Source organism: Nocardioides sp. NPDC127514 (assembly GCF_040302125.1).
In the GTDB taxonomy this organism is placed as follows: Bacteria; Actinomycetota; Actinomycetes; order Propionibacteriales; family Nocardioidaceae; genus Nocardioides.
Genome location: NZ_JBEORF010000025.1, coordinates 57,672 through 111,690, shown reverse-complemented (window position 1 = coordinate 111,690; position 54,019 = coordinate 57,672). Strand labels below are relative to the sequence as shown.

At 68.9% G+C, this 54,019-nt stretch carries 61 protein-coding genes and 1 tRNA gene (2 of these 62 only partly in view); 24 read left to right on the top strand and 38 right to left on the bottom strand.

Annotated elements, in window-relative coordinates:
• From ABTX24_RS20260 to cysC, 5 genes are all read left to right on the top strand, one after another.
• A protein-coding gene (locus ABTX24_RS20260; RefSeq protein ID WP_350842100.1) for a helix-turn-helix transcriptional regulator crosses the window boundary here: on the top strand, positions 1-46 show its end. It extends 242 nt beyond the left edge of the window; 46 of the gene's 288 nt are visible here — the last part of the coding sequence; the start codon falls outside the window, past its left edge; its stop codon occupies positions 44-46.
• Positions 46-897, top strand: coding sequence for a HipA N-terminal domain-containing protein (locus ABTX24_RS20255; RefSeq protein ID WP_350842098.1), 852 nt, complete (start codon positions 46-48; stop codon positions 895-897). The genes ABTX24_RS20260 and ABTX24_RS20255 overlap by 1 nt, the downstream gene beginning before the upstream one ends.
• A gap of 168 nt (positions 898-1,065) precedes the next feature.
• The gene (cysD, locus tag ABTX24_RS20250) at positions 1,066-1,980 is read left to right on the top strand and encodes a sulfate adenylyltransferase subunit CysD (RefSeq protein WP_160026779.1); all 915 of its coding nucleotides are present in this window, start codon (positions 1,066-1,068) and stop codon (positions 1,978-1,980) included.
• Entirely contained in the window at positions 1,980-3,230 is a 1,251-nt protein-coding gene (locus ABTX24_RS20245) for a sulfate adenylyltransferase subunit 1 (RefSeq protein ID WP_201451214.1), read from the top strand. The genes cysD and ABTX24_RS20245 overlap by 1 nt, the downstream gene beginning before the upstream one ends.
• Positions 3,231-3,320: 90 nt before the next feature.
• Positions 3,321-4,508, top strand: a complete 1,188-nt coding sequence (gene cysC / locus ABTX24_RS20240; RefSeq protein WP_350842096.1) for an adenylyl-sulfate kinase — start codon at positions 3,321-3,323, stop codon at positions 4,506-4,508.
• Positions 4,509-4,521: 13 nt separating this feature from the next.
• On the opposite strand, the gene ABTX24_RS20235 is transcribed toward cysC, so the two are convergent.
• Positions 4,522-5,673: an FAD-dependent oxidoreductase gene (locus ABTX24_RS20235; protein ID WP_350842094.1), complete on the bottom strand. Its 1,152-nt coding sequence runs from the start codon at positions 5,671-5,673 to the stop codon at positions 4,522-4,524.
• Between the two features lie 113 nt (positions 5,674-5,786).
• Between ABTX24_RS20235 and ABTX24_RS20230 the strand changes: the two genes are divergently transcribed.
• On the top strand, positions 5,787-6,386 hold the full coding sequence (locus tag ABTX24_RS20230; RefSeq protein ID WP_350842092.1) for a TetR/AcrR family transcriptional regulator: 600 nt from the start codon (positions 5,787-5,789) through the stop codon (positions 6,384-6,386).
• 94 nt (positions 6,387-6,480) lie between these two features.
• Here ABTX24_RS20230 and ABTX24_RS20225 read toward each other — a convergent pair whose 3' ends face one another.
• The 3 genes from ABTX24_RS20225 to ABTX24_RS20215 are packed head-to-tail and all read right to left on the bottom strand — an operon-like array spanning position 6,481 to position 8,166.
• Entirely contained in the window at positions 6,481-7,305 is an 825-nt protein-coding gene (locus ABTX24_RS20225; RefSeq protein WP_350842090.1) for a beta-keto acid cleavage family enzyme, read from the bottom strand.
• Complete coding sequence (locus ABTX24_RS20220; RefSeq protein WP_350842088.1) at positions 7,287-7,871, bottom strand: hypothetical protein; 585 nt, start codon at positions 7,869-7,871, stop codon at positions 7,287-7,289. The genes ABTX24_RS20225 and ABTX24_RS20220 overlap by 19 nt, the downstream gene beginning before the upstream one ends.
• Positions 7,855-8,166: a hypothetical protein gene (locus ABTX24_RS20215; RefSeq protein WP_350842086.1), complete on the bottom strand. Its 312-nt coding sequence runs from the start codon at positions 8,164-8,166 to the stop codon at positions 7,855-7,857. The genes ABTX24_RS20220 and ABTX24_RS20215 overlap by 17 nt, the downstream gene beginning before the upstream one ends.
• 159 nt (positions 8,167-8,325) lie before the next feature.
• Here ABTX24_RS20215 and ABTX24_RS20210 point away from each other — a divergent pair, with 159 nt between their 5' ends.
• Together ABTX24_RS20210 and ABTX24_RS20205 are read left to right on the top strand one after the other, a co-directional pair.
• On the top strand, positions 8,326-8,844 hold the full coding sequence (locus tag ABTX24_RS20210) for an RNA polymerase sigma factor (RefSeq protein WP_350842084.1): 519 nt from the start codon (positions 8,326-8,328) through the stop codon (positions 8,842-8,844).
• An 80-nt stretch (positions 8,845-8,924) separates the two neighbouring features.
• Positions 8,925-9,464 (top strand): hypothetical protein, encoded by a 540-nt coding sequence (locus ABTX24_RS20205; RefSeq protein WP_350842082.1) that lies wholly within the window; start codon positions 8,925-8,927, stop codon positions 9,462-9,464.
• Positions 9,465-9,543: 79 nt separating this feature from the next.
• Here the strand turns inward: ABTX24_RS20205 and ABTX24_RS20200 are convergent, their stop codons facing one another.
• The 5 genes from ABTX24_RS20200 to ABTX24_RS20180 all read right to left on the bottom strand — a co-directional run bounded on the left by ABTX24_RS20200 (position 9,544) and on the right by ABTX24_RS20180 (position 12,195).
• Entirely contained in the window at positions 9,544-9,843 is a 300-nt protein-coding gene (locus ABTX24_RS20200; RefSeq protein WP_160026772.1) for a DUF1416 domain-containing protein, read from the bottom strand.
• Positions 9,843-10,691: a sulfurtransferase gene (locus ABTX24_RS20195; RefSeq protein WP_160026771.1), complete on the bottom strand. Its 849-nt coding sequence runs from the start codon at positions 10,689-10,691 to the stop codon at positions 9,843-9,845. The genes ABTX24_RS20200 and ABTX24_RS20195 overlap by 1 nt, the downstream gene beginning before the upstream one ends.
• A 34-nt stretch (positions 10,692-10,725) precedes the next feature.
• Positions 10,726-11,172, bottom strand: a complete 447-nt coding sequence (locus tag ABTX24_RS20190; protein ID WP_160026770.1) for a DUF4395 domain-containing protein — start codon at positions 11,170-11,172, stop codon at positions 10,726-10,728.
• A gap of 241 nt (positions 11,173-11,413) precedes the next feature.
• Entirely contained in the window at positions 11,414-11,875 is a 462-nt protein-coding gene (locus tag ABTX24_RS20185) for a thioredoxin family protein (protein WP_201451213.1), read from the bottom strand.
• Between the two features lie 29 nt (positions 11,876-11,904).
• On the bottom strand, positions 11,905-12,195 hold the full coding sequence (locus ABTX24_RS20180) for a MerR family transcriptional regulator (RefSeq protein WP_160026768.1): 291 nt from the start codon (positions 12,193-12,195) through the stop codon (positions 11,905-11,907).
• A gap of 93 nt (positions 12,196-12,288) precedes the next feature.
• Between ABTX24_RS20180 and ABTX24_RS20175 the strand changes: the two genes are divergently transcribed.
• Complete coding sequence (locus ABTX24_RS20175) at positions 12,289-12,723, top strand: Hsp20/alpha crystallin family protein (RefSeq protein WP_350842079.1); 435 nt, start codon at positions 12,289-12,291, stop codon at positions 12,721-12,723.
• Between the two features lie 72 nt (positions 12,724-12,795).
• Here the strand turns inward: ABTX24_RS20175 and ABTX24_RS20170 are convergent, their stop codons facing one another.
• The gene (locus ABTX24_RS20170) at positions 12,796-13,065 is read right to left on the bottom strand and encodes a MoaD/ThiS family protein (RefSeq protein ID WP_160026766.1); all 270 of its coding nucleotides are present in this window, start codon (positions 13,063-13,065) and stop codon (positions 12,796-12,798) included.
• Positions 13,066-13,187: 122 nt separating this feature from the next.
• Between ABTX24_RS20170 and ABTX24_RS20165 the strand changes: the two genes are divergently transcribed.
• The 3 genes from ABTX24_RS20165 to ABTX24_RS20155 are packed head-to-tail and all read left to right on the top strand — an operon-like array spanning position 13,188 to position 15,742.
• Complete coding sequence (locus ABTX24_RS20165; protein ID WP_160026765.1) at positions 13,188-13,934, top strand: response regulator transcription factor; 747 nt, start codon at positions 13,188-13,190, stop codon at positions 13,932-13,934.
• A gap of 9 nt (positions 13,935-13,943) precedes the next feature.
• Positions 13,944-14,762, top strand: coding sequence for a mycothiol synthase (gene mshD / locus ABTX24_RS20160; protein ID WP_160026764.1), 819 nt, complete (start codon positions 13,944-13,946; stop codon positions 14,760-14,762).
• Positions 14,763-14,773: 11 nt separating this feature from the next.
• Complete coding sequence (locus ABTX24_RS20155; RefSeq protein WP_160026763.1) at positions 14,774-15,742, top strand: ADP-ribosylglycohydrolase family protein; 969 nt, start codon at positions 14,774-14,776, stop codon at positions 15,740-15,742.
• Here the strand turns inward: ABTX24_RS20155 and ABTX24_RS20150 are convergent.
• The 4 genes from ABTX24_RS20150 to ABTX24_RS20135 all read right to left on the bottom strand — a co-directional run bounded on the left by ABTX24_RS20150 (position 15,667) and on the right by ABTX24_RS20135 (position 18,214).
• Complete coding sequence (locus tag ABTX24_RS20150) at positions 15,667-16,092, bottom strand: hypothetical protein (protein ID WP_160026762.1); 426 nt, start codon at positions 16,090-16,092, stop codon at positions 15,667-15,669. The genes ABTX24_RS20155 and ABTX24_RS20150 overlap by 76 nt on opposite strands.
• A 225-nt stretch (positions 16,093-16,317) precedes the next feature.
• Complete coding sequence (ygfZ, locus tag ABTX24_RS20145) at positions 16,318-17,277, bottom strand: CAF17-like 4Fe-4S cluster assembly/insertion protein YgfZ (RefSeq protein ID WP_350842077.1); 960 nt, start codon at positions 17,275-17,277, stop codon at positions 16,318-16,320.
• Positions 17,274-17,705 carry a Fur family transcriptional regulator gene (locus tag ABTX24_RS20140; RefSeq protein WP_160026760.1) on the bottom strand — a complete coding sequence of 144 codons (432 nt, stop codon included), beginning with the start codon at positions 17,703-17,705 and terminating at the stop codon, positions 17,274-17,276. The genes ygfZ and ABTX24_RS20140 overlap by 4 nt, the downstream gene beginning before the upstream one ends.
• Before the next feature lie 5 nt (positions 17,706-17,710).
• A complete protein-coding gene (locus ABTX24_RS20135; protein WP_091045857.1) occupies positions 17,711-18,214 on the bottom strand; it encodes a heme-binding beta-barrel domain-containing protein in 504 nt (167 codons plus the stop codon).
• A 60-nt stretch (positions 18,215-18,274) separates the two neighbouring features.
• Between ABTX24_RS20135 and ABTX24_RS20130 the strand changes: the two genes are divergently transcribed.
• Positions 18,275-18,634 carry a DsrE family protein gene (locus ABTX24_RS20130; RefSeq protein ID WP_350842075.1) on the top strand — a complete coding sequence of 120 codons (360 nt, stop codon included), beginning with the start codon at positions 18,275-18,277 and terminating at the stop codon, positions 18,632-18,634.
• 104 nt (positions 18,635-18,738) lie between these two features.
• Entirely contained in the window at positions 18,739-21,384 is a 2,646-nt protein-coding gene (locus ABTX24_RS20125) for a hypothetical protein (RefSeq protein WP_350842073.1), read from the top strand.
• Between the two features lie 18 nt (positions 21,385-21,402).
• On the opposite strand, the gene ABTX24_RS20120 is transcribed toward ABTX24_RS20125, so the two are convergent.
• Positions 21,403-22,449: an alpha/beta hydrolase gene (locus tag ABTX24_RS20120; protein WP_350842071.1), complete on the bottom strand. Its 1,047-nt coding sequence runs from the start codon at positions 22,447-22,449 to the stop codon at positions 21,403-21,405.
• Positions 22,450-22,571: 122 nt separating this feature from the next.
• On the opposite strand from ABTX24_RS20120, the gene ABTX24_RS20115 reads away from it, so the two are divergent.
• The 3 genes from ABTX24_RS20115 to ABTX24_RS20105 all read left to right on the top strand — a co-directional run bounded on the left by ABTX24_RS20115 (position 22,572) and on the right by ABTX24_RS20105 (position 26,473).
• Positions 22,572-24,767 (top strand): RNA degradosome polyphosphate kinase, encoded by a 2,196-nt coding sequence (locus ABTX24_RS20115; RefSeq protein ID WP_350715694.1) that lies wholly within the window; start codon positions 22,572-22,574, stop codon positions 24,765-24,767.
• An 82-nt stretch (positions 24,768-24,849) separates the two neighbouring features.
• Positions 24,850-25,467 carry a DUF47 domain-containing protein gene (locus ABTX24_RS20110; protein WP_350842069.1) on the top strand — a complete coding sequence of 206 codons (618 nt, stop codon included), beginning with the start codon at positions 24,850-24,852 and terminating at the stop codon, positions 25,465-25,467.
• Between the two features lie 4 nt (positions 25,468-25,471).
• Entirely contained in the window at positions 25,472-26,473 is a 1,002-nt protein-coding gene (locus tag ABTX24_RS20105) for an inorganic phosphate transporter (protein ID WP_350842067.1), read from the top strand.
• 101 nt (positions 26,474-26,574) lie between these two features.
• On the opposite strand, the gene pstB is transcribed toward ABTX24_RS20105, so the two are convergent.
• From pstB to ABTX24_RS20080, 5 genes are all read right to left on the bottom strand, one after another.
• Positions 26,575-27,348 (bottom strand): phosphate ABC transporter ATP-binding protein PstB, encoded by a 774-nt coding sequence (pstB, locus tag ABTX24_RS20100; protein ID WP_141801331.1) that lies wholly within the window; start codon positions 27,346-27,348, stop codon positions 26,575-26,577.
• A 9-nt stretch (positions 27,349-27,357) separates the two neighbouring features.
• Positions 27,358-28,413 carry a phosphate ABC transporter permease PstA gene (gene pstA, locus ABTX24_RS20095; protein ID WP_160026751.1) on the bottom strand — a complete coding sequence of 352 codons (1,056 nt, stop codon included), beginning with the start codon at positions 28,411-28,413 and terminating at the stop codon, positions 27,358-27,360.
• Positions 28,410-29,366 (bottom strand): phosphate ABC transporter permease subunit PstC, encoded by a 957-nt coding sequence (gene pstC, locus ABTX24_RS20090; protein ID WP_201451212.1) that lies wholly within the window; start codon positions 29,364-29,366, stop codon positions 28,410-28,412. Before pstC ends, pstA begins: the two co-directional genes overlap by 4 nt.
• 100 nt (positions 29,367-29,466) lie before the next feature.
• Positions 29,467-30,564, bottom strand: coding sequence for a phosphate ABC transporter substrate-binding protein PstS (locus ABTX24_RS20085; protein ID WP_350842064.1), 1,098 nt, complete (start codon positions 30,562-30,564; stop codon positions 29,467-29,469).
• Between the two features lie 177 nt (positions 30,565-30,741).
• Positions 30,742-31,608: an NUDIX hydrolase gene (locus ABTX24_RS20080; RefSeq protein WP_350842063.1), complete on the bottom strand. Its 867-nt coding sequence runs from the start codon at positions 31,606-31,608 to the stop codon at positions 30,742-30,744.
• A 50-nt stretch (positions 31,609-31,658) separates the two neighbouring features.
• Here ABTX24_RS20080 and ABTX24_RS20075 point away from each other — a divergent pair, with 50 nt between their 5' ends.
• Positions 31,659-32,792, top strand: coding sequence for a hypothetical protein (locus ABTX24_RS20075; RefSeq protein ID WP_350842061.1), 1,134 nt, complete (start codon positions 31,659-31,661; stop codon positions 32,790-32,792).
• A 5-nt stretch (positions 32,793-32,797) separates the two neighbouring features.
• On the opposite strand, the gene ABTX24_RS20070 is transcribed toward ABTX24_RS20075, so the two are convergent.
• Both ABTX24_RS20070 and ABTX24_RS20065 read right to left on the bottom strand, forming a co-directional pair.
• Positions 32,798-32,944 (bottom strand): hypothetical protein, encoded by a 147-nt coding sequence (locus tag ABTX24_RS20070; RefSeq protein ID WP_165111317.1) that lies wholly within the window; start codon positions 32,942-32,944, stop codon positions 32,798-32,800.
• Between the two features lie 240 nt (positions 32,945-33,184).
• The gene (locus tag ABTX24_RS20065) at positions 33,185-33,388 is read right to left on the bottom strand and encodes a cold-shock protein (protein ID WP_045548871.1); all 204 of its coding nucleotides are present in this window, start codon (positions 33,386-33,388) and stop codon (positions 33,185-33,187) included.
• A 451-nt stretch (positions 33,389-33,839) separates the two neighbouring features.
• Here ABTX24_RS20065 and ABTX24_RS20060 point away from each other — a divergent pair, with 451 nt between their 5' ends.
• The 3 genes from ABTX24_RS20060 to ABTX24_RS20050 all read left to right on the top strand — a co-directional run bounded on the left by ABTX24_RS20060 (position 33,840) and on the right by ABTX24_RS20050 (position 36,356).
• Positions 33,840-34,745: an NADP-dependent oxidoreductase gene (locus tag ABTX24_RS20060; RefSeq protein ID WP_350842059.1), complete on the top strand. Its 906-nt coding sequence runs from the start codon at positions 33,840-33,842 to the stop codon at positions 34,743-34,745.
• Between the two features lie 68 nt (positions 34,746-34,813).
• Positions 34,814-35,875, top strand: coding sequence for an alkene reductase (locus ABTX24_RS20055; RefSeq protein WP_350842057.1), 1,062 nt, complete (start codon positions 34,814-34,816; stop codon positions 35,873-35,875).
• Between the two features lie 13 nt (positions 35,876-35,888).
• Complete coding sequence (locus ABTX24_RS20050; protein WP_350842055.1) at positions 35,889-36,356, top strand: MarR family winged helix-turn-helix transcriptional regulator; 468 nt, start codon at positions 35,889-35,891, stop codon at positions 36,354-36,356.
• Between the two features lie 58 nt (positions 36,357-36,414).
• On the opposite strand, the gene ABTX24_RS20045 is transcribed toward ABTX24_RS20050, so the two are convergent.
• Positions 36,415-36,487 (bottom strand) — tRNA-Lys (locus ABTX24_RS20045).
• A 31-nt stretch (positions 36,488-36,518) separates the two neighbouring features.
• Positions 36,519-37,394, bottom strand: coding sequence for a helix-turn-helix domain-containing protein (locus tag ABTX24_RS20040; RefSeq protein WP_350842053.1), 876 nt, complete (start codon positions 37,392-37,394; stop codon positions 36,519-36,521).
• Between the two features lie 156 nt (positions 37,395-37,550).
• On the opposite strand from ABTX24_RS20040, the gene ABTX24_RS20035 reads away from it, so the two are divergent.
• The gene (locus ABTX24_RS20035) at positions 37,551-38,249 is read left to right on the top strand and encodes a TetR/AcrR family transcriptional regulator (RefSeq protein WP_350842051.1); all 699 of its coding nucleotides are present in this window, start codon (positions 37,551-37,553) and stop codon (positions 38,247-38,249) included.
• A 58-nt stretch (positions 38,250-38,307) separates the two neighbouring features.
• Here ABTX24_RS20035 and ABTX24_RS20030 read toward each other — a convergent pair whose 3' ends face one another.
• From ABTX24_RS20030 to ABTX24_RS20015, 4 genes are all read right to left on the bottom strand, one after another.
• The gene (locus tag ABTX24_RS20030; protein ID WP_350842049.1) at positions 38,308-40,143 is read right to left on the bottom strand and encodes a bifunctional metallophosphatase/5'-nucleotidase; all 1,836 of its coding nucleotides are present in this window, start codon (positions 40,141-40,143) and stop codon (positions 38,308-38,310) included.
• Positions 40,144-40,250: 107 nt separating this feature from the next.
• Positions 40,251-41,570 carry a M20 family metallopeptidase gene (locus ABTX24_RS20025; RefSeq protein ID WP_350842047.1) on the bottom strand — a complete coding sequence of 440 codons (1,320 nt, stop codon included), beginning with the start codon at positions 41,568-41,570 and terminating at the stop codon, positions 40,251-40,253.
• Between the two features lie 25 nt (positions 41,571-41,595).
• Positions 41,596-43,419 (bottom strand): serine hydrolase domain-containing protein, encoded by a 1,824-nt coding sequence (locus ABTX24_RS20020; protein ID WP_350842045.1) that lies wholly within the window; start codon positions 43,417-43,419, stop codon positions 41,596-41,598.
• Positions 43,420-43,486: 67 nt separating this feature from the next.
• On the bottom strand, positions 43,487-44,962 hold the full coding sequence (locus tag ABTX24_RS20015) for an amidase (RefSeq protein WP_350842043.1): 1,476 nt from the start codon (positions 44,960-44,962) through the stop codon (positions 43,487-43,489).
• Between the two features lie 80 nt (positions 44,963-45,042).
• Here ABTX24_RS20015 and ABTX24_RS20010 point away from each other — a divergent pair, with 80 nt between their 5' ends.
• The gene (locus ABTX24_RS20010) at positions 45,043-45,477 is read left to right on the top strand and encodes a DUF4440 domain-containing protein (RefSeq protein WP_160026738.1); all 435 of its coding nucleotides are present in this window, start codon (positions 45,043-45,045) and stop codon (positions 45,475-45,477) included.
• Between the two features lie 6 nt (positions 45,478-45,483).
• On the opposite strand, the gene mgrA is transcribed toward ABTX24_RS20010, so the two are convergent.
• The 8 genes from mgrA to ABTX24_RS19970 form a co-directional block, all read right to left on the bottom strand.
• Positions 45,484-46,545, bottom strand: a complete 1,062-nt coding sequence (gene mgrA, locus ABTX24_RS20005; protein ID WP_350842041.1) for an L-glyceraldehyde 3-phosphate reductase — start codon at positions 46,543-46,545, stop codon at positions 45,484-45,486.
• A complete protein-coding gene (locus tag ABTX24_RS20000; RefSeq protein WP_350842039.1) occupies positions 46,542-46,955 on the bottom strand; it encodes a DoxX family protein in 414 nt (137 codons plus the stop codon). The genes mgrA and ABTX24_RS20000 overlap by 4 nt, the downstream gene beginning before the upstream one ends.
• Before the next feature lie 42 nt (positions 46,956-46,997).
• Entirely contained in the window at positions 46,998-48,242 is a 1,245-nt protein-coding gene (locus tag ABTX24_RS19995) for a type II toxin-antitoxin system HipA family toxin (RefSeq protein ID WP_350842037.1), read from the bottom strand.
• On the bottom strand, positions 48,226-48,468 hold the full coding sequence (locus ABTX24_RS19990; protein WP_160026734.1) for a helix-turn-helix domain-containing protein: 243 nt from the start codon (positions 48,466-48,468) through the stop codon (positions 48,226-48,228). The genes ABTX24_RS19995 and ABTX24_RS19990 overlap by 17 nt, the downstream gene beginning before the upstream one ends.
• Before the next feature lie 150 nt (positions 48,469-48,618).
• Positions 48,619-49,608, bottom strand: coding sequence for a putative endonuclease domain-containing protein (locus ABTX24_RS19985; protein ID WP_350842035.1), 990 nt, complete (start codon positions 49,606-49,608; stop codon positions 48,619-48,621).
• Between the two features lie 69 nt (positions 49,609-49,677).
• Positions 49,678-50,700, bottom strand: a complete 1,023-nt coding sequence (gene dmpG / locus ABTX24_RS19980; RefSeq protein WP_350842033.1) for a 4-hydroxy-2-oxovalerate aldolase — start codon at positions 50,698-50,700, stop codon at positions 49,678-49,680.
• Complete coding sequence (locus tag ABTX24_RS19975) at positions 50,697-51,671, bottom strand: acetaldehyde dehydrogenase (acetylating) (protein WP_350842110.1); 975 nt, start codon at positions 51,669-51,671, stop codon at positions 50,697-50,699. The genes dmpG and ABTX24_RS19975 overlap by 4 nt, the downstream gene beginning before the upstream one ends.
• Before the next feature lie 5 nt (positions 51,672-51,676).
• Entirely contained in the window at positions 51,677-52,480 is an 804-nt protein-coding gene (locus ABTX24_RS19970; RefSeq protein ID WP_350842031.1) for a 2-keto-4-pentenoate hydratase, read from the bottom strand.
• 69 nt (positions 52,481-52,549) lie between these two features.
• On the opposite strand from ABTX24_RS19970, the gene ABTX24_RS19965 reads away from it, so the two are divergent.
• On the top strand, positions 52,550-53,320 hold the full coding sequence (locus tag ABTX24_RS19965; RefSeq protein WP_160026729.1) for an IclR family transcriptional regulator: 771 nt from the start codon (positions 52,550-52,552) through the stop codon (positions 53,318-53,320).
• 6 nt (positions 53,321-53,326) lie between these two features.
• On the opposite strand, the gene ABTX24_RS19960 is transcribed toward ABTX24_RS19965, so the two are convergent.
• Together ABTX24_RS19960 and ABTX24_RS19955 are read right to left on the bottom strand one after the other, a co-directional pair.
• Positions 53,327-53,605, bottom strand: coding sequence for a hypothetical protein (locus ABTX24_RS19960; protein WP_350842029.1), 279 nt, complete (start codon positions 53,603-53,605; stop codon positions 53,327-53,329).
• Positions 53,602-54,019, bottom strand: partial view of a GNAT family N-acetyltransferase gene (locus ABTX24_RS19955; protein ID WP_350715733.1) — the 3' portion only. 116 nt of this gene lie beyond the right edge of the window; the window shows 418 of its 534 coding nt (coding positions 117-534); its start codon lies beyond the right edge, outside the window; the stop codon is at positions 53,602-53,604. The genes ABTX24_RS19960 and ABTX24_RS19955 overlap by 4 nt, the downstream gene beginning before the upstream one ends.

Sequence of the window (54,019 nt, the reverse complement as noted above, 5' to 3'; positions counted from 1 at the left end):
CGTCGACCTCGACGCCGTCCTGGCCCGCTGTCTGACCGGCCCCTGATGCGAGAGCTGTACGCCTTCGCCGGCCGCCGCCGGATGGGCACCTTCCGCCAGGTCGGCGACCGGATCGACTTCACCTACGCCGAGACCGCCGGCCCGACGCCCATCTCGCTCTCCCTCCCCCGCACCGGCCCCGCCCTGAACCCGGGAGCCGCCCGCGCCTGGCTGGACAACCTGCTCCCCGCCCGCGAGGACGTACGCCGCAGATGGGCGCGCGAGCGGGGGCTGCCCGACACCGACCCGATGACGCTGCTCGCCTCCTACGGCGACGACCTCCCCGGCGCGGTCTCGCTCTCGGCCGACCCCGACCTGCCCTGGCGCCGGGCACCGCACCCCGTCGAGGCGCCGCTGCCCGAGATCACGACCCGGCTCGCGGCGCTGCGCAACCAGCCCACCTCGTGGCTCGACCAGCGGGCCCGGCCGCGTTTCTCCCTCGGGGGCCACCACGGGAAGTTCGCGCTGCGCCGGGCCTCGGGGAAGTGGTTCTGGCCGACGTACGAGTATCCGTCGACGCACATCCTGCGGCCGACGACACCCGAGGAGGCCTCCGCGAGGATCGCCGACCTGGGCCGGGCGCGCTCCGCCGGGATCCCCGCCACCCGCACCGAGCTGGCCACCTTCGGCGCGCAGGCGGCGCTCGTCACGGAGCGCTGGGACCGGCTCGGCGGGCGGCGCATCCACGCCGAGACGATCCGGCAGGCGCTGGGCCTTCGGCCGGGCGAGGACGTCGACCCCGGCGGCGTACGCGACCTGTTCCAGCGGTTCGATCTCGCGCCGTCTCCGGCGGACGACGTCGACAAGATCGCCTTCCTGCTGGCCGGGGACCGGGTCGCCGTGGCGCCGCGGCGCTGACCACGTCGCGCCGGCCATCTCACCGTGCGAGTGGCGCTTCCGGACATGGCCCGTCGCCTGCGTACACTCGGATTCCTGCCCACGCGGGGATGGGACATTTCGCCGTGCCGTGGAAGCCGCCACTAGCATGGGCGCCTCAACCTGACGGAGAGGTCCTCTGGTTCCGTAATGACTGCAACACACGCCGACTACCGGCTCAGCCAGCTCGACCAGCTGGAAGCCGAGTCGATCCACATCTTCCGCGAGGCCGCGGCCGAGTTCGAGAAGCCTGTCCTGATGTTCTCGGGGGGCAAGGACAGCATCGTGATGCTGCGACTTGCGGAGAAGGCTTTCTTCCCCGCCAAGATCCCCTTCCCCGTTCTCCAGATCGACAACGGCCTCGACTTCCCCGAGGTCGCCGAGACCCGTGACCGCTGGGTCAGCCGTCTGGGCGTACGCCTGGTGATCGCGAGCATCGATGACGCCATCGCGCGCGGCATCGTCGTCGACGACGGCAAGACCTCGCGCAACCGGCTCCAGACGCCCACCCTGCTGAACGCGATCGAGGAGAACGGCTTCACCGCCGCCTTCGGTGGCGGTCGCCGCGACGAGGAGAAGGCCCGCGCCAAGGAGCGCGTCTACTCCCACCGCGACGAGTTCGGCCAGTGGGACCCCAAGATGCAGCGCCCCGAGCTCTGGTCGCTCTACAACGGCCGCCTCCACGAGGGCGAGCACATGCGGGTCTTCCCGATCTCCAACTGGACCGAGCTGGACATCTGGGACTACATCGGCCGCGAGGGCATCGAGATCCCGAAGGTCTACTTCGCCCACCAGCGTCGCGTGTTCGAGCGCGACGGCATGCTGCTGACCGAGACCCCGCTCAACCCGCTGCGCGAGGGCGAGGTCGTCACCGAGCGTACGGTCCGCTACCGCACCTGCGGCGACATGACCCTGACCGGCTGCGTCGAGTCGACCGCATCCACGATCCCCGAGATCATCGAGGAGGTCGCCGCCGCCCGGGTCACCGAGCGAGGCGCGACCCGCGGTGACGACCGGTTCTCCGAGGCTGCCATGGAGGACCGCAAGAAGGAAGGTTACTTCTGATGGCCATGGACCTTCTGCGGTTCGCCACCGCCGGTTCGGTCGACGACGGCAAGTCCACCCTCATCGGGCGGCTGCTGTTCGACTCGAAGTCGATCTTCACCGACCAGCTCGAGTCGGTCGAGAAGACCTCGCAGGACAAGGGCCACGGCTACGTCGACCTGTCGTTGCTGACGGACGGACTGCGGTCCGAGCGTGAGCAGGGCATCACCATCGATGTCGCCTACCGCTACTTCGCGACGCCCAACCGCAAGTTCATCATCGCCGACACCCCGGGCCACGTGCAGTACACGCGCAACATGGTCACCGGCGCCTCCACCGCCGACCTCGGCCTGGTGCTCGTCGACGCTCGTCACGGCCTGACCGAGCAGTCGCGCCGTCACGCGGTGCTGCTCTCGCTGCTGCGCGTGCCCCACCTGGTCCTGTGCATCAACAAGATGGACCTCGTGGACTACTCCCAGGAGGTCTACAACAAGATCTCGGCCGAGTTCACCGCGTTCGCGACCAAGCTGAACATCCCGGACCTCGAGGTCATCCCGATCTCGGCGCTCCAGGGCGACAACGTGGTGACCCGATCCACCAACATGGACTGGTACTCCGGCCCGACGCTGATCCACCACCTCGAGCACGTCCACGTCGCCTCCGACCGCGACCTGGTCGACGTGCGCCTTCCGGTGCAGTACGTCATCCGGCCGAAGTCCGACGACCACCACGACTACCGCGGCTACGCGGGCCAGGTCGCCGGTGGCGTACTCAAGCCGGGCGACGAGGTCATGGTGCTCCCCTCCGGGATGACCAGCAAGATCGCCGGGATCGACCTGTTCGACAAGGAGATCCCCGAGGCGTTCCCGCCGATGTCGGTGACCGTCCGCCTCGAGGACGACGTCGACGTGAGCCGCGGCGACATGATCTCGCGGGTCAAGAACGCCCCCGAGCCGAGCCAGGACATCGACGCCATGATCTGCTGGATGACCAACGCTCCGCTGCGTCCGCGGCAGAAGCTGGCCATCAAGCACACCTCCAACTCGGCGCGAGCGCTGGTCAAGGACATCCAGTACCGCCTGGACGTCAACAGCCTCCACCGCGACCTGGAGACCAAGGAGCTCGGCCTCAACGAGATCGGCCGCGTCCAGCTGCGCACCACCAAGCCGCTGCTGTGCGACCCCTATTCGAAGAACCGCACCACCGGCTCCTTCATCCTCATCGACGAGGCGACCGGCGTCACCGTCGGCGCGGGCATGATCAACGACTGATCAGTCGAGCCATTCAGGACTGGGCGGCGCATTCCGGCAACGGGATGCGCCGCCCGTTCTCCATCTCATACGACCTCAACAGGTGATCTTGTGCCTCAGCAGTTCTCTCCCACCCCGCGCGAGCTCGACGACATCGAGCTGATCGTCTCCGGCGCCCTTCCGGGTCCGCTGAACGTCCCCGGGTCGGCGTTGACGCTGGCCCTCCCCGCGTCCGTTGCCGAGAGCGCGGCCGCGGACGGCGCGGTGGAGATCGTCGACCCCGAGGGACTGCCGATCGCGTCGGTCATCTGGCCCGCCGGCGAGGTCACCGGCCTCTCCACTCCCGCCTACGGCCCGTTCCGTCGGCTCTACCTCACCCCGTCACAGACCCGCGAGGCGTACGCCGGGCGGACGGTCGTGCCGGTCACCGACGCGCTCACCACCGCTGAGATCGCCGAGATCGCGACCCTGGGGCCGGTGCTGCTGCTCGCTCTCGTCGGGCACGGCACCCCGTCGCTCTCCCCCGTCGCACTGCTGCGGGCCTCGTTGCTGGCCGCGGACGCACTGCCCGACGCGGCCGTGGTCGCGGTGCCGCTGGCTTCCCACAACGACCCCGAGGCCGACCACGCGCTCGGCGTGGCGGTCGTCGCGGCGTACGCAGGGGGCGACCCGGTCCACGCGCTGGCCGCGCCCACCGCGGAGGACTACCCCGACGAGATCGCCGCGGTCATCGACCGCGACCAGCCCGCTCCCGAGGAGCAGGGCCTGGTCATCTTCTTCACCGGCCTGTCCGGCTCCGGCAAGTCCACCCTCGCCCGCGCCCTGATGGACCGAATCCTGGAGCAGGGTGCGCGTACGGTCACCTCGCTCGACGGCGATGTCGTGCGCCGCAACCTGTCGGCCGGGCTGACCTTCTCCAAGGAGGACCGGGAGACCAACATCCGCCGGATCGGCTGGGTCGCAGCCGAGATCTCGCGCCACGGCGGCCTCGCCGTCTGCTCCCCCATCGCGCCCTTCGACTCGACTCGCCAGGACGTACGCGGCTACGTCGACGGCGCCGGCGGCGCCTTCTTCCTGGTCCACGTGGCCACGCCGCTGGAGGAGTGCGAGCGGCGCGACCGCAAGGGCCTCTACGCGAAGGCCCGGGCCGGCGAGATCCCCGAGTTCACCGGGATCTCCTCACCCTACGAGGAGCCGGCCGACGCCGACGTACGCGTCGACACCACCGGCCGCTCCATCGACGAGGCCCTCGATGATGTGATCGAGGGCCTGCGTTCGGCGGGCTACCTGTCGCTGTGACCAGGCCGCGCGCTCAGCGGTCGCGGTAGACCAGACCGGACAGGCGCCAGGCCAGCATCCGGCGGAAGCGCGGGAGCCGCGCGAGCGTCGACAGCACCAGGTTCCGTACGCTCCGCCGGACCCCCTGCGCGATGCCGAACCGGGTCAGGCGGTCGGAGAGCTCGATGACCTCCTCGGCGACCGGCCGGCGCCGAGCAGCGTAGGTGTCGAGCGCGGCTTCGTCGCCGTGGGCGATGGTCGCGACGAGGGCGTCGCCGAGCACGACCGCGTCCTGGATACCGGTGTTCATGCCCTGGCCGCCGGCGGGGCTGTGGACGTGGGCGGCGTCGCCGGCGATCAGCACCCGGCCCGCACGGTAGGCGTCGGCCACGCGGTGGTGGACCCGGAAGCGCGAACCCCAGATCACCTCGGTGACCTTGACCGGGCTCTTGATGCTGCCTCGCTGGTCGAGGAGGGCCTGGACGTAGTCGACGTCGGGGTTCTCCGGTGCCTCGGGAACCGGGGCGACGAACCGGAACGAGCCGTCGGGCAGCGGCGCTGAGACCAGGGTGCCCTCGGGCGAGAAGTAGAGGATGACCTCGTCGTGCGGCAGGTCGCCCTCGATGCGTACGTCGGCGAGGCTGAACGACTCGGCGTACTTCCCGCCCGGGAAGCCGATCCCGGCCTTGTCGCGCACGATGGAGTGCATGCCGTCGGCGCCGACGAGGTAGCGCGCCCGGATCTCGGTGCCGTCCTCGGTGGTGGCGGTGACGCCGTCGTCGTCCTGGACGAGGTCGACGAGGGCGAGCGGCCGGCGTACGTGACCGCCGAGCTCGGTGAGGCGATCGAGGAGGACCCGTTCGGTGACCGCCTGGGAGACCATCAGGGCATAGGGGAAGTCGCTGGGGAGGTCGTCGAAGCGGATCGGCACCAGGACCTTGTCGCGGTCACGGATGGTGAAGCGCGGCGCCTCGATGCCTTCCTTGACCAGGCGCGCGGAGACGCCGAGATCGGCGAGGACCTCCAGGGTGCGGGCGTGGACAACCGCGGCCCGGGAGGTGTTGTCCCCGGAGGCCTGGTTGTCGATGACGGTGACGTCGATGCCGGCCGCGGCCAGCTTGGCCGCCACCGCCAGCCCGGTGGGGCCGGCGCCGACGACGAGCACATCAGTGGTGATGGTGGACATGATGCTCTCCTTGCTCCGGTTGGGTTGGTCAACGCGTGTTGGCCAACTGATGTTGACCAAGCTAGCGCGCTGCCGCCATTGACGTCAACGCCTGTTGGCCTACAATTGTTGGCATGACCGAGACCCGCCGATCCGGAGCCGAGACCCGCGAGCGCATCCTCGCCGTCGCGCGCGAGCACTTCGCGCAGCAGGGATACGACCGCACCACCATCCGCTCGATCGCCTCAGCGGCGCAGATCGACCCGTCGATGGTGATGCGCTACTTCGGCAACAAGGAGGAGCTCTTCAAGGTCGCCGCCTCGATCGACCTGGCCCTCCCCGACCTCTCCGCGACTCCGGAGGGCGAGGTCGGCCGCGTGATGACCGCCCATTTCGTACGCACCTGGGACTCCGAGGGCACCCTGATGGCCCTGCTCCGCCGAGCAGCCTCGGACCCTCAGGCCGCGGAGCAGATGCGGAGCATCTTCGCCACCCAGGTCGCCGCCGCCGTCGCTCCCCTGTGCCCCGACCCGGCCCAGGCCGCCCGCCGGGCGGCCCTCGTCGCCACCCAGCTCCTCGGCATCGCGCTGGGCCGCTACGTACTCCACCTCCCGCCCATCGTCGAGATGGACCCCGAGGAGATCGTCGCCTGGGTAGGCCCGACGATCGACCGCTACCTCACCGCCGACTCGGCGCAACCTGACCAAGAATCAGGTCGAGTCGGCTCGTCCTGACAGAAGATCTTGCCGAGTCGGCTCGTCATGACGAGCCGACTCGACGCGGATCTCGGTCAGAACGAGCCGACTCGGCGCGATCTGCGGGCCGTGCCTATCGTTTGAGGCCGAGGAGGGCCCAGGCTTCATCGGTGCTCATCGGCGTACGTTGCGCGACCGCGGCCGCCTCGAACGCCCGCTCCACGAGCTGGCGGTTGGCGTCGACCGGGACACCCTTGGCGAGGGTGAGTACGTCCTCCATCCCGACCCGCAGGTGCCCACCCATGGCGAGCGAGGTGAGCATGACCGGGAGGGTCGAGCGGCCGATGCCGGTGGCCGACCACGAGGTCACCTCCTCCGGCAGCGCGGCGACGCCGGCGACCAGCGCGGCCGAGGTGCCGGGCATGCCACCGGGCACGCCCATGACGAAGTCGACGTGGACCTTGCCGCCGGCGGGCAGCCCGTACTTCCCCAGCAGCCGCTGCAGCGCGGCGACGTGGCCCAGGTCGAAGAGCTCGAACTCCGGCACCACGCCGCGCTCCTGGGTGAGCTGGTAGAGCTCGGTGATGAACGGCCACGGGTTGGAGAAGACGTCGTCGCCGAAGTTCGTCGTGCCCATCGTCAGCGAGCACGAGTCCGGCCCGGCGTCGAGCACCTTCAGCCGCTTGTCCAGCGGGTCATGGACCGAGCCGCCGGTGGAGAGCTGCACGATCAGCTCGGTCTTCTCGTGGAGCGCATCGACCGTCTCGGTGAGCCGTCCCAGGTCGAGCGTCGGCGCATGGTCGTCGTCGCGGATGTGGACGTGGATCATCCGCGCCCCCGCCTCTTCGCACTCGACGGCTGTCGCCACCAGCTCCTCGAGCGTCGTCGGCAGCTGCGGGCAGTCTTCCTTCGCGGTTTCCGCCCCGGTCGGCGCCACGGTCACAAGCAGTCCTGACATGAGGACAACCTATCGTCATATGGCGCTTTGACCGCAAGATCTCCTTCATCGAGAGTTCGGGCCAGCCAGGGGCGCGACCACTCGCGGAAGGCGGCGACGAGTGCCAGTCCGCAGGCGGCGTAGAGGACCACGCCAGTGACCAGCGTCGGAACCGGCGGATTGTCCGTCGCTCCTCCCGAGAGAAGTAAGAGAAGGATCGGGGCAACCGACCCAGACACCCCGACCATCGCCAGCAACATCTGGATCCATGCCCTGCGGGAGCGCCCGACGATGACTCCGGCAACTACGCATGGGAGGAAGAGGAATCCCAGACTGTTGAAGAGCAGCAGCCCTGGCACCGGCGCGAGCCGCCACCAGCGCGTACGGCCCGAGAGGCGAGCGCCTCGGACCGCTCCCAGACCGAGGAACCCGAGCAGGGCCAGAGCGACGATCAGGCCCGTTCCCTCGAGGGTGAACGAGGGGTCGTCGGTGAAGCAGGCCATGAAGAGGCGGGCGAGGACTGCCCAGCCGACACCGAGACCGACATAGAGGAGTACCGAGCGGCCGAGGTCAGTGCGCCTGGACACCTGGAGTCCTACCGCTGTGTCCGACGGCGTTGCGGATGAAGTCGCCGACCCGCCTCACCAGGACGAAGACGCTGTCGGTGTGCTGACGCGTGGGCTTCGGAAGCCACTCCACGGCCTGCCCCGCGTTCTGTTCGCAGAGAGTCGCCTGATGTGCGATCTGCTCGGCGAGCCTCGCCTGTCGGCGAGCCTGCCTAGCGATCTGGACGCGGTGCCGAGCCTGGCGGGCGACGATCTCGCGGTCACGGTGCTCCGCCGCTAGATCCTGGGCGATGCTGGGGTCGTACATGTAAGACATTGGTCCCCTCCTCAGACCGAGACGAATTCGTAGAATCGCTTCGAAGACGTCTGTGCCGGGCCCGGAGGGTGACCGGTCGAAGGAGTTTCTTTTCCTGCTCGGGGGCTGTCACCCCCGTTCCCGTCTCACTCGTCAACGAGAGTGATGGGGACGAGTGCCATGGACGTAGATGCCGTCGCCGGCGAGGACGCCGACAACGGGTTTCTCGGGGCGCTTTTCACGAGCGAGGGAGCGGCTCTGGTGCACATGGCACGGTGGTACGTCGACGACAAGACCGCGGCGGAGGACCTCGTCCAGGAGGCTTTCATCCGGCTGGCCAGGCACGTCCACCGGCTACGGGACCCGAGCAAGGCGACGGCGTACCTACGGCGGACCGTCATCAACCTGGCGCGCGACCACAACCGCCGCGGGTTCGTGTCATTTCGCCACCGACCGCCCGCCGAACCCGACGAGCCATCGACCGAGGAACTGGCGGGCGACCGTGCGGATCGGGCCGAGGTGATCGCCGCGCTGCGCGAGCTGCCCATGCGACAGCGCGAGTGCCTCACCCTGCACTACTACTACGACCTCGGTATCGCCGCGACCGCTTCCACGCTCGGCTTGTCGGAGAACTCCGTGAAGACGCACTTGAGACGTGGCCGGAAGACCTTGGCCAGAGTCCTGGAGGATGCCCGATGACTCGGCTCGACGACCTTCTGCGCGACGCGATGGGCGACCCGGGACGCCCACCGGAGCCCTCGAACGATCTCTTCGCCCGGGTGGTCGGCGGCATCGCCGACGACCGGGAGCGACGGCGTCGACGTCGTCGCATCGCCACACTCGTCGCACTCGTGACCGCGGCGGTCGCCGCCGTGGCCGTCCTCAACAAGATCCGTCAACTGAACGGGGAGGCAACCATGCCCTGGTGGACTCTCGAAATCGCGACCACCGTGCTGCTCATCGGCCTCGCACTATGGCTCGGCCCACTGATCAAACGGTTCGGCCGTGCGTACGCTGCCGACGTCTTCCACGACAATCCGCGAACCGGCAAGAGCTACATCGTGCTGACCGACATCGTCTACTACCTGATCTTCACCGCGTACATCCTCGCCACGATACGTTTCGAGCGGTCGTCGTACTGGTCCGACACGTCGGACGGGATCACCGCCGACCAGCTCAGCGATACGCTCTTGCGCATCGCGGGGATCCTGTTCATCATCGGCTTCCTGCACGCGGTGAACATCGTTCTCATGCCCGTGCTCGGGCGGCTGTTCTCGCTGAATCGACGGCTTCCGCCCGGGACCTCGCACCCGAGCTGAGCTCCGGGTCGGCCCGAGAGATGCCACTGGCCCGCCCTGCGCGAAACAGGACGGGCCAGCGATGCTTGATTCCTCGGCGTCAGCCGATCGGGATCGTCACCTCAGCGACGTTGCCGACAGCGGCGTGGACCTTCTTGTCCACGGGCTCCGCCTTCGGCGCGAGCGTACGCAGCGTCCACTCGCCGTTGCCGGCGAAGAACCGGAAGTGGCCGGTGGCCGAGGTGGGCACCTCGGCGGTGAACTCGCCGGTGCGGTCGAGCAGCCGGACGTACGCACCGTGGACCGGCTCGCCGTCACGGGTCACCTGACCCTGGATGACGGCCTCCTTGGCGACATCGACGCCGGCGAGCGAGAGCCCGCCCTCAGTCGCGCCGCACATCAGGCGACACCCGGCTCGTCGCCGGTCACGACCGGGACGCCGACGAGGGAGCCGTACTCGGTCCACGAGCCGTCGTAGTTCTTCACGTTCTCCTGGCCGAGGAGCTCCTTGAGCACGAACCAGGTGTGCGAGGAGCGCTCGCCGATGCGGCAGTAGGCGATGGTGTCCTTGCTCCAGTCGACGCCGGCCTCGGTGTAGATCTCCTTGAGCTCCTCGTCGGAGCGGAAGGTGCCGTCGTCGTTGGCCGCCTTGGACCACGGGACGTTGGCCGCGGTCGGGATGTGACCGGCGCGCTGGGCCTGCTCCTGCGGGAGGTGGGCCGGGGCGAGGAGGCGGCCGGCGAACTCGTCAGGCGAGCGCACGTCGACCAGGTTCTTGACGCCGATGGCCTCGACGGTCTCGTCGCGGAAGGCGCGGATCGAGAGGTCCTGGTCCTTGGCGGTGTAGCTGGCCGGCTCACGGGTGACGGTCTCGTCGGTGAGCTCGCGGGAGTCGAGCTCCCACTTCTTGCGGCCACCGTCGAGGAGCTTGACGTCCTGGTGGCCGTAGAGCTTGAAGTACCAGAAGGCGTACGCGGCGAACCAGTTGTTGTTGCCGCCATAGAGCACCACGGTGTCGTCGTTGGAGACGCCACGCTCGGAGAGCAGTGCGGAGAACTGGTCCTTGTTGACGAAGTCGCGGCGCACCTGGTCCTGCAGGTCGGTCGTCCAATCGAGCTTGATCGCGCCCTTGATGTGGCCCTTGTCGTAGGCGGTGGTGTCTTCGTCGACCTCGATCAGCACCACCTTCGGGTCATCGAGGTGCTCCTCCACCCACTGGGCGGAGACGAGGGAGTTCTCGCGGGTCATTGGTTACCTTTCGTTGTGTTTCTGGCGTTCAGGGTCAGGCGAAGCGCCTGATCAGCAGGTAGAGCTCGCAGCCGAGGCAGAACCGGAAGACGGCATTGAGCACGGCCGCCACCAGCGCGAGGCCGAGGGCGACCTGTGCCACGAGCGTGGCGCCGAGGAGGTAGCCCACGAGCGCGACCACGAGGAAGGCGAGGCCTACCCCCTGGGCGAATCGGGGCGGTGCCGGGTCCTCGAGCTCGTCCGGGGCCCCGAGCCGGGGACGTACGAACTTCTTGAAGAGCCAGGCGTGAGGGGTCCGCTGAACGCCGAGACCTGCCCCGATCGCGAAGAGCACCGTCTGAACGGCGGTCACCACCAGAGCCCACGGCTGCGGAAGCAGCAGAGCCAGGAGGATGACGACAACGGTCAGCGCCGCAGTGAACTGCGGGCCGCGCGGGTCGATTCCGGTCTGTGCCGCCGTCTTGCTCGAGGTCTCGGACATAGGTGTGCTCCTGCGAGAGTGGAGGGGAGGTCGTCAGGACGAGCCTGACAGGCGAAAGCGATCCCCGGTGTCGACAGCGCGACAAATCTCAGGGAATCAGCGGCAGGAACGACACAGCGCCGAGCGCACGCGGCAGTGATCCACTGCGCGGCGCTTGGTCAGCATGGTCGAGAACATGCGATGACAGTAGCGTGATGCTCGACGGCCACGAAACGAATGTCTCGGTATATGGACGAGCGTGTCAGGATTCGAGATTCACGGCAGGAATCGCACTCAGGACCTGTTCCTTGCGCGGAGCACCGGAGGCACGTGCGATCTCGTTGCCGGAGCCGTCGATCACCAGGGTCGTCGGCGTACGCATGATGTCGAGACGGCGCACCAGGTCGAGGTGGTGCTCGGCGTCGATCTCGACGTGCACCACGCCCGGGACGATGTCGGCGACCTCGCCGAGGATCCGCCGGGTCGCCCGGCAGGGCGCGCAGAAGGCGCTGGAGAACTGCACGAGAGTCGCGCGCGCACCGAGCTCGGTCTCACCCAGTGCGTCGGTGACCGCGTCCCACGCGTGCGGCTCGGGTGCGTGATCCTCGTGAGTCACATGGAGCTCCTTCGTGCCTCGGAAGCGGCCGTCGCTGAGCATCCGGAACAGGCCGAAGGCGAGGGCGGCGGCAATCGCGACGACGGCGATCCAGGCTCCGGTGCTCATAGAACTATTGAACCGGCAATCCGCTCCACTCATTCCCTCGCCGCGCGCCGAAGCCTCTCGTTGGCCACCTCCAGGCGGCGTACGTCCTCCTCCAGGGCGAGCACGCGGGCGATGCCGGCGAGGTTGAGGCCGTCGGCGAGAAGGTCACGGATGCGAACCAGACGCTCGACGTCGGCGCGGGAGTAGAGCCGGGTGCCACCCGAGGTCCGCGCAGGGTCGACCAGCCCGCGCCGCTCGTAGACACGGAGGTTCTGGATCTGCATGTCGGCCATCTCGGCCGCCACCGAGATGGCGTAGACAGCCCTGGTTCGCTCGGTCACACATCAATTCTGACACGTGGACTTGAAATCATCTAGCGCATGGGATATATGAAAGGTATATCCGCTGATATAGATCCCGTGAGGAGGGAAACCATGCTGATCCGAAGCACCGATCCGTTCCGCGAGTTCGATCGCATCACCCAGCAGCTCCTGGGCGGCGGCACCACCAACCGACCGGCCGTGATGCCCATGGATGCCTGGCGCGAAGGCGACCGGTTCGTCATCGAGTTCGACCTTCCCGGCGTCAGCCCGGACACGATCGACCTGGATGTCGAGCGCAACGTTCTCACCGTCAAGGCCGAGCGGGTCGCCAAGAACGGCGACTGGCAGATGCTCGCCAACGAGCGCGTCCGTGGCAGCTTCAGCCGTCAGCTCGTGCTCGGCGACAACCTCGACCTCGACCACATCGAGGCTGCGTACGACGCCGGCGTGCTGCGCCTGGTCGTGCCGGTCGCCGAGAAGGCCAAGCCGCGCAAGATCCAGATTGCCACCAGCCCCAGGTCGGAGCCGGCCGCGATCGAAAGCTGAGTGAGCCTGCCCGCCCCGGCAGGCCCTTACGCAGGTGAGTCGCCGGGTGCGGGCTCCCCAGCCCTCTGCGACCTAGCCGCCGGCGAACGGCGGCAGGAACTCCACCGTCGACCCCGGTGGGACCTCGATCCCGCCGGGGTCGCCCGTACCCGCCGGGCGGTCGCCGATCAGTGCCGAGCAGACCTTCAGGACCTCCGGAAGGCGGGTGTCGGCATGCAGCTCCGCGGCGCGGCGTACGACTTCTGCCAGCGTCAACGGGCCGTCCACCTCGAACCGGTCGGACGGAGTCCCGGCCGCTGACTTGGCCGCGGCCCAGTAGCGGACCTCTATAACATTCGTCACTTTCTCGTGGACATCCTTCCTATGTCACCGCGAGGTTTCGTTAATATGGTGCAACGATCACCTCACCGAGGCTCAATGTTGCGTTTCGGTGCTCCTCTTTCTCTGACCGAGAGGCACCCCCCATGAGCTCGCTTCTGTTGTTGACCAGTTCGCTCCAGCCTTCGGCAGACGTCCTTCCCGGGCTCTCGCTCCTTGGCCACCAGGTGAAGATCCTTCCTGCTGAAGGTAGCGCGCTTCTCGAGGCGCCGGACTCCGACCTGCTGCTCGTCGACGGCCGGCAGGACCTCGCCCAGGCCCGTGACCTGTGTCGTCTGATCCGCACCACCGGCACCGACATCCCCGTTCTGCTGATCGCGACCGAGGGTGGCCTCGCCGTCGTCGCCCACGACTGGGGCATGGACGACGTCGTGCTGCACACCTGCGGTCCGGCCGAGCTCGAGGCCCGGATCAAGCTCGCCATCGGCCGCATCTCGGCGGCCCGCGAGGCCTCCGACCCCGAGGCCCACGTCATCCGCTCCGGCGAGGTCGTCGTCGACGACGCCACCTACACCGCCAAGATCGGTGGCCGCCCGCTCGACCTGACCTTCAAGGAGTTCGAGCTCCTGAAGTTCCTGGCCCAGCACCCGGGCCGCGTCTTCTCCCGCCAGCAGCTGCTGCAGGAGGTATGGGGCTACGACTACTTCGGCGGCACCCGCACCGTCGACGTCCACGTACGTCGCCTGCGCGCCAAGCTCGGCCCGGAGAACGAGACCCTCATCGGCACCGTCCGCAACGTCGGCTACCGCTTCGTGCTGCCGTCGAAGAACAACGAGGCCGCCGCCGACGGCGCCCGGCTGACCCCTTCTCCTCGCCTGGGGGCCGACGCCTAGGCTGCTCCCATGGCACTCACCGTCGATCAGGTCCTGGCCATCGCGAAGGCGACCGAGGCGTACGACGGCGTGGCGCCGCTCGACGAGGCAACCCTCCTGACGCTGCGCAACCGTCCGGAGGCCGCCACGATCTGGGGTGACGTACGCGGCTTCGGGCTGATGATCGGCACCGAGCTGTCGCTGGTGGTGCTGACCCAGCATCGCGGCGTCGGCCTGGGTCGCCAGCTGCTGCTCCGAGCGCCGTCGCTTCCCCCCGGGACGACGGCATGGTCGCACGGCGACAACCCGGCGGCTGCCCGGCTGGCCGCCACACAGGGGTGGGACCGCACCCGTGAGCTGTGGGTGATGCGGCGCCCTGTCACCGGTCTGCCGCCGGCTCCGGAGGCTCCTGACGAGATCGTCGTACGCGGCTTCGAGGCCGGCGACGAGTCCGAGCTGCTCCGGGTCAACGCTGCCGCCTTCGCACACCACCCCGAGCAGGGATCGCTGGACGAGGCCGGGCTTCGGGAGCGGATGGCGGAGTCGTGGTTCGACCCGTCGGGGCTGGTCACCGCGTGGGAGGGCGAGAAGCTCCTGGCGTTCCACTGGACCAAGCGCCACACCGAGACCGAGGGCGAGGTCTACGTGGTCGGTGTCGATCCCGCCGCCCAGGGTCGCGGCCTCGGCAAGCTGGTCACCCTCCTCGGGCTGAACCATCTGGCTGCTGTCGGCGTCGAGCGGATCCATCTCTACGTCGAGGGCGACAACACCCCGGCCGTACGCCTCTACGAAGGCCTCGGCTTCACCCGTGCCGCGGCGGACACGCACGTCCAGTACACCCGCGGCTAGTCTTCGGTCGCGTGAAGCTGACCGAAGCGCAGAGTGACCGGGCCGTCGGGGCCATCGTCGGAACCGCGGTGGCAGATGCGCTCGGGGCTCACTACGAGTTCGACCGCCCTCGGCTCGGACCGGACGAGACGGCACAGATGCTCGGCGGCGGACTCGGCCCGTTCGCGCCCGGGGAGTGGACCGACGACACGACGATGGCGTGGTGCATCCTCGAGGTCGCCGCAAGCGGTCTCGACCTGCGTACCGAGGAGGGGCTGACCGCCGTCGCCCGCAACTTCCGGACGTGGGCGGAGTCGGACCCGAAGGACATCGGCAACCAGACCGCCCGGGTGCTCGACACCGCCGGGCCCGCGCCGACCGCCGCGCAGCTGCGACACGTCTCGGAGAAGCTGCACGAGACGACCGGCCACACGGGAGGCAACGGCTCCCTGATGCGGACGGCTCCGGTCCCACTCCGCTATCTCGGCGACCGCCCGGCCGTCGCCGAGGCAGCCGCCGCGGTGAGCGCCCTGACCCACTGGGACGAGCACGCCCGGTCCGGTTGCGTCCTGTGGTCCCTGGCCATCGAGCACGCGGTGATGCACGGCGAGCTCGACGTACGTTCCGGCCTCTCCCTCCTCTCCCCCGCCGAGGCCACCTTCTGGACCGAGAAGCTCGACGAGGCCGAGACCGCACCGCCGGCGACCTTCAATCCCAACGGCTGGGTCGTCACGGCGCTGCAGGCCGCGTGGTCCTCGATCGCCCAGACTCCCGCTGCCGGTCCCGAGCACTACGTCGAGGCCCTCAACACCGCGATCCGGATCGGCAACGACACCGACACCGTCGCCGCCATCGCCGGCGGCCTCCTCGGCGCCCGCTGGGGCGCCACCGCGATCCCCGCCGAGTGGCGCGGGATCATCCACGGCTACCCCGGCATCCCCGGAGTCTTCCTGGCCACGCTCGCCCTCGACGCCGTGGCCGCCGGGCTCGCTGGCTCCTGAGCGCTCAGCCCGGCCGCGCCGAGGACCAGTAACAACGCCATCACGCTGAGAGCCCCGGTGAACAGCAGCGCCGCACCCAGCCCGGGCAGGTAGTCCAGCAGCTGCTCGGAACGAGCGACCCAGACCGCGAACAGGCCCGTGCCGACGGCGGAGATGATGCCCATGACGGTCCCGATGCCTTTGAGGAACATCAGCGGTATCCCGACAAGCACGAGACACCCGAGAAACATGGACGGAAGGTAGACGTCCACGGTCATCGCGAACCCGTGGCCAGCCTCGAGATCCAGCATCGGGTCGCTCGATGGTGTCAGGAAATACAGGCCGCGTACGAGAACGATCCACGCGATCACGAGCGGTATCCCAGCCATCACTCGGAGGCCCCATCCGGGATCTCCCGAGCGACTCGGTGCCGCGCCGGGATTCGTGGCAGCGCCGAATTCAGTCTCAGACATGGCGGGAGCATCCCAGATCGGCCTACGCCCTATCTGGGTTTCCCCGAACCCTTCACAAGTGTCGGCGAGGCGGCTGAGTCGGGCGAACGAACTTTCATTCGCCGCCAGGCTCCACCCGGCCGATCAGCGGAGCGGGCGGATGTGGAGGCCGATCTCGGGGTCGACGAGGACCTCCTGAGCGACCGGCATCCCGTCCACGACGAGCTGCGCGTCCACAGGTACGTTGCGCTTGACCAGCCCCAACGCGATCGGGCCGAGCTCGTGGTGACGAGCCGATGAGCCGATGAAGCCGACCGTCTTCTCACCGAAGACCAGCTCGGAACCAGCGGCGGGCAGCCGGTTCTCCGAGCCGTCGAGGTGGAGCAGCACCAGGCGCCGCGGCGGGCGGCCGAGGGTGTGGACGCGGGCGACCGTCTCCTGGCCGCGGTAGCAGCCCTTGTCGAGATGGACCGCGTACTCCGGGCCGACCGTCTCTTCCGAACCCGGCACCCAGCCGACCTCGTTGGGGATCGTGCGTGTGTCGGTGTCGACGCCGAACCGCGGTTCACCGCGCTCGATCCGCAGAGCCTCGAACGCCCAGAGCCCGCAGGCGGGGCCCGCGGCAGCGGCGTACGTCTCCAAGGAATCGCGCGGGACGAACGAGTAGCCCTGCGAGGGACGCCAGACGGAGGCCTGCGACGGCTCCGCGGTCACGGTCACGTCGGACCAGAACTTCATCCGCTCCAGATAGGCGACCAGAGCCTCACCGGCACCGGGCTCGGTCCATGCCAGGAAGGAGGAGCCGTCGTCGACGCCGGAGAAGAAGTGCTCGACATGTCCCTGCGGGGACAGGATCAGGGCCGAGGTCCAGACCCCGGGCTCCAGCCCCTCGAAGGCCTGCGAGGTCAACGAGTGCAGCCAGGTCAGCCGGTCGGGACCGGCGATCCGAAGGACGTCGCGGTGGGAGAGGTCGACGAATCCCTCGCCGGAGGCCAACGTCCGCTGCTCCAGGTTGAACGACCCGTAGTGTGCGGCGACTGGTGAGTCAGCACCATCGCCGGCGACGGCACCGGGCAGGGACAGAAGCGGGCTGGCAGTCATCATGGCTCCTCAGAAGAACAGTCGACGCACGCCCCGAAGACAGTCAGATGAGCGACATCAACCTCGAAGGCGTACTCCTCGCGCAGCCGCTCGCTGATTCCGTCGGCCACTGAGGGGTCAACACTGGTGACCTTCTGACACTTCCTGCAAACCGCATGAAAATGCGGACGGCCGGAGACCGAGTGGTAGGTCGACGCGCGCTCGCCCAGGTGGGCGTGGCGCACCAGTCCCAGCTCCTCGAGCACCTCGAGGTTGCGATAGACGGTGGAGAGGTTGATCGCCGAGGACGACTCGCGTACGACCGCGAGGACTTCCTCGGGGGTGGCGTGGCGCAGCCGCTCGATGGCGCCGAGGACCAGCTCGCGCTGGGGCGTGAGTCGATAGCCCTTCGCCCGAAGGGCCTCGCGCCAGTCCTCAGCCGCCTCGGTCATCGCGACTACTTGTTGACGCGCTTGAGCCGCGCCCACAGGTGCGGCTGCAGCGCCTGGCCCATCGCGGCCATGTCGAAGGCGTAGAGAAGGTCGCCCTCGACGTTGCCGTAGAGGCGCTTGCCGGCGGTGTATTCCTTCGCGGTCTCCGTGCGAGCGACCGCATCGGTGGTGAGGTCGAGCTTGCCGCCCTCGGCCTTCCCGTACCAGACCTCGACGATGCCGGTGTTGTGCGTCATCACCCACTCGACCTCGCCCTCGGGGCGGAAGCGTACGAAGCCGGTCTCCAGCGCAGCGTCGCGCACCTTCTCGCCGGTCTCGGGGTCGATGATCCACGAGCGCGCGAAGTAGTGGAAGAACGGTCGCCCGTCGTGGGTGAAGATCAGCTCCTGCCCGAACTCGAACTTGTCGATCGTCGGATAGTCACCGTGTCCGTTGCCCTGCCAGGTGCCGAGCATCCACGCACAGGGACCGGCATCGGGGTGAAGGTTCTCCGGAAGTTCGAAAGCCACACGCCGAGTTTAGGCCGTACGTCGGCTACGACCCGAAACGCAAGCGCTAGTGTGCTCGGCATGCAAGAACTCGTGGTGAAGGTGACCGTGGGCGCCGAGGCGCCCGAGCGTACGAACCAGGCCTTCACGGTCGCCTCCGCGGCCGCGACCGCCGGCGCGAAGGTGTCCCTCTGGCTCACCGGTGAGGCGACCTGGTTCGCGGTCCCCGGGCGCGCTGAGGAGTTCAAGCTCGAGAACGCGGCGCCGCTGCAGGAGCTGATCGGACTGGTCCTCGAGTCCGGCCAGATCACCGTGTGCAGCCAGTGCGCGTCCCGTCGCGACCTCTCCGAGGAGGACCTGATCGACGGCGTGATCATCAAGGGCGCGTTCGTGTTCGCGGAGGAGATCCTGCGCGACGGCGTGCAGGCCCTCGTCTACTGAGACCTCCCTTACCAGAACTACACCAATGTAGTTCCAGGTAGCAGGCGTGTTAATCCTGTCGGAGACTCCACACACCGCCTACTTCGCCGTTAGCATTCACCCTCGTGAGCACGCAGACCCCCAGTGGCAAGTGGTGGAGCCGTGATTCGGCCGCCCAGCCGGGTGACGACGAGGACCTGACGGCGCGCGCTGCGGAGTTGGCCCGCGCCGCTGCCGCAGCCGAGTCACTTCGCATCGCAGCCGAACAGGCGGCCGCCGAGCAGGCGGCCGAGCGGCTGGTGGCCGAGGAGTCCGCCGCCCAGCACGCGACCGCCCGCGCGAAGGCGGACGAGACCGCCAAGCTGCACGCCGAGCTGGCCGCCGACGCCCACCAGGCGCGCGAGGTCGCGGAGAAGGCAGCCGAGGAGTACGCCCGCGCCCGGGTCGAGGCCGAGAAGCTCGCCGACACCCGTGCCAAGGAGCGCGCCGAGGCCGAGGAGGCCGCCCTCGCGAGGGGCAAGGAGCTGGAGGCGGCCGAGCGCCGCCTTCTCGATGCCGCCCGCGTCGCCGAGGAGCAGGCCACCGCCCGCACCGAGGCCGAGGAGGCCGCCCGCGCCAAGGCCGAGGAGGCCGCCGCCGCGGCCGCTTCCGCCGCGGAGGCCCACACCAAGGCGGCCGAGCACGCCGAGCTGGCCCAGGCCGCCTACGCCGCGCGCAGCGTCGCGGAGGCAGCCGCCGAGGACCGGCTCGAGGAGATGGACGAGCTTCGCGACGCGCTGGCGGCAGCCGAGAAGGCCGCCCGCAAGGCCGCGGACGAGGCCCGTGCCGCCTACGAGGCACGCAGCGAGGCGGAGGCCGCCGCCGAGGCCGCCTACACCGCCCGCGCCGCGGCCGACACCCGATCCGAGGAGCTCGCGCGGATGCGCGAGGAGGCCGACGCGGCCGCAGCCGGCCGGGCCGATGAGGCGCTGGCCGCGTTCACCGCGCGCCAGGCCGCCGAGCAGGCCGCCAACGACCGGGCGACCGAGGCCGAGAAGGCTGCCGCCGCGCGCATCACGGCCGAGGAGTCCGCGGTCGCGATGGCGACCCAGGCCGAGCTCGCCGAGCAGGCCCGCAAGGAGGCCGAGGCTGCGGCCGAGGCCGCCTACGCCGCTGCCGAGGCGGCCGCGACCGCCCGCGCCGAGGCCGAGGAAGCGGCGAAGGAGGCCTTCGAGGAGCGGAAGGCCGCCGACGCCAACGCCGAGGACCACGCGATGACTCGTGCCGCGGCCGAGGCCACGGCGGCCGACCAGTACGCCGTGGCAGCCGAGGCGCTGGCCGCGCGCACCGAGGCGGAGGAGGCCGCGCTGCGCGCCTTCAAGGCCGCCGACGCCGCCAACGACGCCCGGCTCGAGGCCGAGAAGAGCGCGAAGCAGTACGCCGAGTTCGCCGCTGCCGCCGCGCACGAGGCCAACGAGAACGAGGAGCGCTACCGGCAGCTCACCGAGCTCGCCTCCCAGGCCGAGCAGGCGGCCGAGTCCGCCAACCTCGCCCGGATGGCGGCCGACCAGCGCGCCTCCGAGCACGCCGATCTCGCGGTACAGGCCCTGGAGGGTCGCCGCGCCGCCGAGCGCGCCGCTACCGAGGCCAACGAGGGTCGTCGCGCGGCGGAGTCCGCGCTGCGTACCGCCCACGAGTCGATGACCGAGCTCATCACCGGCCAGGCTCGCGAGCGCGAAGAGGCCGAGCGCCGGATGACGGAGATGATGAACCGTCTCGCCGACGTCCAGGAGCAGGCCGCCGAGGCCGTACGCCTTCGGGCTGAGGCCGAGGAGGTCGCCGGCCAGAAGGCGATCGACCGTCAGGCCGTCGAGGCCTCGATCCTGCACAACACCCAGCTGGTCGAGCAGGCCATCGTGGACCGGCAGATCGCCGAGCGCCGCAGCGCCCAGCTCGCCAAGCAGCTCGCCGACCTGCGCGAGGCCGTCATGCTCGCGGTCAAGGGCGGCAGCACCAACAAGCGTGCGATGCAGGCCCTCGAGCTCACCCTCGCTGCGACCCCGTCGCCGCCCGAGGCGCAGTTCCCCATCCCGGACGCTCCTGACGAGCCGCTCGTGGTCGAGCCCCTCGAGCCGGTCGCGCGCACTCCGTTGGTCGAGCCTGTCGAGACCACCGCCCCCGCGCCGGTCGACTCACCGGCAGCGCCGACGGCCGGTCCTCCGACCGCACCCGTGACGCTGCCCGAGCGGCAGACCGGCAAGAAGCAGGCCAACAAGTCGCAGTCCCAGGGCTCGCCCGCGCAGCCGGCGGACCTGCCCGACACCCCGAGCGACTCCCTCCCCCAGCGCTCGAGCGGCTGGCTGGCGGCGGTCAAGCTCGCCGAGTCCGGCAAGTTCCCCGGCGCCAAGATCCCCGGCGCCGGCAGCTCCGTGCCCGAGGCCGCCACGGCTGCCGACGACGCGCCTGCCGACGAGTCGGAGGGCGAGCCGGTCGGCACCAAGCGGCTCACCGTCCGCACCTTCAGGCCCGAGGACGGCTCGCTCATGACCGAGAGCACCGTCACGGTCACCGAGGAGGGCGTGCTCGACGTACGCAAGGACGAGCAGACCCACACCTACGACCTCTACGACACCCACACCGACATCACCATCAAGGGTGAGCCGGCTGCCGACGAGTGGGTCGTCGAGTTCAACACCGACGAGGCGGGTGCGGTCCAGGTCGACAAGTCGATGGTCGACCCCGAGGCGTTCCAGCGCGAGGTGCTCCGCTGGCGCCCCGACATGGCCGGCTGAGCGTCGTCGCTCAGCTCCTTACAAGTTGTCCTTCAGCACTCGAGCGATCTCGAGGACTGCCGCGCGTGCCGTACGCCCGGCGCCGACCACGTTCAGGAACCCATGGATCTGGTCGTCGAAGCGCCGGTGCACGACCTTGACCCCGGCCTCGTCGAGCTTGGCGGCGTACGCCTCGCCCTCATCGCGCAGCGGGTCGAAACCCGCTGTCGCGACGTACGCAGGGGCGATCCCGGTCGCCGGGATCTCCGCGTACAGCGGAGCGTGGCGCGGGTCGCGGCGGTCGATGCCCTCGGGCAGGTAGTTGTTCGTGGCGGCCGCGATGAAGTCGGCGGTCAGGTAGAAGCCCTCGCTGAGGTCCTCGCGGCTGCGGGTGTTCGCCTCCGACTGCGTCACCGGGTAGATGAGCAGCTGGAACGCGCAGTCCTCACCGACGGCGAGCGCGACCCCGGCGGCCAGGTTGCCGCCGGCGGAGTCGCCGCCGACCCCGATCCGGGCCGGGTCCGCGCCGAGCTCGGCCGCATGCTCGACCGCCCACCGGAACGCCGCCACCGAGTCGTCGTACGCCGCCGGGAACGGTGACTCCGGCGCCAGCCGGTAGTCGATCGAGAGCACCTTGACGCCCGACTCGCTGGCCAGCAGCCGGCAGGGAGCGTCGTGGCTGTCGAGGTCACCGAAGATGAAGCCGCCGCCATGCAGGAAGACCAGCAGCGGCGCGTTGCCCGAGGCACCCTCCGGGACGTAGAGCCGCGCCTTCAGCCCCGCGGCCCAGAGCTCGCGCACCGACCCGATCTCCTGGCGACCGCCCCCGAGCTGCGACTGCCGCAGCAGCGCCACCCGCCCCTTCGGGATCGGCAGCGTCGACGGGTCCGGCTCCCCCGACACCTTCATCAGCGCGAGCATGATCTGCGTGTCCACCGCGAGCGTCTGCCCGTCGTACGTCACCGGCTTACCGACCAGCCGCCGCTGCACCGGAGCCGGGAGGTTCAACGCCGCCGTGAACGCGGGCCGCTTCACCGGCACCAGCAGCGGATCGATCAGGGACGAGACGCGATCAAGAATCGACATGCGCTCAAACTACCCGTTACCAGGGACATCGTGTAACAGGTAGTTCAGCAGGCGACCGGGCCAAAGGTCAGAGTTCGGATCACGTCTCCCCCAAAGACACGCAGGTGAGTCACACTGGCCTCATGAGTCTCGACCCGCAGGCCCCCACCCGCTCGGCCGAGGACACCGTGAGCCTGACCGCGGTGCCCGACCAGCCGTTCGACGTCGAGCCCGAATACATCCCCGATCACGAGGCCCTGGCCGAGGTCGAGAAGTACGAGGACAGATTCCTCGACCGGGAGCTGTCCTGGCTGCGGTTCAACGAGCGGGTGCTGGAGCTGGCGGAGGACGAGACGCTGCCGCTGCTGGAGCGCGTCCGATTCCTGGCGATCTTCACCTCCAACCTGGACGAGTTCTTCATGGTCCGGGTGGCGGGTCTGAAGCGGCGGATCGCGGCGGGGGTGGCGGTCAAGGCCGCTTCCGGGCTGATGCCGCGTGAGGTCCTCGAGGTGATCTGGCGTACGACCCGGGAGCTCTCCGAGCGGCATGCCGCGGTGTTCCGCGGCAAGATCAAGCCGGCGCTGCTCGAGGAGGGCATCCAGCTGCTGCACTGGGAGGACCTCACCCCCGAGGAGGTCAAGGCCTGCAAGAAGCTGTTCAAGGAGCGGGTCTACCCGGTGCTGACGCCGCTCGCGGTGGACCCCGCCCACCCGTTCCCCTACATCTCCGGCCTCTCGCTCAACCTCGCCGTCCGGCTGAGGGACCCGAAGACCAAGAAGAAGCACTTCGCCCGGGTGAAGGTCCCGCCGATCTTCAGCCGCTTCGTGCCGCTGGGCAACGACCGCTTCGTGCCGCTCGAGGAGGTCATGAGCGAGCGTCTGTCCAAGCTCTTCCCGGGGATGGAGATCCTTGAGGTGCACACCTTCCGGGTCACTCGCAACGAGGATCTCGAGGTCGAGGAGGACGACACCGAGAATCTCCTCACCGCGCTGGAGAAGGAGCTGCTCAGGCGGCGCTTCGGCCCTCCCGTACGCCTCGAGGTGCAGGAGTCGATGACCGACTCGACGCTCGACCTGCTGGTCTCCGAGCTCGGCATATCCGACAAGGAGGTCTTCCGGCTGCCCGGTCCGCTCGACCTGCGCGGGCTGCACGGCATCGCCGACATCGACCGCGAGCAGCTGAAGTATCCGGCCTTCGTGCCGAGCACCCACCCGGCGCTCGCGCCGGTCGAGAGCGCCGCGCCGGTCGACGTCTTCAAGGCGGCCCGCCGTGGTGACGTACTCCTGCAGCACCCCTACGACTCGTTCGCGACCAGCGTGCAGCGCTTCATCGAGCAGGCCGCGGCCGACCCGCGGGTGCTGGCGATCAAGCAGACCCTCTACCGGACCTCCGGCGACTCCCCCATCATCGACGCCCTGATCGACGCCGCCGAGGCCGGCAAGCAGGTGCTGGTGCTGGTCGAGATCAAGGCGCGCTTCGACGAGGTGGCCAACATCCGCTGGGCGCGCAAGCTCGAGCAGGCCGGCTGCCACGTGGTCTACGGCCTCGTCGGCCTGAAGACCCACTGCAAGCTGGCGATGGTGGTGCGCGAGGAGCCCGACGGCACGATCCGTCGCTACACCCACATCGGCACCGGCAACTACAACCCGAAGACCTCCAGGCTCTACGAGGACATGGGGCTGATCACCACCAACGAGGGGATCGGCGAGGACGTCGCCCACCTGTTCAACAACCTGTCCGGCTGGAGCCGGGAGGCGACGTACGAGCAGCTCCTGGTCGCCCCCGGCAACGTACGCAACGGCCTGATCGAGCAGATCCACGCCGAGATCGCCCACCATCTGGCGGGGCGGCCGGCGAGGATCCGGCTCAAGGCCAACTCGGTGGTCGACGAGGCCATCATCGACGCGCTCTACCTGGCTTCCCAGGCGGGCGTGCCCGTGCAGCTGCTGGTGCGCGGCATCTGCGCGCTCCGTCCGGGCGTGGAGGGGCTGAGCGAGACCATCGAGGTGCGCTCGATCCTCGGCCGGTTCCTGGAGCACTCGCGGATCTTCTGGTTCGAGAACGGCACCGCCGACGACGGGGACGGACCGAGCGCCTGGATCGGCTCGGCCGACATGATGCACCGCAACCTCGACCGCCGGGTCGAGGCCCTCGTACGTCTCCCCACCCCCGAGCTCGTGGCCGAGGTCGGCGCACTGTTCGACCTGGCATTCGAACCGACCACGGATGCCTGGCTCCTCGGCCCCGACGGCACCTGGACCCGCAACCACGCTGCCAACCATCTCCAAGCGATGTTGATCACTCGACAGCGCCAGCGCAGGCGTGCCGCGGCGGGCTAAGACACGCCCTGGCTTTCGTCGTGTCAAGCGGACTCGCCTAACATGAGCCCGCAGGTCTGCCTCATCCAGCCAGGAGCCCCCCGTGCGTTTCCGAATCCGCCCGGTCGACACGTCGTTCTACGACCTGTTCACCGAGTCCGCCAACCACCTCGTAGGCGGTGTCTCGCTGCTCGCCGAGATGCTCAGCGACACAGCCGATCGCGAGGACGTCGCGCGACGGATGCGCGACGCGGAGCACGCCGCTGACGAGACCACCCACGAGATCGTCAAGAAGGTCAACTCGACCTTCGTCACGCCCTTCGACCGCGAGGACATCTACGCCCTCGGCTCCGGTCTCGACGACGTGATGGACTCGATGGACGAGGTTGTCGACCAGATCTTCGTCTACGGCGTCAACATCCTGCCCCCGGAGCTCTCCGACCAGGTCACCGTGCTCCAGCGCTGCGCCGAGCTGACCGCGGCGGCGATGCCCAAGCTGCGCTCCATGAAGGAGCTCTCCGAGTACTGGATCGAGATCAACCGTCTCGAGAACCAGGGCGACAAGAACCACCGTCGCATCCTCGCCAAGCTCTTCTCCGGTGAGTACGACGCGATGGAGGTCCTCAAGCTGAAGGACATCGTCGAGTCGCTCGAGGACGCGATCGACGGCTTCGAGAAGGTCGCGAACACCGTCGAGCAGATCGCCGTCAAGGAATCCTGACACCGTGGAACTTGCCATCGTCATCGCGGTGGTCGTCGTCGCCCTGGTCTTCGACTACACCAACGGCTTCCACGACGCCGCCAACGCCATCGCGACCTCCGTCTCCACGCGCGCGCTCACGCCACGCATCGCCCTCCTGCTCGCAGCGGTGATGAACTTCGTCGGCGCGTTCCTGGGCCAGAAGGTCGCCCACACCGTCTCCGACACGATCACCCCACCATCAGGGGCACATGGTCTGACCGTGGTGATGGCCGGCCTGCTCGGCGCGATCGCCTGGAACATGATCACCTGGTACTTCGGTCTTCCCTCGTCCTCGTCGCACGCGCTCATCGGTGGTCTGGCCGGCTCGGCGATCGCCGCCGGTGCGTTCGTCAACTGGATGACGGTGCTGGAGAAGGTCGTCATCCCGATGTTCGTTTCGCCGTTCGTCGCCTTCAGCCTCGGCTTCGGCGTGATGCTCGCGATCATGTGGATCTTCCGCCGCGCCAACCCGCACAAGGCGCAGAAGGGCTTCCGGATCGCCCAGACGATCTCGGCCGCCGCCATGGCGCTCGGCCACGGCCTCCAGGACGCCCAGAAGACGATGGGCGTCATCTTCCTCGCCCTGGTCACCGGTGGCTTCCTCACGGCCGATGACGACCTCCCGTTCTGGGTGATCGCCGCGGCCGCGACCGCCATCTCCCTCGGCACCATGTCCGGCGGCTGGCGCATCATGCGCACCCTCGGCCGCCGGATCATCCACCTGGACCCGTCCCGCGGCTTCGCCGCCGAGTCGGTCGCCGCCTCGGTGCTCTACTCGACGGCGTACATCTGGGAGGCCCCGATCTCGACCACCCACACGATCACCTCGGCGATCATGGGTGTCGGCGCGACCAAGCGGTTCTCCGCGGTCCGCTGGGGTATCGCGAAGTCCATCGTCGCCGCCTGGATCTTCACCTTCCCCGCGGCCGGCGGCGTGGCAGCCCTGACCTACCTGCTCTGCCACTTCGTCTTCCAGCTGCCGTAAAACCCGCGCCGAGTCGGCGCATCTGACCCCGTGTCTCGCGAAGCGAAGCGAGCGAGAGGGGTCGGATGCGCCGACTCGGCAGTTCTGTGCTCAGCCCCAGGTCACCCGAAGCGCCCAGAGATGTACGCCTCGGTGTCCGGGTTGTCCGGCTTGGTGAACATCTGCTTGGTGGGGTTGAACTCCACCAGGTGGCCCGGCTGGCCGGCGGCCTTCAGGTTGAAGAAGCCGGTGTCGTCGGAGACACGGGCGGCCTGCTGCATGTTGTGGGTGACGATCACGATCGTGTAGTCGGACTTCAGCTCGTGGATGAGGTCCTCGATCGCAGCGGTGGAGATCGGGTCGAGAGCCGAGCACGGCTCGTCCATGAGCAGCACCTCCGGCTGGACCGCGATCGCACGGGCGATGCAGAGCCGCTGCTGCTGACCACCGGACAGGCCCATGCCGGGCTTGCCGAGACGGTCCTTGACCTCGTTCCACAGGTTGGCGCCGCGCAGCGCGCTCTCCACGATCGAGTCCGCCTCGGACTTCTTGATCCGCTTGGAGTTGAGCTTGTTGCCGGCGAGCACGTTGTCGTAGATCGACATCGTCGGGAACGGGTTGGGCCGCTGGAAGACCATGCCGACCTTGCGGCGCACGGCCACCGGGTCGACGTTCGGCCCGTAGATGTCCTGGCCGGCGATCTGGATCTTCCCCTCGACGTACGCGCCGGGGATGACCTCGTGCATCCGGTTGAGGGTGCGCAGGAAGGTCGACTTGCCGCAGCCGGAGGGCCCGATGAAGGCGGTCACCGACTTCGGCTTGATGGACATGGAGACGTCCTCGACGGCCTTGAAGTCGCCGTAGAAGATGCTGGCGTCCTTGACTTGAATGGACATGTGTTTCTCCTAGCGCCCGGTCTTGGGGGCGAAGATCGTGCCGACGATACGGGCGATGAGGTTGAGGACCATGACGAGGATGAAGAGCACCAGTGCTCCACCCCAGGCGTACTCGACGCCCTTCGCCGTGGCCTCGGACAGCTGGGTGTAGATGAAGACCGGCACGGTCATCATCGGGCTGTCCTCGAAGGCGCTGGTGTTCATGTTCGGGTTGAAGCCCGAGGCGACCAGCAGCGGCGCGGTCTCGCCGATCACTCGCGAGATCGAGAGCACGACACCGGTGACGATGCCGCCGATCGCGGTCGGGAGCACCATCTTGGTGATGGTGCGCCACTTCGGCACCCCGAGGGCGTACGCAGCCTCGCGCAGGTCGTCGGGGACCAGCTTCAGCATCTCCTCGGTCGAGCGGACGACGGTCGGGATCATCAGCAGCGAGAGCGCGATACCGCCGCCAAAGCCGAAGCGCGTGCCCGGTCCGACGAGGAGGGTGAAGAGCGCGAACGCGAACAGGCCGGCGACGATCGACGGGATGCCGGTCATCACGTCGACCAGGAAGGTGATCGTCTTGGCGAGGCGGTTGCCCTTGCCGTACTCGATCAGGTAGATCGCGGTCATGATGCCGATCGGGATCGAGATCACCGCGGCGATGCCGGTGACGATCAAGGTGCCGATCAGTGCGTGGTAGAGACCGCCCTGCTCGTCGCCGGTGACCGAACGCATCGAGTAGGTGAGGAACTCCGGGCTGAGGGTCGCGGCGCCCCTGGAGACAACCGTGTAGACCAGCCAGATCAGCGGGATGACCGCGACCGCGAAGGACGTCCACACCAGGCCGGTGACGAGCTTGTCGGTCGCCGAGCGCCTGTTCTCCACCAGCAGCGCCCACAGCGGGTAGCCGATCAGGAACCCGAGCACGGCGATGACGGCTGCCCCGACGATGCCCACACCGAGCACCAGGGCCAGGCCGCCCAGGGCGACCGCGGCGACGCCGACCAGCCACTGGGCACCACGCGGGAGCGTGGCGTGGGACAGCTGCGGCTCGTTCAGAGAAGGTTCGGTGTTGGTCACTTGGCCCTCCCTCGGGCGACGATCCAGCGGGCGAGCGCGTTGACCAGGAAGGTGAAGGCGAACAGCACGAGGCCGGTCGCGATCAGCACGGAGAGCCGGTCCGGCGTGCTCTCCTTGTAGCCCTGGGCGATGTGCGCCGCGATGGTCTGCGGGTTGTTGGTGCCGATGATGAACAGCGAGATGAGCACCTTCGGAGAGACGATCATCGCGATCGCCATGGTCTCGCCGAGAGCTCGGCCGAGGCCGAGCATGACCGCGGAGACCATCCCGGAGCGGGCGTAGGGGAAGACCGCGTAGCGGATCATCTCCCAGCGCGTCGCGCCGAGCGCCAGCGCCGCCTCCTCGTGCAGTCGCGGCGTCTGCGCGAAGACCTCGCGACAGATCGAGGTGATGATCGGCAGGATCATCACGGCCAGCACGATCGCTGCGGTGAACAGCGTACGGCCGTTGCCGGAGGGCTGGCCGTCGAAGAACGGCAGCCAGGCCATGTTCTCGGAGAGCCAGGCATGGGCCGGCACCAGGTACGGACCGAGCACCACCGCACCCCACAGGCCGAAGACGACCGACGGGACCGCGGCGAGCAGATCGATGACGTACGCAACGGGGGTGGCGATCCGGCGCGGGGCGTAGTGGCTGATGAAGAGCGCGATCGCCACGCTGAAGGGGACCGCGACGATCAGGGCCAGCACGGCCGCGTACATGGTCGCGAACAGCAGCGGCACCACCAGGCCCAGGAACGAGCCCTGGCCGGCGTAGTGCTGCTCGTCCACGCTGAAGCCCGGGATGCCCTCGATGCCCAGGAAGATGAAGACGGCTGCCAGCGCCACCATGATGAGAGTGGCGGCGATGACGGCGAGGCCTCGGAAGACGACATCACCCATCGAGCCACGGCCGGACAGCTCCGACTTCGGGTCAACGCCAGGGTCGGCGCCGGGGTCAGCGGCGACAGTCACAAGGCATTCCTCGACTTTCTTGTTTCGGTTCTCAAGACAGCCGTACGGGCGGCGGCCGCAGCCACCGCCCGAACGGCGATCAGATCAGACGTACCGGCACTTACTTGATGCCGCCGACCAGGTCGAGAGCCTTGTCGGCGGTCTCACGGTCGAGCGGTGCGGAGCCGGCTTCCTCGGCGGCGACCTCCTGGCCCTCCTCGGAGAGGATGTACTCCAGGTAGCCCTTCACGTTGGCCGCGTCCTCGGCGTTCTCGTAGGTCGGGCAGGCCAGCAGGTAGGAGACCAGCACGACCGGGTAGACGCCGGCCTCGGTGGTCGTACGGGCGACCTCGACGGCCATGTCGTTGTCGCTGGTGCCGACCGGCTTCGAGGCGGCCAGGATCTTGGCAGCGGCCTCGGCGGTCGGCTCGACGAAGTCCTCGCCGACCTTGACCTTGACCGTGGCGAGGTCGTTCTCGCGCGCCGCGGACTCGTCCATGAAGCCGATGTAGCCGGCACCCTGCATGGCGGTCACGACACCGGAGGTGCCGTCGCCGCCCTCGCCACCCTTGATCGAGGCGGGCCACTCACCGGAGGGCTCCTCGGTCCAGCCACCGGCGGCCGCGAGGTACTCGGTGAAGTTCTCCTGGGTGCCCGAGTCGTCGGAGCGGTGGACCGGGGTGATCGCGGTGTCCGGAAGCTTGGCGTCCGGGTTCGTGGCGGCGATCGCCGGGTCGTTCCACTTGGTGATCTTGCCGGAGAAGATGCTGGCAATCGTCTTGGCGTCGAGGTTGAGCTCGTCGACACCCTCGACGTTGAAGACAACGGCGATCGGCGAGACGTAGCCCGGGACCTGGATCGGGTCGGCGCCGCACTGCTCCTTGGCCTTGCTCAGCTCGCCCTCGTCGTCGTTGAGAGCGGAGTCAGTGCCGGCGAAGAGGTAACCACCGGTGATGAAGCCCTCACGACCCGAGCCGGAGCCCACGGGCTCGTAGACGACGCTGAGGTCGGGGTTGGCGTCCTGGATGCCGGCGACCCATGCCGCCTGGCCCTTTTCCTGCGAGGAGGCTCCGCCACCCTTGATGGTGCCCGAGAGGGTGCCTTCCCCGTCGCCGTCGGTGGGCTGCTCGTTGGCGGCGCCGCAGGCGCTGATCGCAAGAGCAAGGGCCGCAGCCGTGATGCCCGGGACGAGTGCCCGGCGCAGCGAGGTGGTGTTCACGCAAGTCTCCTGATTGATGATGCAGTCGATTCGGAGTTGTCGCGATGACCGTAAGGAGCCGAGGTGGACGGGAAACTCGGTGAAGGTGAACACAGGCTGAACGAGGAACACAAAGTCGGTGGCAAATCAGTGTCAGTTCCGGGCACAGGAGATGAACAGGCAGGCCTCAAGCCTCTGTTAGACCTGAAATGCCTCAACAGCACGCACTTCACCTGCGCGCACGTGCAGCACCATCAGCTCGCCCTTCGCCAGCTTCGGGTCACGCATGCCCAGCCCCTCGAAGACCCACGGCAGCACTGGTCGGTGCGTGCAGATCACCGTCGGAACGGCCAGGTCACGCAGGGTTTCCGCAGCCAGGGCCGACACGCTACCTTCCTCTGCACCCTCCTCGCTCAGCAGTCTCATCTGCTCAGACGCGAGGCCGGCGAGCCCTGCGTACGGCGCGACGGACTGCGTGCAGCGAACGCTCGGCGAGGTGATCACCCGGCGGATGTCGTAGGCCATCAGCAGGCCAGCCAGAGTGACCGCCTGAGCCCGTCCGGTGTCGTCGAGCGGCCGCTCCGGGTCTGCCCCGGACCAGGCCGAACGGCCGACGGAGGCGGCGTGACGGAGGACCACCAGGGGCGTGGTCGGCTCGCGTACGTCCTCGGCCTGCTGCAGCGTCGCCCGATCGTGCGGGTAGGTGAGCCGCTGGCGCGCCTCGTCCACCGGCAGCCACTCGACGTCATCGATCTCGTCGTTGATCAGGTAGCCCTCGACATCGTCGTCGGTGCCCACAGCGGTGCGGCCGACCCAGTAGTGGACCACCTTCTGCCCCGCATCGACGGGATAGCGCTGCTGCTGGAGCGGGCGACCGAGCGCGACCCTCAGGCCGGTCTCCTCACGCACCTCCCTGATCGCGGCCACCGGCACCGTCTCGCCGGGGTCGACCTTCCCCTTGGGAAAGGACCAGTCGTCGTACTTGGGTCTGTGAACCAGCGCCACCTCCGACAGGTCGTCGTGCTCGCGAAAAACCACTACGCCGGCGGCCGGGATCTCGGGCATGCGCACAGGGTATGTCGAGAAGGCGGCTGATTCGTCTAAGGTTCCTCGCAATGCTCCGCACCCCCCAGCTTCTCAGCCGCCCCAGGACGTGGGCAGACCGCTCATCCCGAGTCGTACGCGCCCACCCCTTGGTGACCATCGCGGTGGGCGTCGTCGTCGTTGCGCTCGTCATCTTCCTCGCCCGCGCATGGGCGACGCGTGGGGGCGACCTCGACGAGGCCCTGCGGCTGGCCCCAGCCGAGGCGACCCGGGTCTCCTTCACCGACTGGACGGGAATCCGCGAGAGCGTAGGTACCGACCTCGACGCCGACTCCACACCGGAGGAGGTCCACGAGATGATCGACGAGGCCTATACGAAGGACCTCACCTCGACCTCGGTGCTTCCCGACGCCTCCGGCCTGCTGCAGCAGCACTTCGGCTGGTCGCCCGCGACCCTCGACTGGGAGCTCTACACCCAGTCGACCGAGGGAGCGCTCATGGTCGGGCACCTCGAGGACATGGACGCCGACCATCTCGTCGAACAGCTCACGTCGATGGGGTTCACCGCTCCCGAGGACGACCCAGCGGACGGTGGTGTCTGGGACGGCACCCTGGTCCCGTTCTCCAGCTTCACGGACTCCGGCATCGACTCGACGATCAGCCCGCAGCTCACCTACATCGCCTTCCTGCCCGAGGATGACCTCATCCTCGCCTCGGACGGCCGGCGATATCTGAGCGACCAGGTCGAGAGCCTCGGCGACGGCGACCTGCACGAGCCGATGACGGGTGCCGCCGACCGGCTCGGCAACCCTCTCTCGGCGTTCGTGTACGACGGCGACTTCACCTGCACCGAGATCGGTCTGGGCGGCGCCTCGGCCGCGGACCAGGACCAGGCAGACGGCCTCGTCGACGCCGCGGGCGACATCAACCCGATCGCGGGCTTCGCCATGGCAGCCGAGTCGAACGGGGACGTACGTGTCGCCATGTCGTTCGAGAACGACGACCAGGCGCGTACGAACGCCGACACACGGGCCAAGCTCGCCGTCGGCCCGGCGCCCGGCCAGGGCGGCACCTTCGACGAGCGGTTCGAGCTCGGCAAGGTCGCGGCAGAGGACGAGGTCGTCACCATGCAGCTGCGGCCGAAGGACGGCACGGCCGTGCTCTCCGACCTGGCGAACGGGCCGCTGCTCTTCGCGACCTGCTGACGTGCTTAGGGGATGATCCCGAGGATGCGGTCGATCTCCTCTTGGGAGAGGTGATCCTCGGACTCGCTGGCGGCGACGATGAGATTGGTCGTGAGCTCGACCTCGAGGAGCAGCTCGGGATCTTCCAGCGTCACATCGAACTGATCAGCCACGCTCGCCGCCTCCTCACGTCACGCTCACAAAGCTCGTCTTCACATCATCGCCCAGTCCTGGTGGATCTGCGCGCTGATCCACCAAGAACCATCAAAAGTTGTCACATCAAGCGTGACACAGAAGCCTGAGAGGGCTCCAATCAGACCACGAGGCCCCAGCCGAACGGCTGGGGCCTCGTTGCAGATGATCAAATGTCGGCAGGTGCCGAACCCGAGATCGCCTTAGCTACTCATAGATCCTCAGAGAGGGCGAACGTTCTCCGCCTGCGGGCCCTTCGGGCCCTGGGTGACGTCGAACTCGACCTTCTGGTTCTCGTCCAGCGACTTGTAGCCGTTGGTCTGGATAGCAGAGTAGTGAACGAAGACGTCGTCGCCGCCGTCCTCCTGCGCAATGAAGCCGAAACCCTTCTCGGCGTTGAACCACTTAACGGTGCCCTGAGCCATCTGCTCGTTACTCCTTAGTCGGGGCGAGAGGCCACCAGGTTCGGTAGCCCCGCATCAGGGGCGGGTGACACGTCGCTCCGACCTGTGTTCCCGGACCGGGGTCCGGGCGGGCACAGAGCAGAAACGCCGTTGGATCACAAACTCCGCAGGCGTCAGACCTTCTGGAACTTGCACCTGTTGCGGGAGTGACACTAGCAACTCACGCGCCGCTGCGAACCCCCCTTGACCGATCGTTTTACGCGCGAAGCGGTGAAGGTTGCGCAACAGAGCCGTGAAACGACCGCTCAGCGGGACGTACGACCACGGGTCCCGAGGCAGCTTCCTGCCCACGCGAGACCGGCCGACTCCGCCCTCCGGCTCAATACTTGGCTAGCCACATGATTGCTGTTATGGTGGATATGTGGCTGGCCACATTATTCGCCAGAGCAACGCGACCCGAAGTGGAGTGTTCATGAAAGCGATCATTTTCGATGAGTTCGGCGGTCCGGATGTGCTGCACGAGGCGGACGTCGAAGTCCCGCAGCCCGGCCGCGGCCAGGTCCTGGTACGCGTCAAGGCCGCCGGGGTGAACGCGCTGGACGGCAAGAAGCGCGCCGGGGTGCTCGAGGCCGTGTTCCCGACGACGTTCCCCGCCATCCCCGGTGCCGAGGTCGCAGGGGTGGTCGACGCGCTCGGTGAGGGCGTGAGCGACGTACAGGTCGGCGACGAGGTGCTCGGCTGGGCGGACACCGGCTCGTACGCCGAGTACGCACTGGCCACCGCCGTGGCCCCCAAGCCCGCAGACCTCTCCTGGGAGGAAGCGGCCGCACTGCCGGTCGCCAGCGAGACCGCCGAACGGGTCCTGGACGAGCTGGGGGTGACCGCCGGGGAGACAGTGCTGATGCACGGTGCCTCCGGAGCGGTCGGCACCGTGGCCGTCCAACTCGCGACCGCCCGCGGCGCCCGCGTGATCGCCACGGCCGGCGCCTCGAACCAGGACTACCTCACCTCGCTCGGCGCGACCCCGACCACCTACGGCGAGGGACTGGTCGAGCGGGTGCGGGCCCTGGGTCCCGACGGCGTGGACGCGGTCTTCGATCTGGCGGGCAAGGGCGCCCTGCCCGACTCCATCACCCTGCGTGGCGGCACCGAGCGCATCGTCACCATCGCCGACTTCAGTGCGGGCAAGCTCGGCGTCGCCTTCTCGCCCGGCGGCGGAGACCACCCCGTCGAACGCCTGGCCGCCGCGGCTCAGGACGCCGCGGCCGGAACGCTGACCACCACCGTCACGGCGTACCCGCTCGCCAAGGCGGCCGACGCCCAGCAGGCCAGCGACGCCGGACACGTACGCGGCAAGCTCGTCCTCACCGTCGACTGACCGCCCCGTCCCCCACCCACCTGTTGCGGTGGCCATCCGGGCCACCGCGTTCACCGAAAGAGACTCTCATGTTCGAATCCCTGTGGGCCCCGATCACCCTCGGCGGCGCCTCTCTGCCACACCGTCTGGTCATGGCCCCCATGACCCGTGACCGCTCCACCCGGGAGGGCGTGCCGACGGACCTGAATGCCGAGTACTACGCACAGCGCGCCTCCAAGGCGCTGATCATCACCGAGGGCACCCAGCCCTCCGCTGACGGCCAGGGCTACCTGCTCACCCCTGGTATCTACAACGACGACCAGATCGCCGGGTGGCGCAAGGTCACCGATGCGGTGCACGGGGCAGGCAGCCGGGTGTTCATCCAGCTGATGCACGTCGGCCGGATCTCTCACCCCGACAACACTCCGCACCACCGCCGGGCCGTCGCGCCCTCGGCGATCCGCCCAGCCGGCGTGATGTTCACCGCCTCCGGCCCTCAGGAGATGCCGGAGCCCCGTGCGCTCTCGACGCAGGAGGTCACCGAGACCGTCGAGGACTTCCGGCGCGCGGCCGCTGCGGCGGTTGCGGCGGGCGCGGACGGCGTGGAGATCCACGGCGCCAACGGCTACCTGATCCACCAGTTCCTCTCCGACAACGCCAACCAGCGCACAGACCGCTACGGCGGCTCGATCGAGGCCCGTATCCGCTTCGCGGTGGAGGTTGTCGCCGCGGTGGCCGACGAGATCGGCCCCGAGCGCACCGGCATCCGTATCTCGCCCGGAAACCCGTACAACGACATCGTCGAGTCCGACACCCACGAGCTGTACCCGGCGCTTGTCGAGGCGCTGCGCCCGATGGAACTGGCCTACCTGCACCTGCTGCATGGCGGCGACGAGGCGCTGCTCGACAGGCTCCGCGCGGAGTGGCCCGGCACCCTGATCCTCAACCGGCCCGGCGCCGACATCCCCACTCGCGCCAAGGACGTCGACAACGGCACGGCCGACCTGGTCTCCGTCGGCGCACTGGCGCTTGCCAACCCCGACCTGGTCGAGCGGCTGCGCGTCGGGGCAGAGTTGAACACACCCGACCCGGCGACCTTCTACGGTGGCGGAGCGGTCGGCTACACCGACTACCCCACCCACACCGGCTGAAGAAGCGGAGACCATGCCCGAGATTCCCACCACTGCCGCAGGCGGGCCGATGAGCTACGCGATCTTCCAACTCGCCCGCGCCCACCGCGCGTACGCCGGCGCCCTGCTGCGCAAGATGGACCTGCACCCCGGCCAGGAACTGCTCCTGATGCAGCTGCTGGACCGCGAAGGCCAGACCCAGTCCGAGCTACTCGAGAGCGTCGGCCTCGACCACTCCACCGTCTCCAAGTCCCTGCGCCGCATGCAGGAGGCGCGCCTGCTGGTCCGCGAACCGGCCGAGCACGACCGGCGGGTGATGGTCGTCCACCTCACGGACAAGGGCCGCGCCATGCGGGAGCCCATCACCGCTCTGTGGCAGAGCCTGGAGGGAGCCTCGGCGGGCACGCTGACCGAGGAGCAGGCAGCGGCGTTCGTCGAGACCGCCGCCGCGATCACCGACTCGATCAGCAGCCGTCCGCTGCCGCAAGAAGAGTCCCGCTGACCCTCAACAAGCAGCCGAGCCCCGAGTCGCATATGCGGCTCGGGGCTCGAGCCCGGTGTAGGCCGTGTCGGTCTCGAACCGACGACCCATGGATTAAAAGTCCACTGCTCTACCAACTGAGCTAACGGCCCGCCGGGAGTCTACCGGAGCGGCGGCCGTGTCCTATTCGTGGTCGCCCAGCCGCGCCGACGACCTTCCGCGCTCGCTGATGATCCGGGCGCATCGCTCGGCGGCCGCCGCGCCTGTCAGCGCATGCTCGAGCAGGAGCTGCGTCCAGCGCTCGTAGCGGGCGACCTCGACCGGGTCGGCGATCTCGAGGTCGCCGGCGCTGGTCTCGAGGGTGACGATCCGGTCCCGCTGGTCCCAGCCGTGCTGGACCAGAACGGGGAAGCTCTCGAAGGGGACGATCCCGATGGTCGCCTGGGTGGTGGTCGCCAGGTTGGCGATGTGCTCGATCTGGGCACGCATGATGTCGGGCGAGCCCACCAGGTGATGGAGAGCGGCCTCACCGACCAGGATGGTGATCGTCCGGCCGGGCTCATAGAGGATCGCCGAGCGACGGAGCCTGGCCGCGATCACGTGGGAGACCTCCCCGGCAACCTCGTCCCGGTCGCGCGAACCACCCGCCAGCGCCAAGAGGGCACGCGCGTAGTCGGGTGTCTGCAACAGCTCGGGGACACTGTGCGGCTGGTAGCTGGTCAGGACCTTGGTGGCCACCTCGGTCGCTGCGTACGCATCCTGATGCTGCTCCGCACCACCGCCGGTCGGATGAGCGTCGCGGAACGCGGCATGCTCCTGGTCGGCGCGGGCGCGCAGCGCGAGCAGCATCTCCCGGTCGGCGCCCACCGCGGCCGCCCAGGCACGGACCTCGGCCTCGGAGACCGACTGCCGGCCGGACTCGATCTTCGACACCTTGGGCTGGGACCAGCCCGAGCCCAGAGCATCCGCCAGGCCGGATCCGGTCAGGCCGGCGGCGCGACGGGCATCACGGAGCGCCTCGGTCAGCGCTTCACGGGCTCGGCGGCTGGGGCGGGGCACGGCGACAGCCTCCTTCGACGACTTCGACTGGTTCGGCGAACCACCATCGTGCCCGATGGGCATACCGTACGTCCAGATGCACATCATGATTGGCAAGATCGAAATATTATGCTCCAATGAGTCCGGGGTCGACGTCGACAGGAAGGCAGGACCTCGATGAGCATCCGACGCACCCAGCCCGGACGACCGCGCCTCGTCCCCTCGAACACGGCCGCCCCACCGCGCGAACAGGTGCTTCACGCCGCGGCGCAGCTGTTCGTGACCAAGGGCTTCGCGGCCACCTCGACCCGGGAGATCGCCGACAAGGTCGGGATCCGGCAGGCATCGCTCTACTACCACTTCACCGGCAAGGACGAGATCCTCGCGGAGCTCTTGGAGCGATCCGTCCGACCCACCGTCGATCGGGTCGACCAGATCGAGCAGCTGACCGCGTCCGCGGGCCCCGAGGCCGCGCTCTACCTGCTGGCCCTCGTCGACATCCACACGCTCGCCGAGGCGCCGGACAACATCGGCACGCTGGCCACCCATCCCGACGTGACCAGCAGCGAGGCGTTCGATGCCTTTCGCAGCATTCGCGCCGAGCTCGCCGACGCCTACGGGCGGCTCGCCACCCGGGCCGCGATGCCCGGCATCGCAACGGCGGCCGAGCCGGGCCACCTCGGCGAGATGCTCATGCATCTGGTCGAGGTCACCACGAGCCTCCGCAGCAGCGGTGTGCCGATCGACGACGCGACCGCCGCCGTCATCGCCTCGACGTGCCTGCGCGCCTGCGGGATCCCCGACAGTCGCATCACTCCGGCAGCCGCGTCCGCGACGGCACTCGTCGGTGGGCTGACGATGAGGGCGCCGACATGACAGCGGGCCCGACCAGCTCAGAGCTGGTCGGGCCCGCTGCGTACGAACGAACTCTCGTTCAGTGGGTCCCGGTGATGCGGTCGAGCGGGCCCGGCGTGTAGGGCGAGTTGGCCTCCAGGTAGGCGGAGAAGGCGTCGATGTCGAGGCCGCCGTAGTAGGGGTCGGTGCCCTTGGTGAAGGCCGCGAAGGCGTCACCGCCGCCCTGCAGGAAGTTGTTGGTCACGACCCGGTAGGACGCGGCCTTGTCGATCGGCTGGCCGTTGAGCGTGACCGAACCGTCGACCGGACCCGAGGGGCTGATCTGATAGGAGAAGCCCTCCGATACCTGCAGGATCTTGTGGGACGCGGCGTTGGCACCGGTGACCTGCTGGGTGAGGAGGTCGTAGATGTCCTGGCCGGTCATGGTCAGCGAGACGAGGTAGTTGTTGAACGGCTGGACCGTGAACGCCTCGTCGTAGGTGACCTCACCGACAGCCTCGCCGTAGGGCGAGTTGGTCGCGGTCAGGTCAGCACGGATGCCGCCCGGGTTCATGAACGCGATCACCGGCGTCTGCCCGTTGACGACCGTCGACTGGTCGGCGAGCTGGGCGTCGGCGATCAGGTCACCGAGGGCGCTCTCGCCGGAGGCGTTGGTGGTGCGGGTGACGTCACCGGAGATCGAACCGAGCACCCGAGAGGCGATCGGGGTGACCAGCTCCTTGTAGGTGTTGATCAGCGTGGTCTGCTCGGGGGCCTTGGCCACGTCACGGGTGACGAGAAGGTTCGAGCCCTTGACCGACGAGCGGACGATGTCGCGCGACTTGAGGTTGTACTTCAGGTTGGTCTCGGTGTAGAGCCGGCCGAACGACGAGGCCGAGGTGATCAGGCGGGACTTGCCCTCGGGGTCCGGTACGTCGCAGACGTAGGGGTTGTGGGTGTGCCCGGTGACCACCATGTCGATCTCGGGGTCGAGGTTCTGGGCGATCGGCACGATCGGCGAGCCGGCGACGAGCTCGCCGCCGCCCTCGCAGGTGTAGTCGTACCTGGCGTTGACGTCGTAGACCGTGCCGGTGGCGGGGTCGGTCCACTTCTCCCGCGGCAGGTTGGCACCCTCGTGGATCAGGGTGACGATCGCCTTGACGCCCTTCTTCTTCAGCTTGGGCACGAGCGCGTTGGCGGTCTCGACCTCGTCCTTGAAAGTGAGGCCCTTGACCCCCTCGGCGGTGACGATGTCGGGAGTGCCCTCCAGGGTCATGCCGATGAAGCCGATCTTGACGCCGTCGACCTCCTTGATGGCGTACGACGGCAGGATCGTCTTGCCGCTCGCGTCCTCGATCACGTTGGAGGCGAGGATGTCGAAGTCGGCGCCCGCGTACTCGTGGGCGGCGCAGGAGTTCTGGTTGTCCTCGCCGTCGCCGTCGTCGATGCAGCCGCCGTCGGCGATGCGCTGAAGCTCCTTGTAGCCCTCGTCGAACTCGTGGTTGCCGACCGCGGTCACGTCCAGACCGAGCTTGTTGAGCGCCTCGATCGACGGCTCGTCGTGGAAGGCGGCCGAGAGCAGCGGCGAGGCGCCGATCAGGTCACCCGCGGCGACGGTCAGGGAACGATCGTGGCCCTTGCGCGCCTCGGCCAGGTGGGAGGCGAGGTATTCCACGCCACCCACGTTGACGGTGTCATCGACCGGCTTGCCGGTGGCTGGGTCGATGTGGTGGCCGGTGATCAGTCGCCCGCTCGAACCCGACGGCGCCTCGAGATTGCCGTGGAAGTCGTTGAACGAGAGCAGCTGGACATCGACCAAGTTGCTTCCCGGCTTGGCGGAGGCGGATGTCGCGACCGGAGTGGCGACTGCGGCGGCCGCGAGAGCGACGGCGGCAACGGCCACAACGGGGCGAAGCTTTCGGGTGTTACGAGGCATTGCGGGGCTCCCCATCTCAGTGATCGACGAAGGGAACAATGCCCCTTCGGGTTCCGATTGTGAAGAGGTAACAGGATTACCGCCGCCGAATCGTCATCAACCGTTAATCACCCGAAAAATTCGGTAGCGTCCACCGCGCCACCGGCCTCCTCGAACTCGTCGCGGACCGTCTCCCGCAGGTTCGCGTCCGAGAGGTAGTCGGCAGCCACCCCGGCGAGACCGTAGGCGGCATCGACGAGCACCTCGTCGGCGTACGGCGTGACCGCGGCAGCGGCGAACTCGCGGCTGTGCAGGGACACGTCGGGCTCGGCGATCTTGACCATCGCGTGCAGGCCGGGGACCCGGAAGGAGACGTTGCCGAAGTCGGTGGACCCGGCGAGCAGGTCCGGGACGACGCCCGGCGCGAGGACGGTGTGGTTGCGCTCCTGGTAGCGGCGGTTCCACGCCTGCGCCAGCCCGCTGTTGTTGCGGATCGGCAGGTAGACCGGCGACTCGTCCCAGCTGAACTCGACACCGCAGCCCGTCATCAGCGCCGCGCCCATCGCCATCTCCTCCAGCCGCTGGGAGAGGATCTTGAGCGTCTCGGGGTAGGCGGAGCGTACGTAGAACTCGATCGAGGCGTGCTCCGGGATCACGTTGGGGCGCAGGCCGCCGTCGGTGATGATCGCGTGCACCCGGTCGGTCGGAGGCATCTGCTGCCGGTTGAGCGCGACGCCGGTGTAGAGCAGGTTGGCGGCGTCCAGGGCGTTGCGCCCCATGAACGGCTGGATCGAGGCGTGCGCCGGCACCCCCACGTACGTCACTTTCAGCTGCCTGCGGCCCAGGAAGACCGGCTCGGAGCTGTCGTAGGTGAACGGGTGGACCATGATCGCCGCGTCGACGCCCTCGAAGGCACCCTTCTGCGCCATCAGCTCCTTGCCGCCACCGCCCTCCTCGGCCGGGGTGCCGAGCCAGATCACCCGGCCGCCGACGCGGTCGATCACGCTCGCGATGGCCAGGAACGCGCCCACGCCGACCGTGGCGATCAGGTTGTGGCCGCAGCCGTGGCCGATGCCGGGGAGCGCGTCGTACTCGGAGAGCACGGCGATCGTCGGGCCGTCCTTGGCGCCGCCCGCCGAGGCGTAGAGGGCGGTCGGGAGACCGTAGGCGCCACGGGCCACCTCGATGCCGTGAGCCTCGACGAACTCGGCCAGCCCGGCCGAGCTCCGGTGCTCCTCGAAGCCGGTCTCCGGGTGCTCGGCGAGGTCGTGGGAGACCGCGACCAGCTCGGGGCCCAGGTCCACGAGCTTGTCGCGGATCGCGTCCAGGATCCCTCGCGGCGCACCCGCCGAGGTCGACTCAGCGGCCTTCGTGATGAGCGCCTTGGCGTCTGTTTCGTCGCGGAGCTGGTTGACCAGGAACGGGTTCGGCTGCTGCGGCTGGCTCATGTGGCCAGAGGCTATCGGTGATGTGTCATCGATCGCTGAGGGCCCAGCCGTCGGCGACGATGCGTGCCTCGTCGGCCGGTCGGGAGGAGTCGAACGACGTACGCCGCCCCTGGCTGACCACGATGCCGTCGACGTAGATCCCGCGACCCTGGGAGGACGAGTCGGTCTCGTAGGTCCACCGCACCGTGGTCGTGCCGTCCGGGAGCTCGGCGCGGCCGCACAGCCATCGCCGACCGCCGTAGCCGTTGACCGCCTCGCTGGTCTCCCAGCTCCAGTCACCACCCTCGAGCGTCCAGGGCAGCGGGCTGAAGGTGGTGCCGTCGGTGGAGTACTGCAGCCGGCCGAAGTCGAAACGTGGCTCGGTGTCGAAGTAGTAGTCGAAGCGGAGCCTCGCGCCGTCGGTGGCCGCGAGCGGCACGTCGAGCGTCGCCTTCTTCGCGTTCGTGCGACCCGAGAACCACGACGTACGTCCTGTCGCCGGGCGGACCGCCGAGGCCATGCCGAGCGCGTCGGAGACGGCACGCCGGGAGGGGTTGTTGCTGCCCCAGTCGCGGCTGGGGTGGACGCGGTTGGTCATCAGCACGACGAGCTGGTGGCCGATCGGGTCCATCACGATGCTGGTGCCGGTGTAGCCGGTGTGGCCGAAGGAGACCGGGGACCAGATCGGCCCGTGGTACCAGGTCGTGGCGAGCTCCCAGCCGAGGCCGCGGGAGCTGGTGAACCGGGCTCCGGTGTAGTCGCGCAGCGAGAGCCTGACCGTCTCCTCCTCCAGGATCCTGGTGCCGTTGTAGACGCCGCCGTTGAGATACATCTGACCGAACCTGGCCATGTCGGCCGCGGTCGAGAAGACGCCCGCGTGACCGGCGACGCCGCCGAGGGCCCAGGCGTTCTCGTCGTGCACCTCGCCACGGATCATCGGGCGACCGGCCCAGGGCTGGTACTCGGTCGCGGCGACCCGGTCGAGGCGGTCGGCGGGCGGGTTGTACATGGTGTCGCGCATCCCGAGCGGCTCGGTGACGTGGTCGCGGACGTAGACGTCGAGCATCTTCCCCGAGAGCCGCTCGACCAGGAGCCCGAGGGTGATCAGGTTGATGTCGGAGTAGCGGTAGATCTGCTCGGGCGCATGCGTCGGCGTCGTGTCCATGATCGCCGCGACCCGCTCCTCGTACGTGTCGTAGCCCGCCCACAGCGACGGCGACGGGCCGGCGAGCAGGCCGGAGACGTGGGTGAGGAGGTGGCGTACGAGGATCGCGTCCTTGCCGTGCGGCGCGAACTCGGGCAGGTAGGTGACCACCGGCGCCTCGAGGTCGAGGCTGCCCTGCTCCATCAGCTGGAGGATCGCGGTCGTGGTGAAGAGCTTCGACATCGAGGCGATGTCCCACATCGTGTCCAGCCCGGCTGCGACCTGCTGGTCGGCCGGGAGCTCGACGACGGTGGTGCCGTCGAGGCCGTATCGGAGCGCCTTGCCCACGCTCTCGTGGGCGACGATGACGCCGTCCTTGACCGCGATCGCGGTGGCCCCTGCGTACAGGGGGTGGGCGGGGTTCTCCGTCGTCGGTTCGAGGAACCGGGTCAGCTCGGTGCGGATCCTGGCGATGTGCGCCGGGTCCAGGCCGACCTGGCGGGCGTGGCCGGGACGCAGGACGGTGCGTGGGGTGAAGGTCAGCTCGTCCGGCGTGATCGTCGGCGGCTGGCCGGCCAGCGAGGCGAGCGCCCTGGTTGCCTTGGTGGGGTCCTCCGGGGTCGAGGCCACCGCGGCACCGCCGAGGAGAGTCATCGCGACTCCGCTCAGGGTTCCGCCGAGAAGCGTGCGCCGAGAGGTCATGAGCATGTCCGGAGACGGTGTCATACCCCGATACTGCCGCTCCGGCGCGAGCTTCGTGCGTGAAAGGAAATTTTCTTTCACGGTCTAGGTGTCAGAGCGTCGGCCAGTGCTCTGCCCACGGCTTCGTCTGCTCCAGCTGAGCAGCGACCTGCAGCAGCAGGCCGTCGTCGCCGAGCTGACCGGAGAGCTGGATGCCCAGGGGCAGTCCGGCGGCGGTCCGGTAGGTCGGCACCGAGATCGCCGGGCGTCCGGTGATGTTGGCGAGCTGGGTGTAGGGCACCCAGCCGAGGTTCTCGGCGACCAGCTGGTCGATCATCCCGGTCGCGCGCATGACCCGCCCGCCGTGCACCTTGTGCAGCACCCGCGCCGCGGTCTGGAGCGCCTTCGGCGTGGTCAGCTGCCCGACCTTCAGCGGCGGCTTCGCCAACGTCGGAGTCAGCAGCAGGTCGTACGTCTCGTGGAACGCGCTGAGGCGGCGTACATGGTTGCGGCGGTTGATGTGCGCGAGCTCGACGGCGACCACTCCCCCGGCCCGGCCGAGCTCGGCCACGGCAAGGGTGTCGGCCTCGAAGTCGGCGTTCTTGGCTCCGACGCGGAGCTTGGCCTCGGCGACCTCGGCAGCGGCGGAGGCGAACCAGATGGTGAGGAAGTCGCGGCCGAGCTCGGCGGCGTCGTAGGGCGCCTCGACCTCCTCGACGTCGTGGCCGAGTGCTTCGAGGGCCTTGGCCGCGTCCTCGACGGCCGCGATCGCCTCCGGGTCGGGCGCGGAGATGGAGGACGTCGAGGTGAACCCGATCCGGAGCTTGCGCGGCGCGGTCGCGATGGCCTCGGAGAAGGCCGCGCTGGGGTGCGGCGCGTGGATCATCGCCATCGGCTGGTCACCGATGAGCGCGTCGTAGAGCCCGGCCGCGTCGCGGACCGTGCGGGTCACCACGCCCTGGACGACGAAGCCGTTGGAGGCATCCAGGCTCTGCGGGCCCAGCGGCAGCAACCCGCGGGTGGTCTTCAGACCGACCAGGCCGTTGCAGGCCGCCGGGATCCGGATGGACCCGCCGCCGTCGTTCGCGCCGGCGGCCGGGACGATCCCGGCGCCTACCGCGGCGCCGGAGCCACCCGACGAGCCGCCGGGCGTGTGGTCGGTGTTCCACGGGTTGCGGGCGGCGCCGAACAGCTCCGGCTCGGTGATCCCCTTCGACCCGAACTCCGGGGTGTTCGTCTTGCCGAAGATCACCAGGCCGGCGTCCAGCGCGCTCTGGGTGAAGTAGGAGTGCTCCTCGGCGACGTCGTCGACGAGCGACCGCGAGCCGTAGGTCGTCGAGTGCCCCTGATACTCCTGAGCCAGGTCCTTCACCAGGAACGGCACCCCGGCGAACGGCCCGCTCGGGCCGTCGCCGGCGACCTGGGCGTCGGCCTCGGGAATGTCCGCGACGATCGCGTTGATCCGCGGATTCACCGCCGCCGCCCGCTCCCGCGCCGCGGCCAGGACCTCGGCCGCGGTCACCTCCTTGGCAGCGACCAGCTGCGCCAGCCCGGTGGCGTCGTACGTCAGATACTCATCGACCCGCATGAGCGCAGGTTAGCGGCCGGGGCGATCTCCGCGCCCCCAAATGGCGTGCCGATTCCGGAGTGCATGGCTATGTTCCGGGCATGACCATCACCAGCGGCGAAGCCGCCTCGACATCGGACGAGACCGCGATCGAGACGCTGGTGCATGCGTTCTTCTCCGCCTTCACCTCAGGACCGGACGCGGCCGCACGCCTGGATGATCTGCGCCGGATCATGCTTCCCGGCGCGACCGTGGTGCGCACTTGCGGCCTGCCGATCGAGGTCTACGACGTCGAGTCCTTCATCGCCCCGCGCCTCGCGCTCCTGACCAGTGGCGAGATCAGCGAGTTCGAGGAGTGGCCGGAGCCCGGTCGTACCGACGTCTTCGGCGACATCGCCCACTGGTGGGGCCCTTACGGGAAGCGCTGGCGCACGAACGACGAGGTCCACACCGGCAGGGGCATGAAGACGATGTCGTTCGTACGCACCGACGACGGCTGGCGGATCAGCTCTGCTGCCTGGGACGACGAGCGTTGATGGCGGTCAGTTGAAGATCTCCCGGTAGTCACCCTCGACCCGGTCGCGCTTCCACAGGTCGATGCCGGTGGCAGCGGCGTACTCGTCGATCCTGGCCAGCTCCTCGGAGGTCAGCTCGGGGCCGGAGAGTGCGCCGATACAGTCGGTGACCTGCTCCGGACGGGAGGCGCCGATGACGACCGAGGTCATCCGCGGATCACGCAGCGCCCAGGCGAGCGCCATCTGAGCGAGCGTCTGGCCGCGGTCGACGGCGAGGGCGTTGAGCGACTCGATGCCGGCGAGCGTCTCGGGCGTGAGTGCCTCCGGGGTCAGGAAGCGGGCTTTGGCAGCGCGCGAGTCCTCCGGGATGCCGCCACCACCGAGGTACTTGTTCGTCAGCAGACCCTGCGCCAGCGGCGAGAAGGAGATCGCCCCGGCCCCGACCTCATCGAGAGTGTCCAGCAGGCCGTCGGTCTCGAGCCAGCGGTTGAGGATCGAGTAGGACGGCTGGTGGATCAGCAGCGGCGTACCGAGGTCGCGCAGGATCGCCGCCGCCTCCCGGGTCAGCGCCGAGGAGTAGGAGCTCAGCCCGACGTAGAGCGCCTTCCCGGACCGCACGATCTGGTCGAGGGCGCCCATCGTCTCCTCCAGCGGCGTGCTGGGGTCAGGACGGTGGTGGTAGTAGATGTCGACGTAGTCGAGCCCCATCCGCTTCAGCGACTGGTCGAGGCTGGAGATCAGGTACTTCCGAGAGCCGCCGATCTTGCCGTACGGCCCCGGCCACATGTCCCAGCCGGCCTTGGTCGAGATCACCAGCTCGTCGCGCAGGTGGGCGAAGTCGCCGCGCAGGTGACGCCCGAAGTTCTCCTCGGCGGACCCGTAGGGCGGGCCGTAGTTGTTGGCCAGGTCGAAGTGGGTGATGCCCGCGTCGAAGGCCGTACGCAGGATCGCCCGCTGCCGCTCGAACGCCAGGTCGTCACCGAAGTTGTGCCACAGCCCCAGGCTGACCGCCGGCAGATCCAGGCCACTGTTGCCGGTCCGCCGATACGGCATCGCGTCGTAGCGCGACTCCGAAGGAACGTACGTCATGCGCCGGTCCCCTTTCCGGCGCGCAGCGCCACCTTGATCATCGGCCACTGCAGCGGCAGCCGCGCGACCGTACCGGCGAAGAACCCGGCCGACTTGGGCGTCCGCTTCCGGTTCGCCCGCTTCCCCGCATCGACACTCATCTGCACGTTGGCCGGGAACACACCCACCAGCAGCGCGGCACTCGCGAGCCCCGCGATCCGGCGGGTCTTCGGGTGCAGCAGCCCCAACCCGCAGACGATCTCCGCGACCCCGGAGACCTCCACCACCTTGCGCGCGTCCGGCAGCTGCGGCGGCACGATCGGCTCGAACACCTGCGGCCTCACCAGATGCAGGGTCCCCGACCCGAGGAACAGTGCGGCCAACCCGGCCAGCGGCAGATCGAGCCGCGAAGAAGAAGATTCAGTGCTCACGGGACGACTCTGTCACGCCCGCCCAACGTGGAAGACGGGGAGTCACCCGGTGACCTCAGGACTCCCGGGTCGCCCGACCGCCCTTCCCGCCCGCAGGTTCTCGGTGAACGTGGCGATGTCCTCTTGGAGGGCGGGGTGAGCACCGGGCAACGGGCTCTCCTTCGCGACCACCTCGGCGATCTCGGCCAGGCAGTCGTCCACGATTCGCTCGGCACGACGTACGCCCCACTTCGCGATCTCGGCCTTGATGTCCGAGGCGGTGAGGCCGGCGTGGCGGTAGTTTCCGTTCACGGCCAGCGCCATCTTCCCGTCGATCCCCGAAAGGTGAGATTGCGGAACGACGTCGTACGCCGGCGCGAGCCGAGGTTCGTCATCGAGCGGGTGAAGGATGCCGAGGTTCTTGGTGTGCATGTCGAGATTGCCGATCGCGACCGCGAGAACGACCATCCGGGCCAGGCTGACCAAGTCGGCGGATCGAGTGGTCCGCTGCAGGGTGTCGGCGACCCGTCGCAGGCTCACCAGGCCGCCGTACTCCTGATACTTCTGGTCGCCCGAGGCACCGAGTGCCTGGCTGAAGTCCTCCTGATGGACCCGTGCTCCCGCGGCACGGTCGAAGCGCTCGATGACAAGTGCCGACAGACCGTCGAAGTCGTCGATCCACGCACCGTGCTCGGCGAGGCCCAGTGCCCGCGAGATCCGGGCGCCGTACTCCTCATCGAAGACCACGCTCGGACGTCGCTCCAGCATCGGCTTGATGATGTGAGTGGTCGCGTAGCCACCCAGCGATTGCGCCCATCCGGCACCGTCGCGCACGAGAACCACCTTCGGCTGCACACCCGCCAACGAGGACTTGCCGAGCAACGACTCGTTGGCGAGTGGTGACCCCACCGGGTCCTCGAGCAGACGCCTGATCTGCGCGTGGTCGACCGGCCGACGCGACGGCGTCTTCGGCTCGGTCGGGTCGTCGAGATCCCAGATCTGCAGCGCACCGGCGACGTCCCGTCCATAGCGGGCAAGGAATCCGAGCGTGTTCCCGCGTCGCAATCGAGCCTGCCGCAGCATGTAGTCGTACTGGTCGCCCTCCGGGAGCAGTTCGCTGAACCAGTTGCGGCGTCGGGCGGCCTGGTGCTTGCGCGAGATGCCGACCAGCGGTGCAACGACCGACAGGATCAGACTGTTGGCGCCGAAGCGATCGATCCCTTCGGCGCCAGGGACGAAGTCGTACGTCGCAGGCTGACCGGTCAGGTCGCCAACGATGGTTCCGTACAGCTCAACGGCGAGGCGCATCTGCCTCGTCCTCCCAGGTCGCGGTGAGCTCGACCCCGGTGGCCTGCATCAGATCCAGAAGGCGGCGCATGAAGATCGTCGACTTCCCTGCCTCGATCTCACTGATGGTGCTCTGCGGGACGTCGACCTCACCGGCAAGATCGGCTTGGGTCATTCCACGCGCCAACCGAGCCTGCTGAAGAGCAAGCCCGAAGTCGGCCGGTACCCGCAGGCTCGTACTCGTCACAGCGGTCTCCTATCGTGAAATCGCGATAGCACTACTGTATCGCGATTTCACGATACTGATGGTTTATCGCGAAATCGCGATACCTACGCCTCCTGATGACACGAACCTGGGGAGTGCCAGGCGCACCACACGCGCCTGGCGCTCCCCAGGTCAAGCCGCTTTCATTCGACAGTCGTCGCCGCACGCCCTCATCGCGCCCGTCCAGCCGTTGCGTCTGAGGATCCTGGCGATCCGGGTTGCCGTCTGGCACGGGGTGTCGAAGACCTGGTGGAAGCGGAGGCGGGCGGTGAGCGTTCCGGCGGCGGCAAGGTCGTCGAGCGCGCGGTCGGCGTCGCGGGACTGGTCACGCCAGGAGTCGTGGCCGACGGCGCCGTCGAGCTCGACGACGAGGCGGTACGCCGCGTACTCGACGTCGCGGAACTGGTTCCCCGCCGGGCCGGATCGGGGCGCTTGGCGCGTCCCGACGGGCAGGCCATGGGCTCGCTCGACCTTGGTGAGATAGCCGTGCTCGAGCACGGAGTGGGTACCCGACTCGAGGTCATCGACCAGGCCGGCAAGGAGCGCGCGGCGGCGGATCGACGGGTAGCGGTCGAGGGCGGCGCGCAGGGAGTCCGCGGTGACGTACGGCCTGCTCGCCACGTCCGCGAGCCGGGCGATCGCGTCGATGTCCTTGGTGGCCTCAGACGCCATCGCCAGCGCGTTGTCCTCGACGCTGAGCCGGGGCGGCGTACCGCCGTAGGCGCGCAGCTCCAGTCCCTTCATCCGGTGGATGACGATGCCGTCCTGCGGCCGGATTCGGCGGCTGTGGTCGATGGCGACGTGGATCGGGGCGCCGTCGTCGCGGCCCCTCGGTTCCTCGACGCTGGTCCAGCACAGGTAGGCGGGCTCGGCGTAGAGGACAGCTGCCCACGCGCGCTGGGACCACGTCATCGGACCGGCGTGATCGACGTAGATCCGCGGGTAGACGCGGCGGAGCTCCTTGCGGCGCAGCCTCCGCTCGATGTCGGTCTTCGTCACCCCGCCGGCAGTCAGCTGGGCGTGGCTCGCGACCCCGTCCTGCATGAGCAGGTGGGCGCGCAGCAGCCGAGCAGCGTCCTCGCGCCGCTCTCGCGCCCTCCGCTCATCCGGCGCTTCGATCACGGAGCGACGGTAACCCGGGGAGCGTCAGACGCACCACGTACGCCTGACGCTCCCCGGGTCCTCGAGGCTTCAGTTCGCGGCGGCGCGCTCCTCAAGCTTCGTGAGGCAGATGTCTACGATCATGTCCTCCTGGCCGCCGACCAGACCCCGGCGGCCGCACTCCATGAGGATGTCGCGGGTGTCGACGCCGTAGCGGGCGCTCACGTTCTCGGCGTGGCGAAGGAAGGAGGAGTAGACGCCGGCGTAGCCCATCGTGAGGGTCTCGCGGTCGACGCGTACGGGGCGGTCCTGGAGCGGGCGGACGATGTCGTCGGCGGCGTCCTGGAGCTTGAACAGGTCGCAGTTGTGCTTGAAGTCCGACAGGTTGGCGACCGCGATGAATGCCTCGATCGGGCAGTTGCCGGCACCGGCGCCGTGGCCGGCGAGCGAGGCGTCGACGCGGTAGACGCCGTTCTCGACCGCAACGACCGAGTTGGCCACCGACAGCGAGAGGTTCTCGTGGGCATGGATGCCGATCTCGGTCTCGTCGTTCAGCACGTCACGGTAGGCGCGGGCGCGGTCGCGGACGTCGTTCATCGTCAGGCGGCCGCCGGAGTCGGTGATGTAGACGCAGTGGGCTCCGTAGGACTCCATCAGCTTCGCCTGCTGCGCGACGACGTCCACCGGCGCCATGTGGTTGAGCATCAGGAACCCGGAGACGTCCATCCCCATCTCGCGGGCGGCGGCGATGTGCTGGGCCGACACGTCGGCCTCGGTGCAGTGGGTCGCGACCCGGACCGAGCGCACGCCGAGGTCATAGGCCCGCTCGAGGTCGTGGATGGTGCCGACGCCGGGAAGCAGCAGGGTGGTCAGGCGGGCGTTCTTGATGACCGAGGCCGCAGCCTCGATCCACTCCCAGTCGCTGTTGGAGCCGGGGCCGTAGTTGACCGAGCCGCCGGTCAGGCCGTCGCCGTGCGCGACCTCGATGGCGTCGACGCCGGCCTCGTCGGCGGCGATGACGATCCGCTTGACGTCCTCGGGTGTGATCCGGTGGCGTACGGCGTGCATGCCGTCGCGCAGCGAGACCTCTTGGACATAGATCGGGATGCTCACTTGTCAGCCTCCTTGGCCGCCGCGATGCGCTCGGCCATCTGCAGCGCGGCCGACGTCATGATGTCGAGGTTCCCGGCATAGGCCGGGAGGTAGTGCGCCGCGCCCTCGACCTCGAGGAACACCGAGACCTGATGCGTGGGCCGGGTCGTCTCGCCCTCGGCCAGCAAGGTCTCGACCGGCTGATCCGACGGGATCGGGTGGACCTGCACCTTCTGCTTGAGCCGGTAACCAGGAACGTACGCGGCGACGTCGCCGACCATCTTCTCGACGGACTCGGTGATCTCCGCGGTCAGCTCCTCCAGGGAACGGGACCCGCCCTCGACCAGCGCGAAGACGGTGTCGCGCATGATCAGCGGCGGCTCGGCCGGGTTGAGGATGATGATCGCCTTGCCGCGCTTGGCGCCGCCGACCTGGACGATCGCGCCCGAGGTGGTCTCGGTGAACTCGTCGATGTTGGCCCGGGTGCCGGGGCCGGCCGAGCGGGACGAGATCGAGGCGACGATCTCGCCGTAGGCGACCGGCACCACCCGCGCGACCGCGGCCACGATCGGGATCGTCGCCTGTCCGCCACAGGTCACCATGTTCACGTTCGGGGCGTCGATGTGCTCGTCGATGTTGACGGCCGGGATGACGTACGGCCCGATCGCCGCGGGGGTGAGGTCGATCAGCCGCTTCCCGTAGGGCTCCAGAGCCGCCGCGTTGGCGACGTGCGCCTTGGCCGAGGTCGCGTCGAAGACGATCTCGATGTCGTCGAACCCCGGCAGCCCGATCAGCCCTTCGACGCCGTCCGACGTCGTCGCGAACCCGAAGCGTTCGGCGCGAGCCAGGCCGTCGGAGGACGGGTCGATCCCGACCATCGCGCCCATCTCCAGGTGCTGCGACGTACGCATCACCTTGATCATCAGATCGGTGCCGATGTTGCCCGACCCGATGATCGCCACTTTCGTCTTGGCTGTGCTTTCCGCTGGCATGAAGGTCACTTCCCTACGGTGAAGGCCACCGAGCCGAGGCCCGACACGGTGGAACGAACGGTGTTGCCCGGCGCGATCGGCCGCATCGGCCCGAGCGCACCGGAGAGGATGAGCTGGCCGGCGCGCAGCGGCTCACCGAAGTCGCGGGCGTAGCGAGCCAGCCACTGGACGGCGTTGACGGGGTCGCCCAGGCAGGCTGCCCCGGTCCCGGTCGAGACCTCCTCGTCGTCGATCGACATCGACATGGTGACCTCGCGGGGCTCGAACTCGTCGAGACGCCGGCGCTCGGTCCCGAGGACGTACGCACCCGCGGAGGCGTTGTCCGCGACGGTGTCGCCGAACGCGATCTTCCAGTCGGCGATCCGGCTGCCGCAGATCTCGATCGCAGCGACGGCGTAGTCGATCGCCTCCCGGACCTGGTCGTAGGTGAGGTCGCCGTCGGCCAGGTCGGCGGCGAGCACGAAGGCGATCTCGGCCTCGGCCCGCGGCTGCAGGATGGCGTCGGCGGGGAGCACGCCGCCGTCCGGGTAGGCCATGTCGTCGAAGAGCACGCCGAAGTCGGGGGTGTCCACGCCGATCTGCTCCTGCACCGCCTTGGAGGTGAGCCCGATCTTGCGGCCCACGATCTTCGCCCCGCCGGCGAGCCGGGTGGCGGTGAGCCGCTCCTGGATCGCGTACGCCGTCTTCAGGTCGGTCGCGTCCAGCAGGTCCCGCATCGGCGGCACGGGGGTGCCCGTCGCCGCGGCGGTCAGCAGCCGATCTGCCGCGGCATCGACGGCAGCATCGGACGGGGAGGTCACTTCGTTCATGTGGCCACGGTCTCAGCAACTGGGCGAAAGAAGCGGGGTAGCCGTCCCGCTGACCGGTACGGTGATCTCATGCCGCACCAGCCTGCCGATCTCGACACCGTGCTCGGCAAGGCGGTGACCATCCTGCGGGCCTTCACGGTCGACGACCAGGTGCTCTCGCTGGCCGAGCTCGTACGCCGCACCGGACTCCCCAAGGCGACCGCCCATCGCGTCGCCGGTGACCTGGTCACCAACCGCCTCCTGGACCGCACCGACCTCGGCTACCGCCTCTCCGGCGGCCTCTTCGAGCTCGGCATGCGGGCCTCGGTCGAGCGCTCGCTCCTGGAGCTGGCGATGCCGTTCCTCCAGGACCTCTACGAGCGCACCCACGAGACCGTCCACCTGGGCGTACGCGAGGGCCACGACGTCGTCTACGTCGCCAAGATCGGCGGCCACCGCCAGGCGAAGTCACCCTCCCGGCCGGGTGGGCGGATGCCGGTCCACTGCACCGCGATCGGCAAGGTCCTGCTCGCCTACGCCGATCCCGAGGCGCAGCAGGAGATCCTCAGCAGCCCCCTCGAGCGGCGTACGCCTCACACGATCGTGGCGCCCGGTCTGCTGGAGCGGCAGCTCGCCGCCGTGCTCGAGAACGGCGTCGCCTTCGAGCGCGAGGAGTCGGCCGCCGGGCTGCAGTGCATCGCGGCCCCGGTCCTCGCCGACGGCGGCGACAAGGCGCTCGCCGCGATCAGCGTCACCGGCCCGGTGGGACGCTTCCGCCCCGAGGCCCACGTGACCATCGTCCGTGCCGCGGCCCAGGGCCTCTCCAGCCTGGCGAGTCGCCGCCGCTCCCTGTCCAGCTGAGACAGATCAGTCCGTGCGAGCGGGCGGCAGGTCGGCCAACCTGGCGTCGGGATGCGCCCGGACCGCGTCGAGGAGCTCCAGCCAGCCGCGGCCGACCTCGTCGAGCCGGTTCTCCGAGACCAGCCGGAAGGCAGCGGCGCGCAGCACATCGACACCCACCTCGGGCGTACGTCCGGTGCTGCGCAGCGCCGTCAGCACCTCCTCGACCTGCTCGGCAGGCGCAGCCGGGTCACCGGCCAGCGCCCACTCCACCTCCCCCTCGGTCGCGACCCCGTCTTCACTCACAGCTTGACCCAGTACCGCCGAGTGAGCCCGTAGCCGTACGCGGCCGCGTCGATGACGTCCTGGAGCTCGCCGCCCTGGGACTCGATGGTGCGCGCCGAGGCGCCGTTGTCCTCGTCGCAGGTGATCAGGACGCGCTCGAGGCCCAGCGCCCGGGCCTCGTCGAGCACGAGGCCCAGCGCTCGCCGGGCGTGCCCCTGACGACGGGACGAGGGCCGCACCGAGTAGCCGATGTGCCCGCCCACGTTCTCCAAGAACTCGTTGAGCTCGTGCCGCAGCTGGATGAACCCGACGACCTGGCCGTCGTCGGTGATCCAGAAGGACGAGGCATGCACCCGCCCGGCGGGCGGCGGGATCGTGAGGTTCCGGTCCCGCGCCGTCTTCGCGACCAGCCGCTCGCACGCCTCGCGGCTCACG

What these genes read in the sequence shown, in the direction of transcription:
- ABTX24_RS20255 (WP_350842098.1), top strand. Translation starts at nt 46, where the DNA reads ATGCGAGAGCTGTACGCCTTCGCCGGCCGCCGCCGGATGGGCACCTTC.
- cysD (WP_160026779.1), top strand. Translation starts at nt 1,066, where the DNA reads ATGACTGCAACACACGCCGACTACCGGCTCAGCCAGCTCGACCAGCTG.
- ABTX24_RS20245 (WP_201451214.1), top strand. Translation starts at nt 1,980, where the DNA reads ATGGCCATGGACCTTCTGCGGTTCGCCACCGCCGGTTCGGTCGACGAC.
- ABTX24_RS20235 (WP_350842094.1), bottom strand. Translation starts at nt 5,673, where the DNA reads ATGTCCACCATCACCACTGATGTGCTCGTCGTCGGCGCCGGCCCCACC.
- ABTX24_RS20230 (WP_350842092.1), top strand. Translation starts at nt 5,787, where the DNA reads ATGACCGAGACCCGCCGATCCGGAGCCGAGACCCGCGAGCGCATCCTC.
- ABTX24_RS20225 (WP_350842090.1), bottom strand. Translation starts at nt 7,305, where the DNA reads ATGTCAGGACTGCTTGTGACCGTGGCGCCGACCGGGGCGGAAACCGCG.
- ABTX24_RS20215 (WP_350842086.1), bottom strand. Translation starts at nt 8,166, where the DNA reads ATGTCTTACATGTACGACCCCAGCATCGCCCAGGATCTAGCGGCGGAG.
- ABTX24_RS20210 (WP_350842084.1), top strand. Translation starts at nt 8,326, where the DNA reads ATGGACGTAGATGCCGTCGCCGGCGAGGACGCCGACAACGGGTTTCTC.
- ABTX24_RS20200 (WP_160026772.1), bottom strand. Translation starts at nt 9,843, where the DNA reads ATGTGCGGCGCGACTGAGGGCGGGCTCTCGCTCGCCGGCGTCGATGTC.
- ABTX24_RS20195 (WP_160026771.1), bottom strand. Translation starts at nt 10,691, where the DNA reads ATGACCCGCGAGAACTCCCTCGTCTCCGCCCAGTGGGTGGAGGAGCAC.
- ABTX24_RS20190 (WP_160026770.1), bottom strand. Translation starts at nt 11,172, where the DNA reads ATGTCCGAGACCTCGAGCAAGACGGCGGCACAGACCGGAATCGACCCG.
- ABTX24_RS20185 (WP_201451213.1), bottom strand. Translation starts at nt 11,875, where the DNA reads ATGAGCACCGGAGCCTGGATCGCCGTCGTCGCGATTGCCGCCGCCCTC.
- ABTX24_RS20175 (WP_350842079.1), top strand. Translation starts at nt 12,289, where the DNA reads ATGCTGATCCGAAGCACCGATCCGTTCCGCGAGTTCGATCGCATCACC.
- ABTX24_RS20165 (WP_160026765.1), top strand. Translation starts at nt 13,188, where the DNA reads ATGAGCTCGCTTCTGTTGTTGACCAGTTCGCTCCAGCCTTCGGCAGAC.
- mshD (WP_160026764.1), top strand. Translation starts at nt 13,944, where the DNA reads ATGGCACTCACCGTCGATCAGGTCCTGGCCATCGCGAAGGCGACCGAG.
- ygfZ (WP_350842077.1), bottom strand. Translation starts at nt 17,277, where the DNA reads ATGATGACTGCCAGCCCGCTTCTGTCCCTGCCCGGTGCCGTCGCCGGC.
- ABTX24_RS20140 (WP_160026760.1), bottom strand. Translation starts at nt 17,705, where the DNA reads ATGACCGAGGCGGCTGAGGACTGGCGCGAGGCCCTTCGGGCGAAGGGC.
- ABTX24_RS20130 (WP_350842075.1), top strand. Translation starts at nt 18,275, where the DNA reads ATGCAAGAACTCGTGGTGAAGGTGACCGTGGGCGCCGAGGCGCCCGAG.
- ABTX24_RS20120 (WP_350842071.1), bottom strand. Translation starts at nt 22,449, where the DNA reads ATGTCGATTCTTGATCGCGTCTCGTCCCTGATCGATCCGCTGCTGGTG.
- ABTX24_RS20115 (WP_350715694.1), top strand. Translation starts at nt 22,572, where the DNA reads ATGAGTCTCGACCCGCAGGCCCCCACCCGCTCGGCCGAGGACACCGTG.
- pstB (WP_141801331.1), bottom strand. Translation starts at nt 27,348, where the DNA reads ATGTCCATTCAAGTCAAGGACGCCAGCATCTTCTACGGCGACTTCAAG.
- ABTX24_RS20080 (WP_350842063.1), bottom strand. Translation starts at nt 31,608, where the DNA reads ATGCCCGAGATCCCGGCCGCCGGCGTAGTGGTTTTTCGCGAGCACGAC.
- ABTX24_RS20075 (WP_350842061.1), top strand. Translation starts at nt 31,659, where the DNA reads ATGCTCCGCACCCCCCAGCTTCTCAGCCGCCCCAGGACGTGGGCAGAC.
- ABTX24_RS20065 (WP_045548871.1), bottom strand. Translation starts at nt 33,388, where the DNA reads ATGGCTCAGGGCACCGTTAAGTGGTTCAACGCCGAGAAGGGTTTCGGC.
- ABTX24_RS20060 (WP_350842059.1), top strand. Translation starts at nt 33,840, where the DNA reads ATGAAAGCGATCATTTTCGATGAGTTCGGCGGTCCGGATGTGCTGCAC.
- ABTX24_RS20055 (WP_350842057.1), top strand. Translation starts at nt 34,814, where the DNA reads ATGTTCGAATCCCTGTGGGCCCCGATCACCCTCGGCGGCGCCTCTCTG.
- ABTX24_RS20050 (WP_350842055.1), top strand. Translation starts at nt 35,889, where the DNA reads ATGCCCGAGATTCCCACCACTGCCGCAGGCGGGCCGATGAGCTACGCG.
- ABTX24_RS20035 (WP_350842051.1), top strand. Translation starts at nt 37,551, where the DNA reads ATGAGCATCCGACGCACCCAGCCCGGACGACCGCGCCTCGTCCCCTCG.
- ABTX24_RS20030 (WP_350842049.1), bottom strand. Translation starts at nt 40,143, where the DNA reads ATGCCTCGTAACACCCGAAAGCTTCGCCCCGTTGTGGCCGTTGCCGCC.
- ABTX24_RS20025 (WP_350842047.1), bottom strand. Translation starts at nt 41,570, where the DNA reads ATGAGCCAGCCGCAGCAGCCGAACCCGTTCCTGGTCAACCAGCTCCGC.
- ABTX24_RS20020 (WP_350842045.1), bottom strand. Translation starts at nt 43,419, where the DNA reads ATGACACCGTCTCCGGACATGCTCATGACCTCTCGGCGCACGCTTCTC.
- ABTX24_RS20015 (WP_350842043.1), bottom strand. Translation starts at nt 44,962, where the DNA reads ATGCGGGTCGATGAGTATCTGACGTACGACGCCACCGGGCTGGCGCAG.
- ABTX24_RS20010 (WP_160026738.1), top strand. Translation starts at nt 45,043, where the DNA reads ATGACCATCACCAGCGGCGAAGCCGCCTCGACATCGGACGAGACCGCG.
- mgrA (WP_350842041.1), bottom strand. Translation starts at nt 46,545, where the DNA reads ATGACGTACGTTCCTTCGGAGTCGCGCTACGACGCGATGCCGTATCGG.
- ABTX24_RS19995 (WP_350842037.1), bottom strand. Translation starts at nt 48,242, where the DNA reads ATGCGCCTCGCCGTTGAGCTGTACGGAACCATCGTTGGCGACCTGACC.
- ABTX24_RS19975 (WP_350842110.1), bottom strand. Translation starts at nt 51,671, where the DNA reads ATGCCAGCGGAAAGCACAGCCAAGACGAAAGTGGCGATCATCGGGTCG.
- ABTX24_RS19970 (WP_350842031.1), bottom strand. Translation starts at nt 52,480, where the DNA reads ATGAACGAAGTGACCTCCCCGTCCGATGCTGCCGTCGATGCCGCGGCA.
- ABTX24_RS19965 (WP_160026729.1), top strand. Translation starts at nt 52,550, where the DNA reads ATGCCGCACCAGCCTGCCGATCTCGACACCGTGCTCGGCAAGGCGGTG.